This is a genomic window from Flagellimonas sp. 389 (assembly GCF_018449435.1).
Lineage (GTDB): Bacteria > Bacteroidota > Bacteroidia > Flavobacteriales > Flavobacteriaceae > Flagellimonas.
Map to the genome: position 1 here is coordinate 1 of NZ_JAHCMU010000007.1, position 57671 is coordinate 57671.

39 protein-coding genes and 1 tRNA gene (1 of these 40 running past the window's edge) are annotated in these 57671 nt (G+C 39.3%); 5 read left to right on the top strand and 35 right to left on the bottom strand.

Translation table 11 applies throughout. The features are described from left to right. Nucleotides 1–190: 190 nt before the first annotated feature. A complete protein-coding gene (locus tag KIM67_RS07330) occupies nucleotides 191–478 on the top strand; it encodes an EF-hand domain-containing protein (RefSeq protein WP_213830697.1) in 288 nt (95 codons plus the stop codon). A gap of 289 nt (nucleotides 479–767) precedes the next feature. After that, nucleotides 768–1370, top strand: a complete 603-nt coding sequence (locus KIM67_RS07335; RefSeq protein WP_250149189.1) for an SCO family protein — start codon at nucleotides 768–770, stop codon at nucleotides 1368–1370. A gap of 7 nt (nucleotides 1371–1377) precedes the next feature. On the opposite strand, the gene KIM67_RS07340 is transcribed toward KIM67_RS07335, so the two are convergent. The 20 genes from KIM67_RS07340 to KIM67_RS07440 form a co-directional block, all read right to left on the bottom strand. Beyond that, nucleotides 1378–4005: a carboxypeptidase-like regulatory domain-containing protein gene (locus tag KIM67_RS07340; protein ID WP_213830699.1), complete on the bottom strand. Its 2628-nt coding sequence runs from the start codon at nucleotides 4003–4005 to the stop codon at nucleotides 1378–1380. Between the two features lie 9 nt (nucleotides 4006–4014). Continuing rightward, nucleotides 4015–4929 carry a FecR family protein gene (locus tag KIM67_RS07345; RefSeq protein WP_213830700.1) on the bottom strand — a complete coding sequence of 305 codons (915 nt, stop codon included), beginning with the start codon at nucleotides 4927–4929 and terminating at the stop codon, nucleotides 4015–4017. Nucleotides 4930–4978: 49 nt separating this feature from the next. Then, nucleotides 4979–5491, bottom strand: a complete 513-nt coding sequence (locus KIM67_RS07350) for an RNA polymerase sigma factor (protein WP_213830701.1) — start codon at nucleotides 5489–5491, stop codon at nucleotides 4979–4981. Between the two features lie 134 nt (nucleotides 5492–5625). Beyond that, nucleotides 5626–7212, bottom strand: coding sequence for an aldehyde dehydrogenase (NADP(+)) (locus KIM67_RS07355; protein ID WP_213830702.1), 1587 nt, complete (start codon nucleotides 7210–7212; stop codon nucleotides 5626–5628). A gap of 155 nt (nucleotides 7213–7367) precedes the next feature. Next, nucleotides 7368–8645 carry an NRAMP family divalent metal transporter gene (locus KIM67_RS07360; RefSeq protein ID WP_213830703.1) on the bottom strand — a complete coding sequence of 426 codons (1278 nt, stop codon included), beginning with the start codon at nucleotides 8643–8645 and terminating at the stop codon, nucleotides 7368–7370. 6 nt (nucleotides 8646–8651) lie between these two features. Further along, nucleotides 8652–9320, bottom strand: coding sequence for a bifunctional 4-hydroxy-2-oxoglutarate aldolase/2-dehydro-3-deoxy-phosphogluconate aldolase (locus tag KIM67_RS07365; protein ID WP_213830704.1), 669 nt, complete (start codon nucleotides 9318–9320; stop codon nucleotides 8652–8654). A gap of 8 nt (nucleotides 9321–9328) precedes the next feature. Next, entirely contained in the window at nucleotides 9329–10375 is a 1047-nt protein-coding gene (locus tag KIM67_RS07370) for a sugar kinase (protein WP_213830705.1), read from the bottom strand. A 36-nt stretch (nucleotides 10376–10411) separates the two neighbouring features. Beyond that, nucleotides 10412–11164: an SDR family NAD(P)-dependent oxidoreductase gene (locus tag KIM67_RS07375; RefSeq protein WP_213830706.1), complete on the bottom strand. Its 753-nt coding sequence runs from the start codon at nucleotides 11162–11164 to the stop codon at nucleotides 10412–10414. Between the two features lie 43 nt (nucleotides 11165–11207). Then, complete coding sequence (locus KIM67_RS07380; protein ID WP_213830707.1) at nucleotides 11208–11972, bottom strand: SDR family NAD(P)-dependent oxidoreductase; 765 nt, start codon at nucleotides 11970–11972, stop codon at nucleotides 11208–11210. A 35-nt stretch (nucleotides 11973–12007) separates the two neighbouring features. Beyond that, the gene (locus KIM67_RS07385; RefSeq protein WP_213830708.1) at nucleotides 12008–13297 is read right to left on the bottom strand and encodes an MFS transporter; all 1290 of its coding nucleotides are present in this window, start codon (nucleotides 13295–13297) and stop codon (nucleotides 12008–12010) included. A 226-nt stretch (nucleotides 13298–13523) separates the two neighbouring features. Next, nucleotides 13524–14231, bottom strand: a complete 708-nt coding sequence (locus KIM67_RS07390) for a FadR/GntR family transcriptional regulator (protein WP_213830709.1) — start codon at nucleotides 14229–14231, stop codon at nucleotides 13524–13526. A gap of 181 nt (nucleotides 14232–14412) precedes the next feature. Next, a complete protein-coding gene (locus KIM67_RS07395) occupies nucleotides 14413–15336 on the bottom strand; it encodes a polysaccharide lyase family 7 protein (RefSeq protein WP_250149190.1) in 924 nt (307 codons plus the stop codon). A gap of 61 nt (nucleotides 15337–15397) precedes the next feature. After that, nucleotides 15398–16309, bottom strand: a complete 912-nt coding sequence (locus KIM67_RS07400; RefSeq protein ID WP_213830710.1) for a polysaccharide lyase family 7 protein — start codon at nucleotides 16307–16309, stop codon at nucleotides 15398–15400. A 40-nt stretch (nucleotides 16310–16349) separates the two neighbouring features. Further along, on the bottom strand, nucleotides 16350–17912 hold the full coding sequence (locus KIM67_RS18685; RefSeq protein ID WP_298868341.1) for a PKD domain-containing protein: 1563 nt from the start codon (nucleotides 17910–17912) through the stop codon (nucleotides 16350–16352). 11 nt (nucleotides 17913–17923) lie between these two features. Continuing rightward, a complete protein-coding gene (locus KIM67_RS07415) occupies nucleotides 17924–19117 on the bottom strand; it encodes a hypothetical protein (protein WP_213830711.1) in 1194 nt (397 codons plus the stop codon). Nucleotides 19118–19128: 11 nt separating this feature from the next. Continuing rightward, entirely contained in the window at nucleotides 19129–20730 is a 1602-nt protein-coding gene (locus KIM67_RS07420; protein WP_213830712.1) for a RagB/SusD family nutrient uptake outer membrane protein, read from the bottom strand. Between the two features lie 6 nt (nucleotides 20731–20736). Continuing rightward, the gene (locus KIM67_RS07425) at nucleotides 20737–23964 is read right to left on the bottom strand and encodes a TonB-dependent receptor (protein WP_213830713.1); all 3228 of its coding nucleotides are present in this window, start codon (nucleotides 23962–23964) and stop codon (nucleotides 20737–20739) included. A gap of 414 nt (nucleotides 23965–24378) precedes the next feature. Next, the gene (locus KIM67_RS07430; RefSeq protein ID WP_213830714.1) at nucleotides 24379–24732 is read right to left on the bottom strand and encodes a cupin domain-containing protein; all 354 of its coding nucleotides are present in this window, start codon (nucleotides 24730–24732) and stop codon (nucleotides 24379–24381) included. Nucleotides 24733–24737: 5 nt separating this feature from the next. Next, entirely contained in the window at nucleotides 24738–27005 is a 2268-nt protein-coding gene (locus KIM67_RS07435; protein WP_213830715.1) for a heparinase II/III family protein, read from the bottom strand. Next, nucleotides 27006–29288, bottom strand: a complete 2283-nt coding sequence (locus KIM67_RS07440; protein ID WP_298868349.1) for a chondroitinase-B domain-containing protein — start codon at nucleotides 29286–29288, stop codon at nucleotides 27006–27008. A 147-nt stretch (nucleotides 29289–29435) separates the two neighbouring features. Here KIM67_RS07440 and KIM67_RS07445 point away from each other — a divergent pair, with 147 nt between their 5' ends. Further along, entirely contained in the window at nucleotides 29436–30167 is a 732-nt protein-coding gene (locus tag KIM67_RS07445; protein ID WP_213830717.1) for a ribonuclease activity regulator RraA, read from the top strand. Nucleotides 30168–30367: 200 nt separating this feature from the next. On the opposite strand, the gene KIM67_RS07450 is transcribed toward KIM67_RS07445, so the two are convergent. The 11 genes from KIM67_RS07450 to KIM67_RS07500 all read right to left on the bottom strand — a co-directional run bounded on the left by KIM67_RS07450 (nucleotide 30368) and on the right by KIM67_RS07500 (nucleotide 49589). Next, nucleotides 30368–31255: a glycosyl hydrolase family 17 protein gene (locus KIM67_RS07450; protein WP_213830718.1), complete on the bottom strand. Its 888-nt coding sequence runs from the start codon at nucleotides 31253–31255 to the stop codon at nucleotides 30368–30370. A 158-nt stretch (nucleotides 31256–31413) separates the two neighbouring features. Then, nucleotides 31414–32049 carry a hypothetical protein gene (locus KIM67_RS07455; RefSeq protein ID WP_213830719.1) on the bottom strand — a complete coding sequence of 212 codons (636 nt, stop codon included), beginning with the start codon at nucleotides 32047–32049 and terminating at the stop codon, nucleotides 31414–31416. Between the two features lie 46 nt (nucleotides 32050–32095). After that, nucleotides 32096–33526, bottom strand: coding sequence for an MFS transporter (locus KIM67_RS07460; protein ID WP_213830720.1), 1431 nt, complete (start codon nucleotides 33524–33526; stop codon nucleotides 32096–32098). Between the two features lie 12 nt (nucleotides 33527–33538). Further along, nucleotides 33539–35050 carry a glycoside hydrolase family 30 beta sandwich domain-containing protein gene (locus KIM67_RS07465; RefSeq protein ID WP_213830721.1) on the bottom strand — a complete coding sequence of 504 codons (1512 nt, stop codon included), beginning with the start codon at nucleotides 35048–35050 and terminating at the stop codon, nucleotides 33539–33541. Between the two features lies 1 nt (nucleotide 35051). Then, nucleotides 35052–36350, bottom strand: a complete 1299-nt coding sequence (locus KIM67_RS07470) for a glycosyl hydrolase family 17 protein (RefSeq protein ID WP_250149192.1) — start codon at nucleotides 36348–36350, stop codon at nucleotides 35052–35054. A gap of 47 nt (nucleotides 36351–36397) precedes the next feature. Then, a complete protein-coding gene (locus tag KIM67_RS07475) occupies nucleotides 36398–38137 on the bottom strand; it encodes a glycoside hydrolase family 3 N-terminal domain-containing protein (protein WP_250149193.1) in 1740 nt (579 codons plus the stop codon). Nucleotides 38138–38353: 216 nt separating this feature from the next. Beyond that, nucleotides 38354–40720 carry a PKD domain-containing protein gene (locus tag KIM67_RS07480; RefSeq protein WP_213830723.1) on the bottom strand — a complete coding sequence of 789 codons (2367 nt, stop codon included), beginning with the start codon at nucleotides 40718–40720 and terminating at the stop codon, nucleotides 38354–38356. Between the two features lie 26 nt (nucleotides 40721–40746). Further along, nucleotides 40747–41601, bottom strand: a complete 855-nt coding sequence (locus KIM67_RS07485; protein ID WP_213830724.1) for a family 16 glycosylhydrolase — start codon at nucleotides 41599–41601, stop codon at nucleotides 40747–40749. A 29-nt stretch (nucleotides 41602–41630) separates the two neighbouring features. Beyond that, entirely contained in the window at nucleotides 41631–43052 is a 1422-nt protein-coding gene (locus KIM67_RS07490) for a glycosyl hydrolase family 16 (protein WP_213830725.1), read from the bottom strand. A gap of 12 nt (nucleotides 43053–43064) precedes the next feature. After that, nucleotides 43065–46256 (bottom strand): glycoside hydrolase family 2 TIM barrel-domain containing protein, encoded by a 3192-nt coding sequence (locus tag KIM67_RS07495; RefSeq protein WP_213830726.1) that lies wholly within the window; start codon nucleotides 46254–46256, stop codon nucleotides 43065–43067. 546 nt (nucleotides 46257–46802) lie between these two features. Further along, complete coding sequence (locus KIM67_RS07500) at nucleotides 46803–49589, bottom strand: triple tyrosine motif-containing protein (protein ID WP_213830727.1); 2787 nt, start codon at nucleotides 49587–49589, stop codon at nucleotides 46803–46805. Between the two features lie 290 nt (nucleotides 49590–49879). Here KIM67_RS07500 and KIM67_RS07505 point away from each other — a divergent pair, with 290 nt between their 5' ends. Together KIM67_RS07505 and KIM67_RS07510 are read left to right on the top strand one after the other, a co-directional pair. Next, the gene (locus KIM67_RS07505) at nucleotides 49880–53152 is read left to right on the top strand and encodes a S41 family peptidase (protein WP_213830728.1); all 3273 of its coding nucleotides are present in this window, start codon (nucleotides 49880–49882) and stop codon (nucleotides 53150–53152) included. A gap of 431 nt (nucleotides 53153–53583) precedes the next feature. Then, nucleotides 53584–55137 carry a kelch repeat-containing protein gene (locus tag KIM67_RS07510; RefSeq protein WP_213830729.1) on the top strand — a complete coding sequence of 518 codons (1554 nt, stop codon included), beginning with the start codon at nucleotides 53584–53586 and terminating at the stop codon, nucleotides 55135–55137. Nucleotides 55138–55340: 203 nt separating this feature from the next. Here the strand turns inward: KIM67_RS07510 and KIM67_RS07515 are convergent. The 4 genes from KIM67_RS07515 to ftsZ all read right to left on the bottom strand — a co-directional run. Further along, nucleotides 55341–55414, bottom strand: a tRNA-Arg gene (locus KIM67_RS07515). Continuing rightward, nucleotides 55392–55649, bottom strand: a complete 258-nt coding sequence (locus tag KIM67_RS07520) for a GIY-YIG nuclease family protein (RefSeq protein WP_213830730.1) — start codon at nucleotides 55647–55649, stop codon at nucleotides 55392–55394. The genes KIM67_RS07515 and KIM67_RS07520 overlap by 23 nt, the downstream gene beginning before the upstream one ends. Nucleotides 55650–55723: 74 nt before the next feature. After that, nucleotides 55724–56176: a GatB/YqeY domain-containing protein gene (locus KIM67_RS07525; protein ID WP_213830731.1), complete on the bottom strand. Its 453-nt coding sequence runs from the start codon at nucleotides 56174–56176 to the stop codon at nucleotides 55724–55726. A gap of 101 nt (nucleotides 56177–56277) precedes the next feature. Then, nucleotides 56278–57671, bottom strand: the 3' portion of a protein-coding gene (gene ftsZ / locus KIM67_RS07530; protein WP_213830732.1) for a cell division protein FtsZ. Its footprint extends 565 nt past the window's final position; the window shows 1394 of its 1959 coding nt (coding positions 566–1959); its start codon lies beyond the right edge, outside the window; the stop codon is at nucleotides 56278–56280.

The following is a 57671-nucleotide window of genomic DNA, read 5'->3' on the forward strand; positions in this document are numbered from 1 at the left end:
TTTTTTTCATGTGACAGTTAAAATTTAAAGTTAGAAAATTCTAATTTTAAGCTGTCCTATTTTTAGGGAAGGCTACAAATTCCTTATGCAATTTAGAATGATTTTTAGAATCAGTACAGAAAAAAATATTCAGACCCACAAGTTTTTAAAAACTATTGCATCTAAACTTAAAAAGTAAAACAATGAAATTATGAAAATCAGCACTTTAAAATTAGGAATTTCAATTGGAGTAATTGGATTATTGACCTCATGTAATTTGAAAGCCCAACAAGGTCAAAACAGAGAAAGAAGAGAACCTCCCTCATTTGAAGACCTATTGGAAAAAATGGATGAGGATGAGGACGGAAAACTTTCAAAAGCAGAAGTTAAAGGGCGATTGAAAAATATCTTTGATGAGATTGATTCGGATGAAGATGGTTATATCACCGAAGAGGAATTCGAAAAAGCCCCGAGACCAGAAAGGTCTAACAGAAACTAAAAACGATATTATAAATGGATATACCATAGATTATTATTCCAATAACCGATTACAGTAAAAAGTTGGTTTTTAAAACAAATGGGGTTGCAGCAGGCATGGTTGAAAAACGAAAAGATGTATGTAAATTATGAAGCCAAAAACGGAAGGATTTTTGGTATGAGGCGAGCTAATTCATGTTATAAACTAGAAAATGAAGATGTGGTATTATCTAAAAATTAATTTCCTTGGTTATTTATGTATTTTTCTATTGGTTGGTTTTTCAAGTTGTAGAAAAGAAATCAAGAAAGAAATGGTAAAAGCTGAAGAAACCAGTAGAGTTGAATTTCTTCCTTATTTTGGTGATGAATCTTTTACACCAAATTGGATGACCCCCGAGAGCAAAGAAGAAAAAGAATTTCATAAAATTCCTGACTTTGAATTAACTAATCAGTTAGGTGACACCATTACACAAAAAACTTTTGACAATAAGATTTATGTAGTAGATTTCTTTTTTACAAGCTGTCCGGGTATTTGTCTAAAGATGACCAACAATATGACCAAAATACAAGAAGCTTTTAAAGATGACCCTGAAGTCCTTATACTCTCACATTCGGTAACACCCACTATAGATTCTGTATCTGTATTAAAGGCATATGCAGATAAGTATGGTGTATTGGCCAATAAATGGCATTTGGTCACTGGCGATAAAGAAGAAATTTATACGCTTGGACGAGACCACTACTTTGTGGAAAACGATTTGGGCGAACCCAAAAGTGTTGATGACTTTTTACATACAGAAAACTTCTTACTGATAGATAAGGAAAAGCATATTAGAGGTATTTACAATGGATTGAACAGATCATCCATAGCCCAGCTGACAACAGACATAAAGTCCTTGAAAAAAGAGATTTAAGTTTTAATTAAAAGAACAATCTTAGGGTGGCATTAGGCATAAATCCCAATGACAATTGCTCAATCTGGTCTAACTCTTGCCTGCCGGTATCTGGATTCTCATCCACACGATAAAAAACCGATATCGGAATTTGACGATTGTATAGGTTTTGAAAAGAGACGCCAAACGTACCCCTAAAACCACTATCATTGGTATTTCCAAATTTGTATAACATAGAAGCGTCCAGACGGTGGTAATTAGGTAATCTTCTGCTGTTCAAATTTCCAAAATTTATGGCACCTGTTGTGGCACTAAAGCTATCAACAGGGGTAAAAGGAGTCCCGGTTCTGTAAGACCATCCTAAAGACAATTCCCAATTCTGAACATCCAAGGTATTGGATATTCTAAAATTATGGGTCACATCATTATTACCAGGAAAAGGATTCGCTTGTAATGCTTCAAACGTATACTCCACATTATTGTAGGTATATCCCAACCAAATACGGTAATCTGCAATGGACTTTTTCAACAAGACATCGACCCCAAAAATATCACTTTCTCCCTGTGATATTTCCTCAGCTGTGTTTGTAAAACCATTGGTAAAAGAGGTAAGTCCAGTTATATTTTTTACATATCCATCAATATCCAATGTCCAACCATTTGAGTCGACCAATAAACCTGCTGAAAGCTGGGTACTTTCCAAAATTGGGATGTCATTATCGTTGGAAAGTGTCCAGATGTTATTTTCCAATCGAAGTTGAATATCCTCAAATTCTATAAGCTGGCTTACTGGCTGATACCTCTTTTCCGCAGTTCCCTTAACTCGAATTATGGGAAAAATAGGATATTCGATATTTACCCTGGGTTCTAGAAAAAGTTCATCAACAGATGAATAATGAGACCCTCGAACCCCTAAACTTAACAGACCCTTATTTTGTGGTCGAAAAATATATTCTCCGTAAACCGAATTAGCTTGATTGGTATTGGAACGCCTTACATTAAATTCCCTTGCGGAAGATGGTAACGGAAATTCATCTTCATCGTCAGGATCAAGATCGTCATCACCATCAGGTTCATCTCGAAACAATTGAAAGAAAACATCCAAATTGGAATATTGGTATCCTAATTTTATGGAATGTTGTGGAATAAACTCATAAGCCAGATTAAAATCAAATCCATAGTCTTCGACGGTGTTTCTTCTAAAATTTCGTTCCTCTATTTCTAAATCTTCGCTTACCACGTTCTCATATTCACTATCAAAGCTGGAATAATATGCTTTTAAAGAATGCTGTAATTTTCCAAACTTGGTTCCGTTCCAATTAAAACTGGCTCCTTGATTCTCAACAATCAATTTATCCTCGGTCACGTCTTCTTCATCCCTTGAGAAAAAATCCAGATCATTATTGGTCAAAAGCCCACTTATAGAAATATTATCATTTTTTGAAGGTTGAAGAAGTAATTTTGCATTGGTATCGTAAAAAAAGAAACTATCTCCTCCCAGGATTTCGCTGATGTCATCATCGTCATCATCAATAATTTCACCAGACACATCAGTAACCACTCTTGTATTTTGAAACACTTTTTTTGATAGCGCTGTGTATGTAGGTGTTTCCAGGACGTCTGTATAAGACCTTCTTGCCGATAAGATCAGGGCAGCTTTTTCACCTAAGGCAGCCTTTAAGAATCCATCCGCATGCGTACCGTTGATTCCTATACCTCCTGTGGTCTTTCTGGGCACATTGGCATCAGTGGTTATATCGATAACCCCCGAGATACGGTCACCATACTCTGGACTTGCTCCCCCTTTATAAATTTTGGCACTTTCTGTCACGTAAGGATTAAATGCTGAAATCATTCCAAAAAAGTGTCCCGTATTGTACATTTTGATGCCATCGAAAAAAATCAGGTTTTGATCCGGTGAACCCCCACGGATTTGAATTCCAGCAGCAGATTCGTCCAGACTGGTAATCCCGGGAATCAACTGTATACTCTGAAATACATCTGGTTCTACCAAACCCGGTAAAATCCCTTGTTTGGCGTTGTTCAAGGTAAACGACCCGTCCGTATTCTTATCAATACCTGTAGTGAGATAGGCCAAGACCACTACTTCTTTCAAAGACTGCGTTTCTGGGAGCATAATTATGTTTTTACAATCATCTGTAACATAATCGGATACTTTTAAGGTCTTGTCTGCAAAACCAACATACTCAATAAGCAGACCTTGGCTTTGCTCCACATTTTGTATTTGAAAAAACCCGTTTTCATCGGTTATCGTACCATTTGTGGTACCTGCTAAAACCACTGTGGCATATGGCAGGGGTGTACTTGTATCACTATCAAATAAGTAACCACAAACATCTGTTTTTGTGGAAGGCTTACTAATAATGACCTGTTTTTCTGAAACTTTTTCAAAAATCAGCCCAGTCTGTTCCATCAGTTCGGTCAACAAATCAGTTTCTGTTATGTTGGAACTTGAAAGTGTTACGCGTTTACCGGCAACAACATTCTCTGCATAAGAAAAAGAAATATCCATTTTGGATTCCAAATCCAACAATACCATTTTTAAACTTGTACCATTATAATTAACAGTAATTATTTTTTGCCCAAAAGCTCCCATTGAACCAAATACAAACAGTAAACACAACAGTCTTTTCATTTCAAATGTTTACGGGATTTTGAGGAATACTGTTTTTTTATCTTCAGAAACTTCATATGCAATACCCATGGGTACAAATACGGTTTTCAATGCAATCTCTAGATTATCGTGAACAAAGCTACCTGTAAAACCTTCTACATTGCCTAAGGCATTGCTTTCAATATTGATTCCGTACTGTGCTTCCAACTCCTTGATGACCTCGTTCAAATCAACATTGGAAAACGTGCTTTTGCCCTGTATCCATGATGGGGAGGTTTCATTGATTCTCACCTTCTGGATGGTACTCGCTTCAATTAGTTTGATAGCATCTCCTTGTTCCAAAATAGCTTCTTTGTCAGCACTAATTGTTTCAAACCTGACTTTTCCTTCATAACAAGTCAAAGAAAAATTAGCAGTTCTCGTTCTTACATTGAATTCTGTTCCCAGTACGGAAACTGTTCCTGATTCTGTTTCAACCTTAAAACCTTCTCCCTTTGTCACCTTGAAAAAAGCTTCTCCTCTAAGGTTTACCGTCTTGTTATTCTTCCAAAAAAAACGCTCATGGGCAAGTGTGGTCCCCGCATTAAGCTCCACTACAGACCCGTCAGGCAGCGTAACCGTAAACTGCTCACCAAATGAAGTTGAATAGGATACTTCATTAAAGAAAATACCAATAATCAAAACTATTGAAGCCGCCATACCAACAACATAATGAAGGGGTCTTAGACGAATTACTTTGCTTTTTGATCTTTCATTAATTTTAGCTAGCACCTTACTTTTTAATGAAGTAGTATTAAAGTTTGGTGCTTTAAATTGATCCATCCCCTGAACAATCTGCTGATACTCCAAAAACTCAGGGGAGCTTTCAAACTCGGCCTGTTCTTCTGTTGTGAGCTCACCTGCCAACCATTTGGCTAATATGGTATCATTTTTATCTTCGAACATCTTTATGGATTCAATGAATGAACAGGTTAATCATGAATTACCCTACCCCTTAAATATTATTTATCGTTTTTCTCATTTTAACCAATGCTTTGTGCATTCTCTTTTCTACTGCTTTTTGCGAAACTCCCAGCATTTCTGCAATTTCCTTATAGGTTTTCTTGTTAATCCTGTTCAGCAGAAAAACTTCTCGTTGTCCTTCTGGCAGTGCATTGATCGCATTTTGGAGTTTTTCCATAAACTCGTTCTCTTCAATTTTATATTCCGGTGTTTCAATATCCGATGAGCTTCTAGGAATTTTGGCGTATTCCAGCACTACTTTTTTATGGGCCACTTGATTATAAAAAGCATTTTTTGCAACCGTGTACAAAAAAGCTTTGGCCTTTTCCACAATCACCTTTTTACAATTGTTCCAAAGCTTTATAAAAGCCTCTTGTGCCAGGTCTTCTGCCTGTTGTAAATCACCACATTGGTAATACAGATAGTTACAAAGCGTTTGGGAATTAAGCTCAAAAATTTGATTGAAAACTTTCTTATCACAAACTGAGTTTTCAGTATCAGCCATGGAGCACTATTTTAGGAGGGATGGGGTATATTGTTTAGGTCGTTCCTCTATCAAAAATACTAAATAATATGTGTAGAAAAACACAAATAACCCAACGAAATAGGGATATTAAAAGTATTGGGAAAGCTGTAATCTTAATGCTCCGGAATGACATACTTTCCATTGACCATTCTTAAAATATTCAATGGATTTGCCTGTTTCAGTTCATCTGGGAGCAACAAATCTGGAAAGTTTTGAAAGCACACTGGCCTTGTAAATCTTGTTATTGCCGCTGTACCCACAGATGTCATCCTTGCATCTGTAGTGGCGGGAAAAGGCCCTCCATGAACCATAGCGTGACATACCTCAACCCCTGTTGGAAAACCATTGATGAGTATCCGACCTACTTTACGTTCCAAAATTTTCAATAAATCGGCATAAGCTTGTAAATCATCTTCGGTACCATGGACAGTTGCCGTAAGATGTCCATGCAGACTATTTGCTATGGCTAGCATTTCATCTTTTTCTTGGGTTTGTATCAAAAGTGTTGAAGGACCAAACACTTCTTCTTCCAAATCTTTGTCTTCCAAAAAATTGTTTGCCGAAACAGCGATAATTTCAGCGACGCCTTGATTACATCCTTCCCTTTCGACACCCTTTGAGATGGATTCGACCTTAGTCTTGGATTTTAATTTTTCAAGTCCTGACTCGTATCCTTTTTGGATGGAAGTGGACAACATCGTAGCCGATTCCGAAGTTGAAATGGGATTTCTTAGTTCTTCTTTAAAAAGGGCTGTCTGATCTACTTTAGGCAGTACGGTAATCCCTGGATTGGTACAAAATTGACCAACACCTAATTGAACAGAGCCCGATAAACCGTTTGCAATAGTTACATAGCTATTTTGCATCGCTTTTGGTAGGATAAATACTGGATTGACACTACCCATTTCTGCATACACCGGGATTGGTTCTTTTCGTTTGGCAGCTTCATCAAACAAAGCTTTTCCTCCTTTAAAGGAACCCGTAAAACCGATTGCCTTTATCAAAGGGTGTTTGACGATTGCCTGTCCAACGCTGTTGGAAACTCCATGGACCATTGAGAATACACCATTGGGCATATTACATTTCTTGGCCGCCGTGATTATTGCTTTGGCAACCAATTCAGAAGTTCCCGGATGTAAAGGATGGGCCTTTACGACAACTGTGCAACCTGCCGCCAGGACCGAGACGGTATCACCACCAGCTACCGAAAAAGCCAATGGGAAATTACTGGCCCCAAAAATGCCTACAGGACCCAAAGGCATTTGCATATAACGAATATCTGGTTTGGGAACTGGTTTTCTTTCTGGATTTGCTAAATCTATTCTTGCGTCTACCCAGGAACCATCTCTTAATACGGAGGCAAAAAGTTTTAATTGTCCTGTTGTACGCCCCAGTTCCCCTTTTAATCTACCGGCGGGCAAACCAGTTTCTTGACCACATAACGCAATCAGATCTTCTTCAAGTTTCTGTAATTCTGAAGCAATAGCATCTAAAAATGAAGCTTTTTCATGTCCAGATTTTTCTCGATAGGTCACAAAGGCGTGTTCAGCTAAGGCAATGGCTTCATCAATCTCAGTATCCGTCGCTTCGTAAAATTTTGTAGTTAGGTCCTCTCCTGTAGAAGGGTTTTTAGCACGAAAAACCGTGTCTCCCATATTTGAAGAACGATACCCCAAGAAATTTTTTCCGCTTGTTCCCATAATATTTAAAATAAGAAGTTTAGTAGTTTAAAAGTAATGTTTTGAACTCATTTGAATGCTTTGGATTGAAGCGAAGTTGCCTCGTCATTTAACAAGAATGATAGTTCTATGAGCTATCGGAAAAGTCTAAACGGGTTCTTTGTACTGCATCCGTACTAAAGATAATTCATTAATGCCGATATACCGTTGTATGAAATTAGGCAGGCGAAGATCAACGAAAGTATCAAAATGATGTTGATCCATTTGCCAGTACGATGCTCTCTCATAATTACTTTTTTGTTATTGATAAGAAAAAGAATTCCAACAATTACCAGCGGCAAAACAAATACATTGAATACTTGGGATAGAATTTGCATTTCAATTGGGTTGGCACCAAAAATTGGCACTATCAAAGCAAATAAGCAGGCTATAAATGTGATGATTTTAAACTGCCCTGAACTGGTATCCAATTTTCCGGACCGATAATCCGCTACCAAAATTGGTGCGATCAATAGACAGGGAAAAATTGAAGATAAACCTGCACTCAAGGTGCCAAAAAAGAAAAGGGTAAGCGCAAATTTCCCTGCCACAGGTTCCAAGACTCCCACCATATCCAAAACTTTGGTAACCGGTTCTCCTTGATGAAACAATGCACCACAGGCAACAGCCATGATAGTAGTACTAATGACAAATACCAAACAAGCGGCTATTATCGCGTCTCTCTTTTGCTGTTTCAAATCGTTTATGCCCCATCCTTTTCCTTGTACAAAAAGTGGTCTCGATAAAAAGGTCGCAGCTGCCATTGTGGTTCCTACAAATGCCGCTACCATAATTTGCCCACCTTCTACATCAGGCACAGATGGTATTAATCCTTTTACTACTTCCAGAGGCAATGGGTAGACCATAAAAAGAGAAATAAGAAACGAGGAGGCCATTATAGTCACAAAAAACACCAATATCTTTTCAAAAAAAGTATATTTTCCAACGAGCAAAAGACCGTACATAGTGGCGATTACAACAATGGCTATACTTAATACGGTTTCATATTGATGGTCTGCAACACCAGGAAAATATATATGGATAATCTCAAATATGATATTCGAGGATATTCCCAGTATACCCATCAACGAATTCCACTGTCCAAATGAGATTCCAACGATAATAAGTATAGCTATTAATTTTCCGTATTTAAGATGCTTCTTAAATGCAAACAATGCTGTTTCTCCCGTAAGCAGAGCATAATTACCATAAACGTACATCAAAACTCCCGAGAAAAAACAACTTAACAACAATACCCATAGCAATTGCATGCCGTAAGTACTACCGGCAACGATCATTGAAGTTACGCTACCTGTACCTATGGTATAACCAATGGCAAAAATACCCGGCCCAAATGCCAATACGACCCCCAATATCTTTTTCCATATAGATGGGCTTGGGGTCAAATCGGGCATTTTTGCTTATGCTTTAAGTTCCGAAATAATCGCCAAGGTTTCTTTGACCTTATTTTCAAGACCTTTAAAGTCTTTTTTTGCAAGAACGTCCTTGCTTATCAACTTGGAACCCATGCCTACGCAGGTCACACCTGCATCAAACCATCCTTTTAGGTTACTTTTTTCGGTACTCACCCCACCTGTGGGCATCACACTTGTCCATGGTTGCGGACCCTTGATAGCTTTCACAAAGTCCGGACCATAGGTGGACCCAGGAAACAATTTAACCAATTCACAACCCAATTCCTCAGCACGATTGATCTCGGTCAATGAGCCGCAACCCGGAGACCAAAGTACTTTTCTCCTGTTACAAACCTTTGCAATATCTTCCCGTAACGATGGGGTAACGATAAAATTCGCTCCCATTTGCATGAACATGGAAGCTGCAGCAGCATCTGTAATGGAGCCTACTCCCATAATCATTCCCGGAAGCTCTTGTATCGCAAACTTGTTCAGTTCTAAAAATACCTCAAAAGCAAAGTCGCCCCTAGCCGTAAACTCCAGTAGTCGTGCACCACCATCATAACAAGCCCTTAGTACGTTTTTACCAAGTTCCACATCAGGATGGTAGAACAATGGAACCATTCCATTGCTCCCCATCACCTGTACTACTTCTAATCTTGAATATTGTGCCATATCGTATTCTATCTAGCTACTCTTCCTGAGGCGTCCCCGCCCATCAATTTTTCAACTTCAGAAACTGTCACCAAGTTTGCATCTCCTTTTATGGTATGCTTCAAACAAGAAGCGGCAACGGCAAAGTTTAATGCGTTCTGGTCATCTTCAGGATATTTCAGCAACCCATAAATCAGTCCACCCATAAACGAGTCTCCTCCTCCAACTCTATCAACAATATGGGTTATTTGATATTCTGGGGATTTGAACATGGTCTTTCCGTCATAAAGCACGCCTGCCCATGTATTGTGGGAAGCCGATATGGAACCTCTTAAGGTAGTTATCACTTTTTTTGCCTTTGGGAATTTTTCCATCATTTGGGTACAGACCGATAAGAATGCTTCGGCCTTTACATGCTCCCCTTGTGTGGTTATATCCAATCCTTCTGGTTTGATACCAAAATGTTTCTCGGCATCTTCCTCGTTCCCAAGAACAATATCACAGTAGGATGTAAGTTCAGTCATGATTGCTTCACGCTCCTTGTCACCGCAGTACTTCCATAATTTGGCCCTATAGTTCAAATCTGTTGAGATAGTGATACCTAAATCACTGGCGGCTTTTACCGCTTCTAGACAGGCATCTGCAGCACCTTGAGAAATGGCTGGGGTAATTCCAGTCCAATGGAACCATTCAACTCCTTCAAAAACATTTTTCCAATCAATCATCCCCTTTTCTATCTCGGACATAGCCGAATGGGCACGGTCATAGACCACCTTGCTCCCCCTACTAACAGCACCCGTTTCTAAAAAATAAATGCCCAAACGGTCACCGCCAAAGACCATCTTTTCGGTACCTACACCTCTTTTGCGCATTTCCATAAGGGCGCAATGTCCTATGTCATTATCTGGCAACCTTGTGACAAAATCTACCGGTACTCCATAATTGGCCAAGGAAACGGCAACGTTGGATTCACCTCCTCCGTAAACTACGTCGAAGGTATTGGTCTGTGAAAATCTTAAAAATCCGGGAGGTGCCAGACGAAGCATGATTTCTCCGAAAGTGACTACTTTTTTCATTTTTTGTTTTTACTTATTTATTGGATAGTACGGTGTTCAGCTAAATGCCAAGCCTCCGTTAATATCGATATTATTTCCTGTAATAAAAGAAGCTTCATCGGAAGCTAGATAAGCAACCAAATCCGCTACTTCACTTGCGTTGCCTTCTCTTCTTAAGGGTGTGCTTTCCGCAACTTTGACACGAACGTCATCTTTGGTAAAATCATCATGGAATTTAGTGGCTATCATTCCCGGACATACTGCATTAATACGTATGCCCTGCGGACCTAACTCTTTGGCCCAATTTCTGGTCAACGCCATGACCGCGCCTTTGGAAGATGCATAAATTGCTGACCCTGGACCACCACCATCACGTCCGGCCTGAGAGGCGAAATTAACAATTGAAGCACCTTTGCCCATTAGGGGTTTAAAGGCTTGGGTCACGAATACGGTCGACTTGAAATTCACATCCATTACCAAGTCATAAAACTGTTCGTCCAATTCTTCAACTGTTTTTCTAGCAAACAAACCTCCCGCAACATTGATTAAAATATCAACTTTTCCCCCAAACGCTTCTTTCGTCTTGGCTACTATGTTGTCAATGTCACCCTTTTTGGTGACATCGGCATAAACTGAAATGGCTTCGCCATTAACAGCTTCAATTGCTGCCATCGTTTCGATACTATCGGTTTCACTTTCAAAATAGTTTGCTACAACCTTAGCACCTTCTTTTGCCAATTTTACACATACTGCACGGCCAATATCACGACCACCTCCGGTGACTACGGCTACTTTACCTTTTAAACGCATTCTTGATTTACTTGTAAATGTTTTATCTTAAAATATTCTTCACTTAGATGCCCAAACCTTGGCCACCACCTACTTGGATAGTTTCAGCGGTCAAGAAAGCAGCATCATCACTGACCAAAAATGAAATAACAGCAGCTACATCCTCTGGTTGTCCCAATCGTCCTAGTAGAATATTGTTTTTCCAAGAAGCGAATACTTCTGGCTTAGTGGATTTAATCTGTGTATGAAATGGCGTATCAATTGTACCTGGCGATACCGCATTCACTCTAATACCATATTCAGAAAGGTCTTTTGCCAATGCTCTTGTAATTGCATGTACTGCAGCTTTAGACGTTCCGTAAATACCGGCACCAGGTCCTCCAGCATTCCAACCAGCAATGGATGTATAATTTATTATCGAAGCATTCTCTCCTTTTTTAAGGAAAGGAATTGCCGCTCTTGACACAAAGAAAGTCGAATCAAGATTTAATGCCATTACACCTCTATAAAATTCAGTGGTCATTTCTTCAAATCGGGATCTTCCTCCCAAGCCCCCGGCATTGTTGATAAGGACATCTATCTTACCGTATTTTTCCCCAATTGTATTGATGTTTGAAGTCACCGCCTCCTCATTGGTAACATCAAAACCATAGTACTCAGCCGTAATACCTTCGGCAATAAGTTCTTTTACTCTTTCAGCCCCGGCTTCATCTTCTATACCATTTAGAATTACGGTATATCCGTCTTTACCAAGTCTTTTGGCTACTTGAAATCCTATACCTCCTGTAGCACCTGTCACTACGGCAACTTTTCCGTTTAAATCACTCATCACTATTTATTATTTTTGATTTGTATTTTGATTACTTAAATTTCTACTGATTGAATTTTTCTGGCAAAGAAATAAATGGCCGCTACTCCGAGAGGGACAAATATTGCAATTGCTATAAAAATGGGTGTATATGAAAATTTGTCGACAACCAAGGGCACTAGAAAATTCATTACAATTACAGAGAATACCCCGATCATTCCTCCTAATCCGGCCAAAGAACCAACGGATTTTCCGCTAAAAAAGTCACTTGGAAGTGTTTGTACATTACTGATGGCAAATTGAAACCCGAATAATACAACAAATACAATCGCTACAAATTTTTCTGCTGTATCCCCAATAAGAACAGTTGCTATAAGCCCTAACAACATAATGACACCTCCAACAAAAATAGTTGTCTTTCTCCCTTTATCTATTGAATTTGTTTTTGCAATAATTTTTCCGGAAACAAATCCTCCGGCTATACTACCAACGGCTGCTCCTACATAAGGTACCCATAAGAACATACCTACTTCCTTCACATTGAATCCATACACATCGAACAAATAAATAGGCATCCAACCGACAAACAACCACCATATTGGCTCTAAAAAGAAACGACCAACAACAACCGCCCACGATTCTTTATAGGAAAGGATTTCCTTTAAACTTTTACCTTTGGTACCCTCTGTTGCCTTTTGATCTGCTTCACTTTGCCCTTCAACAATAAATTTTTGTTCCTCCTCGGTAATCCAAGGGTGTTTTTTTGGTCCGGCCTTATTGATCAACAGCCATGGAATAATCCAAAGCATTCCAAAAGAACCTACTACCATAAAGGTAATTCGCCAACCGTAAGCAACAAATAAAGATGCAATTAGAATAGGAGCGATCACAGAACCTATAGATGCCCCTGCATTAAACAATCCTTGCGCTATGGCCCGTTCTTTAATAGGGAACCATTCGGCATTACTCTTTACTGCTCCTGGCCAGTTACCAGCTTCTGACAAGCCCAACGTACTTCTAAAGATCGCGATTGAAAACAATCCTCTTACAGTTGAATGTAAAAAAGAGGACAATCCCCAGATTCCAATACTGATTACGTAACCTATTCTTGTTCCAACTTTATCGAACAGCTTTCCTGAAAATAATTGTCCCAGTGCATAAGCCACCATAAAGATGTTCAAGATTAATGCATAATGCTCTTTAGTTAAGTTAAGTGAATGGGCTATTGTTCCTTCCTTGTCCAATCCCCCCCACATTATTCCAAGGGCACTTCTGTCTATGTAATTTATAACTGTAGCTATAAATATCAGCCCGATTATTACCCATCTTAAACCTTTAACTTTCATTTTTGTTCATTTTATAGTTAGTGGAAAAAGTACCAGATAGCATTTTGAAAAACCTGATGGTCTCCAAATGGCAATTCTGAATATCAAAACTTATAAAACTAAAACCTGATGGATATGGCAAGCCACTAATTTTCAGGCATATAAATGTTTTGCTAAGTTCTACTTCCCTCCTTTATTTTAATGGTTGTTGATAAAAGCGTGCAATTCTATCTTCAACCTATACTTTCTATTCTTCTGTGTTGTAACAGTATTGGTACAACGTTTTAAAATGGACCTTCATTTTTTCCCTCGCCATTTTTGGGTCCTGTTTTTTTATGGCCTCATAAATATCTTCATGCTCCTGAATACCTAAAAAAGATTGATTGCTATCACAAACATGGTACTTCTCGAAATTTGTAATGATTTCTGGGGTAATTATCAACATGAACGTGTTCATGGTACTGTTCTTACTTGCATTGGCTATGGCCAAATGAAAAAGCAAATCCTCCTCCACAGCGTCCTGTTTGTTAAGAACTTTATTGTTATATGCATCAAGGGCATCCCGCATTTTTACCAAATCTTCTTCAGTTCTCCTTAGTGAAGCGAGTTTTACCGTCTTCAATTCCAGTAAAATCCTTGTTTCTACGAGTGATTTGAAATCCGGGTCCTCTAAACGCAAAATATCATCCAACATACCGCTCATGGCCACCCTACCAATATCTGCGATGAAAGTTCCACTTTGAGGCTTTGAATTTAAAATTCCAAAAAATTCCAACTTTTGTATCGCCTCTCTAACATTACTTCTGCTCACCTCAAACTTTTCGGACAACATACGTTCCGATGGTAATTTATCACCGGGTTCTAAATTCTTGTATTCAATTAAATCACGAAGCTTAGCAATTATTTTCTGCTGTACATCGTGCTTTTCGTAATTTGTTAGTATTTCAACTTTCATAGTATTTTAAAAATTGATGAAATTGGTTAACCAGATTGGTTTGTTAAATTTATAAAATAACTTTAACAATTAAGACCTATTTTTATTAAAGTATTTCAATTTGATAAGAATGGACGCTATTCGTCCTTTTATGTACTATAGCGCCCTCTCTTCTAAACTAAACTACTAACTCAAAAACTCATTAATGTTCAACCAATAAATCATAATATTTAACTTTAGCGTATGCATCTGCGTCCGTTGTCTGCAGATAATTTCCTGCTTTAAAGTAATTTTCAAAAATGCCCCATCTTTTTATATTGTCATCTTCATAGACTATTGATTCCGTATCATTTAAAATTACTTCCATTCTGCCATCAGAAACCAAAACCTCCAGTGAGAATTTATTAAACCCTACTTCTTCGCTAAAATTAAAACCTTCATCATCCGTCCATGCATCCGTTTGTAATGCTTCTGTATCTGAAGCATTAGGATTTTTAAGAACCTTGGTCTTTACCCTTACCTTTCCCTTATTCCAATAGATTTTGAGCACAGGTGGGGCATTATTGTCCTTTTGCCCAATCAAATCGCGCTGCGCATTTGTTAAACGACCATGAATTTGCATGACCATGGTTCTGTGATATGCATCGGCACCATCTTTTGAAATCTCTTCCATCCTTAAAGTTCCCTTCATTCTTCCACCATCAGAGAATTTCCAATTCACACTATTACTTCCAGCAACCATTTGCTCTCTTAATTCTGTTCTAGACCTCGAAGAATTTTGTGTAGTTACTCCGGGATAGGTATAGAAAACCAAGGCACCTTCAATGGAATCATTGTACATGAAGGGCAAAAGGGTCTCATTTGTAGCATAACTTAAAATCTCGGGAGGCTCGACTTCTATCGGTTTCCCATTTTCACCTATAGGCAATGTCACCTTCCAATTGTTCAAATCAATTTCAGGTATTTTAAACGTTTTGTCTTCAGTATCAGAGTCTGCATCCGCTACCTCATCATCAATAACTTCATCTTTCACGGCCTCAGCTTCTTCGTCTAACAAATCCGAAGCAGTATCCTGACATGCGACAAGTGCCAATAAGAAACAAAAAAAGAAAATCAACTTCTTCAATACTTTACTTTTTGGTCATTAACGGATTGACTTAAGATTCGTCTTACTAGAAATAGAATCATTAGTGCTCAACAGACAATTCATACAAATTGACCTTGGCGTATGCTCCTTTATCCCTTGTCTGAAAATAGTTGCCCACCTTAAAATAATTTTCAAAAACACCCCATCTTTTGATGCTTTGACTATCGTAAACAAAGAATTCATTTTTGTTTAAAGAGACTACCATTTTACCGTCAGAAACTTTTACTTCAATTACAAATTTTCTAAACCCGACTTCTTCTTCGAACGAACGACCTTCATCATCTCCCCAAGCCTCTTTAAGTAAGATTCCTTCAGCAGATACCCCAGAATATTTTAAAACCTTGGTCTTGACCCTGATCTTGCCATCTTTCCAATAGATTTTTAGTATGGGTGGAGCGTTATTGTCCTTTTGACCGATCAATTCTTTTTGTTCATTGGTCAACCTGCCATGAATCTGCGCTATAATAGCTGTATGGTATTTACCATCATCTTTTTTTGTGATTTCATCGATTGCCATTTTTGCTCTTAAATAACCTCCGTCCGCAAAGGTCCAATTGACATTGTCTTCGCCAGGTACCATTTGTTCCCGAAGCTCAGATCTTGAATATTTAGTGTTTGCCGTGGTCGCTTTTGAAGGATAGGCATAAAAGGTGATGGCACCAGTGGTAGAATCGTTGTACATGTACGGTTTTAAAACTTCATTGGTAGCGTAGTCCAGAATCTCTGGTGGTGCTACACTAATGGCACCACCTTTGCCACTACCTTCGGGTATGGTGACCTTCCAATGGCTTAAATCGACCTTGGGCAGCTTGTATTTCTTTTTCTTCTTTTTACGTTTTTCAACCTTCACATCCGATTCTGTAACGCTATTTGTCATGTCTTGACAAATAGCGTTAGCAGATAGAAATATTATTAAAATAAAACCTACTATTTCTTTTCGGAAGCACTTCATTTTTTACTACTGTTTAGTTTATCTATTCTTTGTTTTAGAATTAGAATCCCGGGGTAGTTATAACTACATCAGTTAAGAATACTTCATTGTCTACAGTCACTGTATTGGTGGGAACAAAATAGAAAATAACAAAATTTTGATCTGTTGATACCAAAATATCGTTTGCATTCTCGTCTACCCTACTTTGAGGGAACTTAAATGAAGCATCTGCGGTAAAGCTAAAGGAAACTTGTTGCCAGCCATTAATAGCATCAGAAATCACAGGTTCAGTAACAAGTGCCAATGAAGCTAAGTCCGTATCAGCAGCAGGCTCATCAGATAAAATATAGAATACGCCTTCAGAATCACCAATCGGAGTACTTTCTGTTTTCACAAAAGCTGAAATAGTATATTCCACACCAGGTTCTATTTCAAATGGTTGGTAGGCTCTTTCACCTGTTCCATCAAACTTAATCGACCTACCTGAAGTACCTCCATCAGATTGCGCATTTGAACTAGATGAACTCGCTTTGTCAGTACCATTTCTATCATATTGATCTGTACCTTCCAAAGCAGTGTTACCATTATTGTTCCTATCAGAAACCCATGCTTCTAAATCTTCATTTCTCCAGAAATCAAAAGGAGTGTCAGTACCATCATTAAAGGTATTGTCTGGATTTACGGTCCAAGCATCTACAAGATCATTATTATTGTTCTGCGCAGTGGGGTAGGTCTCAAAATCAGCATTTTGTATAACCGCAGCAAAGGTAGCTTGAATACCTCCTACAGGAACTGCTTTGGTAATACTTTTTGAAACACCTGCATCATTGGTTGTGGTCAATGTGACATCGTAGGTACCATCAGTAGCATACTCATGCGTTGGATTAACTTCATCCGAAGTATTACCATCTCCAAAGTCCCAACTGTGGGATACCGCTAAAAGTGAATCATCTGTAAACTCAACAGTCAAAGATGAAACGGAAAAGGTAAAATCAGGTACCGTGGACAATTCTAAACCTTGTATAATTTTACTGGTAGCTACCTCAACGCCCAGAAAATTAGTTGCTGTTAGTGTTACTTCAAAAACGTCAGCAGAGGAATAGATATAAGTTGGACTAAAATCTGTATCTTCTTCGGTATCTTCAGCGTTCCAATCAAGCGTTTCGCCATCTCCAAAATCCCACACCAATGAACTTGCACCTGTGGTCAGGTTCTCAAAAATAACTTCTGAATCTATTGTATCAAAATCAAAATCAACAGCAATAGGCGATACTTCTGTTGAATCTACCGCTATTAAGCCATCTGAACTGGTCGTTGTCAATTTCACTTTGAATAGACCACCTTCAGCATAGGTGTAATTGGGGTTTGCCTCTGACGAGGTATTACCGTCTCCAAAATCCCATAAATAAGATGTCGCATCCGTAGAATAACTTCTGAAAACTACGGTCAGGTTATCATCGGCATCTGTACTTGTTGTAAAGAGCGTATTTGGCTGTATGTTGTTCACATTACCAGTAGGCGGCACAAACTCTTCAAATGTTGAATCGAAACAAGATTGAAAGCTTACAGCCAAAAACACCAGTGCTATAGCGCTACTAACGGAATATTTTATTTTTTTCTGCATGATAAATTTTTCTATTGTTTAACACTTATGGCGAAAGAATCAAGTCTACTCTCAACACCGGTATTCGTTACATATATAATGACACTTTCGTTCTCACCTGCTTCAAATGTGATAGCGTGTTGTTTAAAAACATCGCTAACTCGACCAACATTGCTATCTGTCCTTGATGCAACAATATTTTCATCCAGTAGCGATTCCGTATAATTGGCAGTATCAGGATTTAATATGGATACGGTAATGTCACCAAAGCTACTGTCATCGAACTCACTAAAATAGGTGAGCACATATTCTGCTCCAGGTGTCACATCAATTTCTTGATAGGCGACCCTAGCTCCATCAGAAGGAAATTTGGCAGCTTGAAAACCATCGGGCAACCTACCTTCTATAGATGTCGAATTGATTTGGATAACCGTTGTACCAGCTCCAAAAGGGCTCCAGTCATCATTGTTTGGCGCTCTCCACGAATCCCTTCCATCACCTGTGCCATCAAATAAGCTATTGTCCTCAAAACTGGGTTCCGCTATTTCTGGAACGGCTATGGTAGGAACAGCTTGATTTACAGTCACTGTTCGTTCCGTGGTTTCTGACTTACCTAAGTTATCGGTCACCACCAACCCAACGTTATAATCTCCTGGACCCGGGAATGAAATAATGAGTTCACGATCTTGCAATGTTGCTGGAGGTAAAGCGGCGATTTGATCCTCTAAATTTTTAACATTTTGCCGCGTCTCATCTGAAACTGCAGCTTCAGCTAATGCCAATTGTGCCTCTAGTGCAGCAACTTCAGCTTCCAGCACTTCTACCCTATCCAAATCATCTTCACAGGGTATCCTGAACTCTATTTTTGCAATTTCTTCTTCCAGTGCAACCACAGTGGCAAGCTCAGCTTCTATCAATTGCTTTAAAATGGGTAAATCTTTATGTATTAAAGTAATTCCTTCAGCTGGCTCAACAGACCATTGGTATTGCGTTCCATTCACTGCCAAATTGGAACCAGCCTGAAAGTTAATCTCATAATTTGCTGATAATTCAACATCGTTACAATCAAATTCCGAAGTGGAAATGTCAGCCAAGTTGTAAAAAGGTGTAGGACCGGTTAAATCCACGTTGTCCCCAACTTCTGCTAAATCATCACTTACACAGGACATCAAGGAAACCACTATTCCCAAAACACCCCATTTTAAATTAAATAAATTTGTTTTCATCGTAGTTAATTTTAGTATCCAGGATTCTGTTCATAAAAATTGGGCAAGTTGTCTATCTCCCTTTGTGGAAATGGAAGATATTTTCGCTCGCTTGTGTAAAACAGACTGTTTTCGTCTGAAAATTGCTGTAAGATGTTATCTGCTTCACCAAATCGAATCAAATCATATAAGCGTTGATTCTCGTAAACAAACTCTACCCTTCGCTCTTCCAACAGGGCATCTTTTGTCAAGTTAACGACCTCCTCTAGACCGGCCCTTGCCCTAACCTGATTGAATGCAGCAACGGCCCTGGGGTCTGTAGTACTTTCACCACCAGCTAAAATTGCTTCAGCATATAGCAATAGAACGTCAGCATATCTTAGGACAATCCAATCGTTGTCACCAATCTCTCCATCGGTAGGAAACTTATCATTAAAAGTATCATTTGTAATAACGCTTGGGTTATAGGACAATACTTGGATACTGGCAGGAAATCTTACAGGTTGCAGTTCTGGTGTCATCACTTCCAAAAAGTCAAGTGTTGCAATATTGACACCATTGGAAGGACCTTGTAAAGTCATTGCAAAACTATGGGATTCCGAATCGGTTTCAACCTGATCGTCCAGACCACTATCACTCGTTACATAGTTATCGCTACTAAACAAATCATAAGCAATGGAGAATATGATCTCATCATTGATTTCCAATCCTGGATTGTTTGACCAACTACCATCTAAGACTATCTCGGATTCTGAAAAACCACCCGAAAACTCATTGCCAAATACGTTGCCATATAGTATGGATAAATTGGCATTATACTCTGCGTCTGTCAGTAAGTCAACACCAGGATCTAAAGGGTCTGGATTAAATACAAAGTTCTCTGCATCATCCCTTTCAACAAACAGTAGGTCATAATTGAAAGCTGCATTGTTTTCCACTACAGAGGCCAATAACAACTCAGCCTCTACATAATTAGGATTTGGCTGACTGAGATAGGCTTTTGCCGCCATACAGATTGCCGCACCTTCTGTAGGTCGATATCTATTCTGTTCACCACCGTTAAGAAAAGCTATTGAAGTCCTAAAATCTTCGATAATTCTATCATAAACTTCAGCTTCTGGTAACTGAGGGTAGTCCAAAGCCTCATCTTCGTTTATATCCAACACCTTATCGATAAAGGGAACATTTTGATAGGCCCTAACTAGATTAAAATGACATAAAGCTCTCATAAAATATGCTTCCCCAACAGTAAACTGTTGACTTTCTGGAGCTAAAAACCGATTGTCAATAACTGTATTTGCATGCTTTATCGTAGCCATATTGTTGGAATAATATGTAGCTACATCCCCATTGTTGACATCGACATTATACGATGCGATTAAAGGAAAGTTTCCGTTTTCTGTATTGGCCCGTACATTATCCGAACGAAGTTCTGTCAACAAAAATTCATTAGCGGGCACTTTTTGATAAGCATCCAATATCCCATTTGCCAACAATAGAAAACCATCATCTGTCTGAAGCAACTCTTCTAATGAGAGCGCTGTAGGGTTACTTAGGTCAAGTTCCTCTTCACAGCTTGCGAACAAAGCTATCAAGGAAAAACAAACTATTACTATTTTATATATTCTTTTCATAACTGATTAAAATTGAAAGTTAATCCCAAATGATACTGATCTAACTATTGGACCATCACCTCTTTGATAGCCAAAAGTGAGCGGGGTATTTGCATTATTGGAGGTTTGTCCCACCGCTTCAGGATTGAAGCCTTCGTAACCTTCTGCAAAAAAGTATAACAGGTTCTCCCCCGTTAGATAGAAGCGCAATTTGTCAAAACCATATCGTTCGCCCAACTCGCTGGGTACCGTATAGCCAAGAGTACAGTTTCTCAAAGCAATGAACGAAGCATCTTGAATGTGGTCGTCCGTAAACCTTCGGTGCACGGTCAAATCGGCATCAGGAAAACTGGCCACCTCATTTACCGCAGATTCACTGGCATAATACAACTGATCTAAATCCGCTACCCTAACCTCGGCTCCGTGCGATCCTTGCCATTGGAAAGACAAGTCAAAATCTTTGTACGTAAGGTCAGAGCTAAAGCCCCATTCAAAATCAGGATAGGGATTACCTAACTCAGTTCTATCCTCATCGTCAATAACACCATCATTGTTCAAATCCTTCACATATACATCTGCAAAATCGTTATTGAATCTATTAAAGGGATTGTCAACCCATTCCAATGGGATCTCCCTGTCATATACAAAACCATAGAAGGAAGTTATAGGTTGTCCTACCCGAGCGATAAACTCTGTTGGCCGAGTATCTTGATCGATTCTGGAAATAATCTGTTCGTTTTGGCCCAAGCTTTCTACAGTGTTTCTATTCAAAGTGAATTGTCCTGATGCGTTCCATCTAAAATTTTCGGTTCTCCACAACCTAGTACTGGCCACAATCTCAACACCTTCATTTTTGACCTCTCCAAGATTCTGCAACCAAGCATCAGCTCCATAAGTGGCCGCGATAGGAGCAAAAAGAATCAAATCTTCGTTCGTTCTCACGTAGTAATCTGCAGTAAGGCTCAATAACCCTCTACCAAAAGTAATGTCGATACCCGGGTTGAATTCAATTATCTTTTCCCAACCTAAATCCGCATTGGGCAGCGTAGTTGCTTTAACCCCCACACCATCATTATACCCCACAGTACTGAAGGTTTCTTCAAAACGGTATAGGGAATCAAAAACGTTGTTGGATATTTCATTGGAACCAGAAGCACCGTAACTTGCTCTAAGTTTTAAGAAAGTAATAAATTCACTAGAAGATAAAAAGTCTTCACTGGATACATTCCACCCGACAGCAGCTGCAGGAAAGAAACCAAATCGGGTATTTGGTCCAAACCTTGTACTTCCATCGGCACGTGCCGATACCTGAAACAGATACTTGCTGTCGTAGTCATAATTTATTCGACCAAAATATGAGACCAATTTATCTTCACCGTTCAGGGTAAAAGTAGTTCCGTTATCGGCAAGTGCAATATTTTCATTGAAGTCATTGGTAAAACCCACCGCTTCGGATTCTTGTCTTAAAAAGTCCCTGTACGTGTATTCAAAACCGAGTACTGGATTGAAATTATGTTTGCCCAAACTTTTGTTGTAGGTCAACAAGGATTCAAAGGCATACTGGTAGAGCTCGTCTTTCCTGACCAACCTGAACGATTCTTGATCCCTGTTTTCTTGACCCAAGACATTGTCTTGTTGGTTGGTTCGGGTATGCCTGAACACGCTTGACACAGCTTGTCTAAAGTTCAATCCATCCGCCAATTTAAAATCAAAGTATGCAGAAGCGTTCAGGTTAATTTGGTTCTTGGTACTCGAACGTTCCAAAAAATGAACCAAAGGGTGTACGTTTCTTGTTGTAGAAAGCGTCAATCCACCAGAAGTTAAATCACTAACTAACGGTAATCCCGTACTTGGATCTCTTGCGATTGCCCTTGGGTTGTTCGGGTCAACGGTAAACACATGGTCAAAAGCTCTCGAGAAACCATAGCTGCCTACCCCAAGATTTTCAAATTGCGCTCCCGCATCTGTTGAAACACCAATATCCCTTGAAAAGTTTGTGACATAATCTAAATGATCTTCATTTAGAAATAAGGGTAAATGTCCGTATTGTCTTAATGGATCTGTAAATCGTGCCGGCAACCTGTCTTGGTCAATAAAGTTAGCACGAATATTTGTACCGAACTTAATTTTACCGTTTTTCGATTTACTATCTACTTTTATTCTTGCATTGTACTTTTTAAAATCATCGATCAAAGCAATACCCTCATCTCGCAGATAGCTCATAGAGGCGGTATATTTTGTCAATTCCGTTCCTCCTCTAGCAGAAAAAGAATGGCTGGTTATCGTACCTCCAGGAAAAACTTCGTCTTGCCAATTTTGCTCACCATCTCCCAATGAAGCAATAAAGTCCATTGCTTCCAGTTCAGCATATGCAACATTGTAATCATTTGTAATTCTCTCAAAATTTTCACTGGTCGGAGAGATGGCATCAACTTGGCCTTGTAAACCATTCAGTCTAGACCTTTCTTGTGCTATTGTAGTATTAAAATTGTTGTTTTTTCTCGAGTATTTAATACCTGTAAACGTGTTGTAGGTAAACGATGTTTTTCCGGCAACACCTTCTTTTAAGGTCACCAATATCACCCCATTTGCACCCCGCGAACCGTATATGGCCACAGATGCGGCATCTTTCAAGACACTCAAGGATGCGATGTTGTTGTTGTCAATAGTGGCCAAAAGGTCTGGATCATTTCCCAGAACGATACCATCGACTACGATTAGTGGAGAGGAAGATCCCGTTATTGAACCTGGACCCCTTAGGGTAATCTGTGGGTCACCGCCCGCTTCAGAAGATGTGGTCTGAATCCGTAAACCTGCAACTTTACCCTGCAACGCGTTTTCAACCCGTGCAACGGCAAAATTTTCAAGTTCTTCACCTCCAATTTTAGTTAGTGCACTGGTAACATTTTTTTGCTTTTGTTCACCATAACCGATTACCACAACCTCATCCAATTGGCTAACATCCTCTTGAAGAACGATGTTTAGATTTGTTTGGCCAGCTACAACTGCGGTCTGCGATGAAAATCCAATATATGAGAATTGCAATACCTCACCATCAGATACCGAAAGGGAGAAATTTCCATCAAAATCGGTTTGTGTACCTCTAGTAGTATTTAAAATTATAATGTTAACCCCAGGAATGGGCATTTGTTGTGCATCAGTTACCGTTCCTGAAACGGTAAAAGTTTGTTGCGCGAACAGTTGGATATTACTGAGTAATAAACCAACTAAAAAAAATTTAATTTTTAAGCTCATTTGTAAAATAGTTAGTTTGAATGTTGAGTCAATTCCAATTCCATATAATGGAATCAATGAATCATTCTGATTGCAACAAATAGCCTTTACAATATCTGATATCTGGAAGAATTTGATTATTTTTATATTCTTCAATTCGCATACTATATGTGTATTTGTTGATTTTACTTCCCTCCGAAAAGAAGTAATAAAGTAAAGGATAGGCGTGCACCTATCCTTTTTTTATGGTATTAACTGTCTATCATAGTTCTTGGTTTAATTGGTATTCCAAATTGGTCAACCAGTTTGGTTTACCAAATATATGTTATCTAAAGGTTAAAAAAAAGCCTTATTTGAAATAAAATGTTAAAATTTCAAGATTTTAAAATTTTATCATCTTTTAAATTATCAAGAACTGATTTTTATCATCTTTTTTTAACTATTCTGCATAAAATCCTCTCTAATGGGACTGAATACATCTATTAAAAAACCTGCTTCTAAACACACGGCTCCGTGCATTACGTGGGGAGGGATGTAAAAGGAATCACCACCATTCAATATTTTGGTCTCATCTCCAATAGTAAGTTCAAAAGAACCACTTACCACATAGGTTACTTGTGAATGATAATGTTCGTGCATAGGCCCTATTCCACCTTTATCAAACTTTACATTTACCAACATAATCTTATCATCATATCCCATTATTTGTCGCTCTACGCCTTCTCCCACGTTTTCCCAAGGGATTTCATTTCCAAACAAAAACTCTTTACTTGATCCAAAACTTTCCATACGTCCTATTTTTTGATTTTTCCGTAATAATGCGGGCCAATCCATTTATATATATATTTATCTATTTCCAATGTATGTTCTAATTGTGCCGAAGATTTCTTGTTGCACACTATAAACAAATGTTTTTCCCCAGTAGAATTTTCTATAGTTACTGCAGTATAGTCCTCCCCATTGGCCACAACACTTAAATCCTTTACTTTACTGGATGCATTTTTAGCTAATTCCGAAACGGGACTGTAAGACCCATGTGATTCAATGACAGCCGCAAAAACATCATTAGCAACGTTTTCCCTGCGCAACATAAACCCAGCGTCTCTTCGTAAATTAAACTCTGGGTCATTGGCACCGATTCTTGTAAACAGAAGTTCGTCGTTGGTTTTGGTTGTTAATGTTAAACTGTAAAATTTTTGATCATTGAGCCAAGTGAGTTTTGTATTCTCCTTCTCAGGATTTCCTTTTCCCTCTAACCAAAGATGTTGGTATCCATTTTCTTTTCCCAGCGAAGTCAAAACTGATGGAACATCATAGTCAAAATCTGTATCGATAATTTGCCCCATATAGTAAAAGGGCAAATCGTATTGATGCTCTTTATTGCCCTTGACCCTAAAGATATCCAGTACAAATCCATTTTTCAGATTATCGTCTTTAATAATTGCCAGTGTCCTCTGCAGGCTTGTTCCGGGATAGGCATTTTCTTCTTTAGCACTGACAATTTGAATAGCTTCTTTCGAAAAATCGACAAAATGCAGATCCGAATGATGTTTGCTCCCTACATCGTATGCCCCACCAAAATGGGATACTTCATTTTGAACCAATGTATTGTGGGCCACGGTTTGTTTTGCCCAAGTCTTGTTCTCCTTTAAATAATTACCACCTCCTTTTTGCTCGATATTTACAAATCTTGCCAATCCATAATCTTGCAACACTTCTTCTCCATCTTGGTAAAGCATATACGATAGTTTATCGTAATGTCCATGACTAAGGCCCTGAGCGGTATACTTAAAAACTAGTGCAAACCCATCTGTAGGCTGCCTTAAGATACTTATCCCACCCTGTTTGCCATCTGAGCCATCTGAAAAACTTATCGATTCCTTAACAAAAGGGCGAGCCTCCTTGTTTTGCAAACCAAGCGCTACCGACAACCCTGTTTCGTCTAAAACAACACGTTGCTGTTTTTCTGCGATGCTGAGCAATTCGGGATTCTTACCTCCGTAATAGTAAGCAATATCAACTGCACTCACCAACGACCTTGAAAAATATGACATCCCTTTTTGGGCATCATTGATGGGGAAGAATTCACCATCTGCATCGGTTAAGTTCAACAAAGCATTAACGGATTTTAAAAGAACGCTGTCTTTATGTTCAAACACCTTTAGTTCTGGTTTGACATTGTGCAATGCCTGGGCAAAAATTAGGAATGGGTATGAAGCGTACCTTTGATAGTAAGGACCTTCTGTATAGTATCCATCCGGTGAAAATGGTTCTTCCAAATTGGCAAAGAAACCAACTTCCTGTCCCTCAACAGTTATAAAGCCTCCATCATTATCCTTAGCGCCGGTCTTAAGATTAGCATCCTTAATTCCATATAAAGCCCTTTGGACCAATTCCTCATCATCCATTACCAAGCCGATCATACCAACGGCAGCATTGCCCCATGTACTGTGATTGTGCACCCTATTAAAAAATTGTGGGTTTTCTATCGATATGAAATCCGCAAAAGGTCTAAAAAGGTTTTTCTCCAACTGTTTTCGCTCTTTTTTGGAGAGCCAATCATGAATACAATCGTAAGCTTGGCTTACATACACCAACCAATTTGAATCGTTGAGGCATTGCCAAAATAACTTCCCTCTTGCATATGATCTTTCTTGTGGATGTATCGGTAAATCTTGATATTTTTCTTCATATTCAAAAAGCATATCCCGAATGTACCTTGCATACTTTTCGTCATCCAAAATTTGAAACAGCACACCTGCTTTTTGTAAAATAAAGAAGTTTCTTTTATGCCTTTCGTGTGTATATCCACCTGAAAAATCTTTTGGTATAGGAACATCAATACCATTTTCAATTTCTACGTCCACTTCTTTTTTTATCTGGGTCAAAGTCTTATCAAACAGTGGAATACTGCCTAAATTGGATTTAATCTGTGCAACTCCATCTTTAGTGAGAATAAGTTTAGGATGTTCCTGTGCCTGGATAAAAAGCTGGAAAAAAAGGAGTGTTACCAGTAAAGAAAGTAGAGAGGAAAACCTATTATGGACTCTTGATAGTTTCATTTATTGAGATATTACGCCTAAATCACTGCCATCTGTTGCCTTACCTTTTATAGCAGAATTTGAGCTGATCTTATAGTCATCAGATTCAAACTCAACTGGAAATGTCCATGCATTTTCAATAGTGTATTTCTGGTCTCCCGTTATCGTAGTTGTCTCGGTTTTGAAAAAATTATTATTCAATATAGCGACAATGGGCTCGCCTACAACTAAATGCATTCCTATTCCTTTACTATTATTGAAAATATTGTTTTTGATATCGATTACCTGAACACCATATAAAGAGATCGCTTTATCATATCTGTTTCGCTTATCATGGCCCACATTATCAAATGTACAATGTTCCATTTCCAAGAAAGGTCCAAATGTACTCTCGTCTTTTCCACCTCTATGCAATCTTAGCGCAGCACCACCTATGTCTGAAAAAACTGAATTCTTCATGATAACGTACTCAGCGTTGTAAATACCAATATCATCTGTCTCTTTGTCCAGAGCTACTATATTTCCTGAGACGGTTTTGAAGATTGAATTTTTTATACTTATTGTGTCGGCAAACGTATTTTTATAGGTCCTGATGGCATCAAAAGAATGATTGACGTCCAAGTTTTTGAATTCGCAATTATCTATGAACAATTTATAGTTCTTGTTCATAGAATATTTACTTGTACTGATTACCGAATTGCCTGTTCTATCCGGTGATTCTTCACCATCAAAGGTCAAATTTTGTAATGACAGACTTCCACCATTTTGAATAGTAATAGCTGATTTTTTCTCAAATAATATTTGTGGCTTTTCATTGCTTTTAGATGTAATGGTCAACGGGTGTCCAATAGCTATGGTTTTGGTTATGGTGTACCTACCGGCTTCCAAATCTATTACATCTCCCGGATTGGAGTTTTTTGCTGCATCGAACAGCGTATTCAATCCTGGGGATATCGAAATCTTTTTTCCTGATGATAATGCAACTTCAGCATCTTCTTTTGAATACCAGCTAACTCCGGTGTTTTCTTTGGTAGCCAACTTATCGCTCAAAACTGCACCTTGACCTTCTCCTGTATTTTTAGGAACCCGAAGTCCGTACTCATTTTCAACAAAATCAAGTTTTTTAGAGGAAAAGCCAGTTTCCGAAATTGAAACAATATTTGGGCTCAACAGATTGTTTTCGAACGAAATTCCATCGATATCATCGTATACCGTAAAAATATCATTTTTGGCTTCATTGTAGAAAATATTGTTGGATATAGAAGAATTGATGGGCACCGCGCTTCTTTCGGCATCACTACCGGCGCACAATTGTATATGGTCACAGTCTATAAATGTGTTATTACTGATTTTAGCATCTTCAACTTGAAAGTATCTATTGATAGGCGAATTCGGAACCCCGTTCATCACTACGAAAGCCCCTCGAAAACGATACCCTTTTAAACCAATTCCGTAGTTATTGCGAACCGTTTGTTGCCCATTGATTACGCGGATACCTCCTGTACTTGGTTTATTGTTTCCAATAAAAACATTGCCTTCTACCAAAGTTTCGTTACCATGCCGCATGGTCAATGTTCCCGTACATTCGAAAAAAACGTTGTCCCGGTATGTATTTTGAAAAGATTTGTTAGAGATTATTTCATGCTCTCCATTACATCTGTCAAAATAATTTGACTCCACCAAAGTGTTTGAGTTTATCATGGAGTAATGACTTGTACCAATACGCAATGTTTCACCACCATTGGAACCAAGGTTAGGTCGAGGGCCAAAATAATTATGGTCTATTCTGTTGTTATTCTCTTGACTTTCTTTCGTGTTAAGACGAACAATCATAGTTACACCACGGTTCCCTTTACCAACAAGATGGTTGTGGTCTATCCTATTATTCTTTCCATAGATAGCGACCCAAGTATCTGGTTCGTGACGTTCGGGATTATTGAAATTATCGATAACACACTCGGTTACCCTACAGTTATTTGCAACAGTCTTTTTATCTTTTTTAAAGGAAATGACCTCGGTAGTGGGTGTGAATCCATTTTTAAAAACAAGCCCTTCCACTATCAAATGGCTTCCTGCGATTCTAATGTTAGAACTTCCCTCTAAGAATACTTTTCCTTTTTCCTCAACAGTAAGGGTAATAGGGTTTTGTTCAGTACCATTTCCCTCAAACAACAATTCCGTATCTTTCCATACGCCATTGGCCAATGTTATGACGTCTCCGGGCTGCGCATTTTCCACCGCAGTATTGAATTCTTCTACAGAATTGACCAGTTGTTTTGAGTCCTTTGGGGAGTTGCATGACACTAATAAAGTTGTGCAAATACAGAAAAAAAATCGAGTAGAAATGTTCATCTAAAAATTGGTTTACCAAATTGGTTTACCAAATATATGTATATTTACCATATTGACAAAGATAAGAAGGCAAAACCGTCAGAAATACATTTTTGAAGTATGAAAAATAGTGATGAATCAATTATAAACAAATTACGTAAGATAAGCACGGCAACCATTGCCACCAATCTTTTTAAACGAGGGTTAAAAAATCAGTTCATTCAAAAAGTTAGGCCGTTAAATGCCATAAAGCATACAATGGTCGGTAGGGCTTATACATTAAGGTACATTCCTGCACGGGAAGATTTGAATTCGCTTGAAGTATTTAAAAACCCTAAACATTTGCAACGAGTTGCCGTAGAAGAATGTCCCAAAGATTATGTGCTGGTCATTGATAGTAGAAAAGATGGCAGGGCGGCTTCTGCAGGGTCAATTCTTGTTACCAGACTCATGAATAGAGGTGTTGCGGGTATTGTGACCGATGGTGGCTTCCGTGATTCCAAAGAAATCGCGGAACTTAATTTCCCCTCTTTTCACGTTATGCCGTCGGCACCTACAAATTTATCACTGCATCAAGCTATAGCTGTTAACGAGCCTATTGGTTGTGGGGACGTAGCTGTTTTTCCGGGGGATTTTATCGTTGGTGATCATGATGGTGTCATGGTCATACCAAAAGACATTGCTTATGATGTAGCAAAGGAATGCTTGGATATGACCCTCTACGAAGAATTTGTTATGGAAAAAGTGCAAAAAGGTGTATCCGTGATTGGTTTATACCCATTGACCGATTCAAAATTAATCTTGGAGTTTGAGCTTTGGAAATCAAAACTAAATACCTCTAAAAATGAGTAGGTCTAACAAGTTTTTGTCAAATTTATATCTTGTATCTTCCCAGTCTACCTATTCTTGATTACAATCCGCAACAAAGCTAACTAAGAAAATACTCGTCAATAACTTCTGCTAAAATCCTTACTATAATGGATAAATTCGAAACACAGATTTATTTACCTATGTAGTTATCAAAATCATCCTATAGAATATGTATTTGATTCTTAGAATCTAAGTTTTTCATCTTTATCCCAAAGTCCCCAATAGGCTCCAACGTCACCTTCGGCACCCACCTTCCATGATTCATCAAAAGAAGAGAAATAAAATATCTCGATATCATCTTCCAAAGCCCACTTTTGGGTATTCATAAAGTACTTGAGCGCATTTTCATGCGATGGGAATGCACCTTCAAGATTGGTACCATGGCTTGGCCAACCTGTTTCTGAAATAATAATCTTTTTTCCATTGGCAACTTTTACTACCCTCTGGTACATGTCTTTCATATACAGTAGCGAATAATCCATATCACAACCTTCCCAAAATGGATAACAATTGGCTAATATAATATCGCAGGCTTCTGTGATTCTTTCACGTTCGGTAAACTCATAATAAGCATCCACATAACCTACGGGCACATTGGGAACTGCTTGTTTTACTTGCGACATAAAAGCCAGTAGTTCATCCTCGGTTAAATCGCCCCGAAGCATAACTTCGTTACCGACGGCAGCAATGTCTACGTGACCTTCTTTGGCCAATTCAATAAGGTTTTCAACCTCTTGCTTATTAATTTTGGGGTCATCGCCCAACCATGCTCCAACCATAGTTTTTATACCATATTCCTTTGCTATACGTGGAATGGCCTCATTACCTTCGGTACATGAAAAAGAACGAATCCATTTAGTATAAGGTTTAATGATTTCCATTCTTCTGCGTATCTGGTCTTCTGTAATCTGGTCACCAGGTTTTTGTCCTTCCACATAGGGACTAAAGCACAGTCCGTGCATACCATCTTCTAAAACACTTCTGCATAGGCTTTCGAGTTCGGAGGTGGTTTTATCAGCATAATCCATGGCAGCTAGTGCCAAAAACTTCTCTTTTCTAGATGATGACATAATGTTCCTTTAAAGTATTCTATTTAATTTATTTAAAATTAAGCTAAAGCTCGCTTCTACCTTTGATAGGTTTGGCTTTGATTTCTTTCGTTTTTTCAGATTGATTATATTTTTCCACATTACCCAAACTGCAAGTGGAGCTACTAGTCTGATATCCATTAAAAAACGCCTCTACAGTTTTTCCTTGTATAAATCTTAAGACGCTCTACTTCTTTGGCTCCAGCAGGCATTTCTTCCAGCTTTAAACCAGGATAATCATCTGCTTCTTTCCATTTTGCAATGGTGGAACTAAAAAATGATGAAGCCGTTACATCTGCTTCATAAATAATCAAATCATAGACCTCACCCTTATCTCCACCAAAACGGGTTACTACCTGCCATTCCCCATCTCTTTTGTAGGAAGTATTGGTATGGTCCGATTGTGGATAATATCTATCATCAGTGGGTCTAATGATTACCCAAATATCTTTTTCATGGGATTCGGGATAAACTCCCATAGTTAAAATACGGCAATCCACGGAATCTTTATCTATTGGAGAAACTACTTTCACAACATTTACCGGTCCTGTAATTTTCAACTTTTTCCCTATGGATACCTGTTCTATTTGGCTGTTATAATTTACCAGTTCAGAAGAATAACTCCCGTATATCATCATTAAAATACCAATGATTCCCATAGGTATTCCCAGTTTGGAGCTGATAAGCCCTTTGCCTGAATTTCCTTTTTTGCCGGCGAGTATTGCGGTTAATGTAAGCAAGACTCCTATTAATAGGATTATTATTTTTGTTGACATTTTACTGTTTTTTTAATTATTTGATCTTCTTAACAATTCAACATTGTTATAACACTCCTCTTCTTTCTTCCAATTGAGCTTTAATATCTTTTGCTCTTTCTTCGGATAGGCTGTATTTCCACATAATCCAAATAGCCAAAGCTGCGGTTACCACGGGTATGATGATATCGGCAATTCTTAATTTTGTCAAAGTATCTACTGTCTGCGTGGCTGCGTTACCATCAAATCCTATTACCTTTAATACCAAGCCCCCTAAAACTAGCGCCAATCCTTGACCAAGCTTTACAACCCACCAGTATAATGCACCGAAAGTACCCTCTTTCCTTGGCATTCCATTAACGAGTTCGTCTAAATCACAAACATCTGCGGTCATACTCATCATTAAAGTGAATAAACTACCTAAACCAAATGACATTAAAGGTATTGGAACAAAAGAAAGCCAAATATTATCTGGAGTAAAAGCCCACCATTTCATAGCATATCCAACAATGGAAAGAGCTGTTGAAACAATAAAAGCTTTCTTTTTACCCCATTTTTCAGCCATTTTTGACACAATTGGAATCACTAAAAATGCTGAAACAAGTGCTCCAATGGAACTGAACCAGGCTGGCCATGTCGAAGTGGCTTCATAACTTCCGTTAAAAATGTAAAAAACGAAAATGAAGAAACTAAAAGACGCAACAATCTGGTAACCATTAAAAACCAAAAAAGTAGCGCCACATAATTTCATGAAAGGTTTATTCTTTATAGCCTCTTTTATACTGATCAATAAATCTTTTAAGTTGCTAAATATTGAGGTAAACGTTAGTTTTTTCCTATTCCCCATGTGAGAAGCATCAATACCCCTACAAAAAATAGCAGGTAAAAGGCCAAGTAGCAGACAGGCTACCCCAACATAAATTGCCATGGTTCTTACACCTTCTGCTTGATTACTAAAAATATCGGGATCGGCAATGATTACCCAAAACCAGGGTACGATCACCCAAGCCAAAAGACCTACTGTTTGCGAAAACGCCATTAAACGTGTCCGTTCGTTATAATCGGAAGTCATTTCGTAGCCTAGGCCCACCAAAGGTGTTGCAAACATGGTATTTCCAATAAGGAAAACCATGGACATAATTAGAAAGTACCAAAAGTTATAGTCTGAAGAATTGTTTTCATCAAGTTGCCAAAGCAAGACAAATGTAAAGGCACTCAGAATACCTCCAACCAAAATATAGGGTCTCCTTCTTCCCCATTTTGAACTGGTATTGTCCGAAATGAATCCCATGATGGGATCTGTAATCGCATCGAAAAATCTGGGCAGTCCACCTAAAAGTCCTGCCAAAAATGGGTCCATTCCAAATGCGGTCAGCAAAAAGAACATGAAAAAACCCAAGGCTCCTGGATATAGGTTCAAAACCAAATGACCTGCTCCAAAGGCGGCTTTTTGTCCTAATGGGACCAAATCTTTTTTAGCAGTTTTTACATTAGACATAATGATAGTGTTTTAGTTAGTATTAGTTGATTCATCAACAGAAATTACCAAGGTCTGCAGTGCCTGTGCACTTATGTTGATATTGGTGATTTTTTCGCCCAGTTGAAGCATTGCGCTTTTTGGCTCATTTTCTTCATTAAAAACAACTACGATAATTTCCCCATTAGGATTCTTAGCGGCTGTAATCATTAATGAATCATCTGTTTTTTCAAATCCAATTCGTACTGCACCTGGTCTTATGTATTTGCTAAAGTGGGCAAGCGCATAATAAATAGGTGTAAAGTAGACCTCATCTTTTTCAATATCTACAATTACTGGGGCCACGCACCAGTTTTTGAACCAGTTGGGACCTCCTTGTGTATCCAAGACCATATTCCAGTCTATCCAACCATCTACCCAATTGTTAAGACAACCAATGATATCACGGGCATAGCGGTTTACAGGTGCATATTTGGGATGTAAATGTTTTTCATGCTCAGGGGCCCAATCCCATCCCCAATCAGTAGCTTCTTTTTTCCAATACCAAGCATCGTCTTTCCATACGGGCACTTCTGCATCCACACAGGCCTCTGATTGTATTAAATGCTTTGTGGGAGCCGCGTTATGGGCAAACTGTAACGATTCTGGAAACCAATCATAGGTACTAGCGTACCAATGTACTGCTGTACCATCAAAATATTTTGATGCAGCTTCATCTTGGAACATGACTTTTACCCATTCTTGAAGCTCCTCACCTCTATTTTGATCATATCCTAATATTTTTACCTGATGACCGTCCTCTTCCAGCTTAGGCCCTAGATGATACTTTACAAAATCGGTCATTTCTTGGGGGGTGTAATGCATACTCTCCCAATTGTTATTATTGCCCAAGGGCTCATTTTCTACGGTAAGGCCCCAAATATCAATATCCTCTAATTTGTAGGCATCGATATATTTAGAGAAAAAAAGTGCCCATGTATCGTAATATTCTGGCAATAACTTGCCCCCACGCCAGTCTTTATTATCTTTCATCCAAGGTGGTGCTGTCCATGGGGATGCCAAAATCTTGAATCCATCCCTAGAAGCAGCCATTGCCTCTTTTATAAAGGGAATGATATCATCCCTATCCTCTTCAATTGAGAAATGGTTTAGCTCCATATCACCTTCGACCGGGGCATAGGAATAATTGCTCAAAGAGAAATCACACGAATTTATATGCGTTCTGGTCAAAGAATACCGTGCTCCTTCGTCACCAAAATAGGCTTCTATTATTTTCTCGCGATTCTCCTTGCTCAAATTGTTCAACAAATACGCCGATGCCTCCGTAAAAGAACCTCCAAAACCGGTAATGGTCTGAAACTTTTGATCTGGTAATATCTCTATTTTTGATTCGATACCGGGAGAAGAAAAGTTGCTGATTTTACTTAGCCTATTTCCATTTGCCGAGGTTTCGAATACTTCGACTTCCAATTTGTTATCTACGTTACACGCATTGAGTAGTATAGCCAATGTGATACTAAAATTAAATATGTTAAACTTTTTCATGTTAGTGGGCAACTGCCTGTTCTTTCTTGGTTGGAGGGACAAGAACATCCTGCATCAATGCTTCTTTGTCTCCATCATATGTTTTGGTGATTGGGTTTCCATTTCTGGTCAAACCTTCAAAAGTTCCTTTATCGACCATATCCCATAAGGCATATTTTGCTTGGCCTTCGATAGTAAAAAGACCAAAATGATTTTCGGATCCACTAGCGTTTGCGGCGTCCTTCCACTTTTCATTGAAAGCTTCAAAATAAAAGCAGGAAATACCATTAGCATTTGTCCAATCACGTATTTGATGGTAATACATGGCTTCTTTGTATTCGTCGGTAGCTTTTGAACCTTCAGGGCCATAATGACCGTTCGATACTGTTGCCCACCCTGTTTCACCAATATGTATCGGTTTGTCAACACCCAAGCTTTTCATATAATTTGAGACAGCATCATACTGTGAAACGGCAAATGCTTTGGCTCGAACCATAGCCGAGTCGATTTTTTGGATATCCGAAAGTTGCTCTTCCGCTTCGGGGACGCCCCAAAACTCAGGATTGTAATGTGAGTTGTGATAGGGATAGGTATGCATTGAGATATAGTCTACGGCTTTGATGAGTTTTTCAAGGTCTTCGGTATGGTAGCTATCATCTCCCCCACCCCATGAAGAATAATCATCGGAGCTTGTAATCCACAAATCTTTGCGCAGTTCTCCTTTTTCCTTTAATTCCTGAAGATGGTTCACCCATTTTAGAATGACGGACGGTTGTACGTAATAGCTCTCGGCCCATTTGACCATGGATTCATTACCAACTGCAATAATCTTTACAATGTCCGGGTATTGGTTTGCAAGAGCCACAGCTCTAGCAATTTCACCTTCATTTTGTTCACTTTCTACATTGTGGTCGGGAGTTTCTCCGGTCCACGCATTTTTACAATCTATCCATGCACCCAGCATTACATACATTTCAAAATTGGAATTTTCCTTTTTTAGTTCTTGTATTGCTTTTAACAGGTTGGATGCCTGTTGTAACTGGACATTGTACGTACGCAAAATTTTGATGCCCATTGCGGAGAGAATCTTCATATCTTCTTTTAGTTCGGCAATGGTAGGCTGAACATCCCGTGTATCTGCCTTATAACCACCATAGGATATTGCCAAGTAGTCTGGGTTACCTAAAATGTCTTTAGCTATCACTTCTTTTTCTATTTGAGGTTTGTTGTCTTCTACTTTGGTTGTCTTTTCTTTACATGAATAGCTTACTGTCAGCACTAGTGCAGCAACTATTGGTCTTATCATTCCTTGTATACTCATGTCGTTTGGTTTTCATCATTAGTTATAACTATCTTGATTCAACATTCTTAATACCTCAGTCCAAATCCATATGGATATAGCGGAGTGATTGTTTTGTCCCAAAAATTAGGTCCATATTTTCCTTTATAGTCTTCGACCGATTTTGGCCATGAGTGCGGTAATGTTCCTTTAAAGTTGTAATCTCCAAAAAGCACTTCCGCAACACCTCCTCCTTCGGACCCAAGTAACCATGCAGCAATAAATGCTTCTGATTGTTCTATTTGTTGTGTTGTTACCAAGGGTCGACCCGAAATCAATATCACTATAGTTTTCACGCCCATATTGGCATAAGTGTTCACGTAGTTTCGGTGACTTTCGGTCAGTGTTAATTGATACGCATCTATTTCGCCGCCTATATCCCCAAAAGACTCGGCATAAGGTGTTTCACCAATTACTATAATGGCAACATCAGCATCATTATGGTTTCCCGATGCATCTATATCGTAAACTACTGTTCCTTTAGTTATTTTTTCAATTCCTTCGAGAATAGTGGTTGCTCCTTTATAATTTTCTGTGGAGCCCTGCCAGTTTATTGTCCATCCTCCAGACTGTAATCCAGCATTATTGGCATGCTCCCCTACAACTACAATTTTTTTCGTTTTTTTATCAAGTGGGAGTATATTGTCGTTGTTTTTAAGCAATACCAATGATTCCCTTACCGCTTGTCGTGCAACATCCCGATGCTCTTGAATTCCAATTTTTTCGATTAACGTAGCATCTGGAAAGGGGTTTTCAAAAAGACCCAATCTATATTTTTGACGCAATATGCGCCTTACCGCATCGTCAATACGTTCTTGTGGCACATCACCGCTTTGCACACCATTTTTTAAGCCTTCAAGGTACATTTCAAAATCACCTTCCACGGCCATTACTACATCTACCCCAGCATTGATAATGTCGTTCTCCCCAAATCGGGAATAGCCTTTCCAGTCCGAAACCATAATACCATCAAAGCCCATCTTTCCCTTTAGGATATCTGTAATGAGTTCTTTGTGGGCATGCATTGGCCTGCCCGATAACGAATTAAACGATGCCATCACAGAACCAACACCTTCATTAACCGCAATCTTATAAGGGGGCAATAATCGTTCTATTACTTCGTCCATGTTTAAAGAGGTATCGCCACCTTCAAAACCATAGTCCGTGGCACCATCTCCAATAAAGTGTTTTGCCGTTGCCATTACCGTTCGCTTATCGGATAGCTTACCTTGAAGTCCTTTTACTGAAGCTTTAGCCAATTTTGCCGTCAGTTCTGTATTCTCAGAAAATGCTTCATACACTCTGCCCCATTTTTCATTGTAGGGTATGGCCACACAGGGTGAAAAAACCCATGTAAATCCAGTAGCTTGTGCTTCCAACGCAGTAATTTGGGCTGCACGTTCTACCAGTTCTGCATTTCGGGTAGCTCCCAAACCAATGTTGTGCGGGAATATAGTAGCACCTTCAAAAGTGTTTTGTCCATGAATGGCATCTACGCCGAAAAACATCGGGATTCCCAAACGGGTCGACAATGCCTTTTTCTGTAGTTCTGTAAACTTTTCTTGCCATTCCATAGCTGTTTCTCCAGGTAGCGGACCTTGTGTATGAATTATGGAGCCAATGAACTTTGAAGCGATATCTTCTTCAGAAATATCATCAAAGTGCCGCACTTGTGTCATTTGCCCTATTTTTTCATCTAAGGTCATCCGCGTCAAGAGTGAGTCAATTTTTTGTTCTATGATAAGACCTGTATTGGTTTCAGGGTTCATCTTTTGGTTTTTGCAAGACAAAAATGACAAAGCCACCACAAAGCAAAGCATGGAATTGGTCATTTTTTGGATAGTTTTAGTCTCTTATTTTAAATGAGACTGTAACATTTTAAGTTAGTTAGACTAATAGTATTTGAAAACTATACTGTCTTGGTTTTTAAGCTAAGACAGTATAGTTGATTTCTAATTAGACCTTTTAATAAAGCATATTTACTACTAGTCTATTCTTATGTTGTCGATATAGAAAACCCCGTCTTCTGTAGTCAATTCGCCATCGCCTATACTAACAGGATTATCTGGCTTTATAACCAATTGATTTGCTTCAAAATTAGGTGGAATTCCAGTAAAAACAACTTCCAGTTCAACCCATTCATTGGCCGCTGCTGCAACCACTGTAACTTCACCCGGAAGTCCTATACCAGGAGCATTAGGATTATTATTTACTCCAAAACGATAAGAAACATTTGCTCTATCAGAATATACTAAGACTTTGAGGGTTGTCGAAGCTAAATCGCCAATTACATCTACGTTAGGAAATGCATTTTGCACTCCAGCAAACCTAGATGTACCAATTGCTTTATTAATTCTTAAAACATTTGCGGAGGTATTTAAGCCTGTGGCAGAAGGGTTTGCTGCTAACTCTACTGAAATAGAACCATCATTTGTAAATGTCCCTAAAAATGTTTCACAAGCTTCAAAAGTAGCTGGTAACGATAAAGCATCAGTAGGAGTATCAGTACAACCGCCTCCTGTACTACCACCACCATTGTCTGTGTAGAAAAATACGTTGTCCACAAAGATATTTGCCGTCACCCCATCACCTAGAACATCAAAAATGATTTGGTTGATAGTTGGGTCGTCAGGCAGTGGACCTTCAGGACCGGCCGAGGGTACCAAATCTGTAATGGCCACATCGATGGTATTCCATTCACCACCTGTCAAATTCACCTCTACATCCTCTCTGGAAGTAGGAGTAGTAAAGGAAATGAGACCGGCCCTGAACGAAACATCCTCTGCCACCCAAATATCCATACTGAAGTTGGTCCTTGAGTCAAAACCTGCATCATTTTGTATTCCAACAAAATCAGTATTATCGTACCTCCATACGTCGTCGCCGGCAACCTGTATCTCTGAGAACGTAGCTCCGTCACCGTTTCCAAAGGCCCTGGTATTCGTGCCCGCTACATTGGTATAAGCATTGCTGAACACCGAGGTCACATCTGCCGCATTTTGGGTCGGTGTTGGTGCGGCCATTGTTGGTTCGGTGGCCACGACAGTAGCAATATCAAGTACAATATCATCAAAGTAATATGTTCCATCTGCGGTGATAGCGCTATCCATTTCATCATTATCTGGCTTTATGACCAATTGGTTATATGCTGTTGGTCCACCTGGTAAATTTGTAAAAGTGACCTCAACTTCTGTCCATTCGTTAGCGTTTGGAACGGTAATAAAGACAGGAGCAGGATTTCCTGTTGGAGGATCTGTCTGTGGATCTAAAGCCAACTCAAATCTGAACACTACATTTGCTTTCGTTGAATAGATTTTTGCTTTAAATACATTTGTAGTTGTTAAATCAAAATTATTTTCAAATGTATTTTGGATTCCTGCAAAGAAATCTGCACCAGCAGCCTTATCCACTTGCAATACAAAATCTGAAGTATTGATACCTGTTTTAAATGGATTTTCTACAAGTTCAGAAGTTAGTCCGCTTCCAAAGTTAGCATCGGAAAGAAAAGTTTCGCAACCTTCAAAATCCAATGGAAGTGAAGTAGCAGCCACAAGTGTATCTGAGCATCCAGCAGTTTCTCCACCGTCTCCTCCTTCAACCAAGGATACATTGTCTATCACAACGGTTCCAACAGCAGCTCCCAAGTCAAATAACACTCTGCTGTCAGCTCCACCAAATCCTGTAGCCGACAATTCAAGTGTAAAGGTTTGTGTATCCGTTGTTAAATCAACCGTTCTCGTATCATTGGTAAAGGGGTCTACATTCAGACCAATTCCAGCGATTATGGTTCTAACCCTATCCGACGAAGCATCAAAAGTCAAAATATAATTGGTTCCTTCAGTAAGATCAAGTACCTGACTCAAGTTTACATTAAAGGCATCGCCTGCAGTTTCCACATTAGCAAAATTGAAGCTATTTCCACCTTCGGTTTGTACATTAGCGGCATTACCGCTCCAACCTTCAGACCCATTTTCGAAATCACCATTGGTCAAAAGTCCACTATCAAACGGTGGCGGTGGTTCAGGTAAATTAATGGTTAATTCATCCTCAAAGACATCTGATGCTCCCGCCGTATTCGAAGCGGTCAGTTTTACGGTATACGTACCACTTACATAAGTTTTGACAGGATTAATTTCAGAGGAGGTGGTTCCATCCCCAAAATCCCATGCATAGGTCTGTGCCTCTTCTGAAATATTGATAAAGGTAACTATACCCGCATCTTCATCCAGGGTAAAAGTGAAGCTTGAGATAACCTCTGGTAATGTACCTTCATCGTCATCATCGCATCCAAAAAAGGATATTGCAAGAGTAAAAAGCACCAAGTACTTTGCTTTGTTTAGTAATTCTTTCATAGTCTTTATATTTTGAGTTTAGTTAGTTATTGTTTGTATACGCGCACGTAGTCCACGATCATAGTCTGTGGAAACTGAGTTTCAGCATTTGGGGATCCAACAAAGGTCCCACCTACTGCAAGATTCATTAAAATGAAGAAGGGTTTATCAAATACCCACACTCCTTCACCATCTGTTTCTTCATCCACATCTTCAGGAGTAATTTGATTGTAAAGCACATCATCAACATAGTAATTGATAAAATCCGGACCCCATTCAATTCCGAAAGTGTGGAAACCTGTATCAAAGCGATCGTTTTCCAATGTAAATTCCTTAGAAATAGCATCACCTCCATTGTAGCCCGGACCATGTACACTTCCAATAAGGATTGAAGGTTCCTGACCGCGATATTCCATGATATCAATCTCACCAGCACCTGGCCACGGATTTTCATCAATATCTGCACCCAGCATCCAGAATGCAGGCCATATCCCCTGCCCAAAAGGCAGTCGGATCCTGGCTTCAAAGCGACCGTATTGCTGCTCAAATTTGTCTTTGGTAATCAATCGTGCTGATGTATACTGAGAACCTTCAAAAGATTCCTCACGAGCGGTAATCAACAATACCCCGTTTTCAACCCGAACATTGTCAGATCGGTCGGTGTAGTATTGCAACTCTTGGTTTCCCCAACCGTCGCCACCGGGTCCATTTCCTATATCGAAGCTCCAAAGTTGGTCATTTGGTGCTCCTTCCGTATCAAAATTTTCGTCTAAAACTAAATTGGTAAATGTAGCCACTGTCTGTGTTTCATCTGTTTCACAACCGGATATAACGCTCATTGCAATTACCCCAAGGCATATTAGCACTGTCGATTGTATTGTTTTAATAGGTATATATTTCATAATCATTTTTTTCGATTTTAAATGCAACATCATTCCGTGAAAAAGTAAATGTTATCGAATATGAAGTTTGGTCCTCCTGCTAAGATGAGTGCTCCAAGATTGTTTCTTTGAGCAGCTAAATTTCCGTCCAGAGGAATTTCAATTGAGGTCCATTGTCCAGGTGTCAACCCTTCTATCAAGAATCTTCGGTCAACATCATCCCCATCGGGAAGTCCTGTAGTAGTATTTGTTTCCAATACTTGGTTGGCACCGACATCCCTAATCTGTACGTCCACAGCTGTGGATTCATCAAATGGATATACATCAATATGAAGTGTTGTACGGCTAGTACCGTCCAAGGTATTACTGAATACGATTCCTGTAAAGTTATTGTTGGTATATACCAATGCATCCTCATCGTCGTTTGAAAGGAGCTGAAAGTTAGTTGTAGACCCCCCAAAATTTGGCTCAAAGATGCTTTCAACCGCATTAGCATATTCATTACTGAAGATAGAACTCACATTTTCTGCCAATTCCATAGGGAGTGGGGCAGTTGGTAAAACACCGTTGGAAGCAATATCCAAAGAGCCCGATGCCCGAACATTGGCCAATTGCGCAGTAATGGAAGTATTACCTGCCCCTACTACTACAATTTCGCCCGATTCATTAACTATTGCAACTGAACTATCAGACGAAGAAAAATCGAAATATGCCGGAGCCGCAGAAACCGTTTGATTTATACCAGAGGATAGGTTAAATGTTTGACTGAGTCCTGTAATCACGAACTCAATACCGTTAACAACCGGAGTAGAAATATCTTGTCCAAAAAATATAGTTGGACTTGGCTGGGCTATAGTTCCAAGTTTTTCAAAACGTAGTTCATCAATCCAAAACGTATACCCAAAACCATTGGTGGTTTGTGTTCCTGCCGAGAAAAAAAACATTCCCCTTTCCTGTATCAATTTTGACGGATCTGGAATAGGAATGATAACTTTTCTCCAATCCGTAGATAAGCGTATGTTCTGGGCAATAACTGCAAACTTATTTTCCTCAAAATCAGTTCCAAAACCTACTTCCCCAATGGTGGCGGTAATGGAGCCTTTTACATAAAAGGTCAAGGCATCAAATCCGGTAAGATCTCTACCATCACCTCGATCCAGGAAAATACCTCCAATAAATCCTCCATCTGGGTCATCTGGAGCGGGTACATCAATTCGAATAGAAGATGACCCTTCAAAAGCCACGTTATCATCAGTACCAAAGCCTTCGGGATTAGCACCTTCATTTGGATCAAAAGAATCAAAGAATTCATCCGTAAGTCCTACAGGAGCATCTGTAAATATATCCCCGTTTGACGAGAATGTTGCAAACTGTACATCATCTGAAAAGTCTCTTTCACAACTTGTAAAAACAGCAATGCCCAAGCTAAAAAGAACTATAAAACGTAAGTGTATATTTCTAATATTTTTCATTTTTCAATCTTTTTATTTACCAATGTTGATGTGTACATATGTCATAATCTCCCACTCGTTACCATTACCAAATCCAACTGGACTAATTATAGGTTCTTGTGAAAAAGTGTTGGGCGGTACCGCGTTTGGCAAATAACGTGGTGAAAACTCATTTAAGGATCTCCATGTACCACGAATTCCTATTTGTGTGCTTGGTAAAATAAACCAGTCAGGCTTACCAAGAGTTGTAGAGATATCCAACATCAATTGTACTGGGTACGTTAAGTTAAAATCTCGATGGTAATCAAATGGTCCCCAATCGTTAATTTTTTGGGTATACTGTACTTTCCAGTTGTTATAAATCATTCTTACATCTCCACCAAAACGCTTTATCAATCGTTCACTATCTCCATTAGCTTGCCCGTTGCCATAGTAGAAATTTCCAATTAGACCAAAATCCGAACCAAGTTTGGATACCATTCTGGAATGGACTTCCCATAAATCTTCAGCGGGAACCGAATTTGGGAAAGCAAAGAAGGACCTGTCGGCGTTGAAACCGATATATGAATCAACGGTCGTAGGAAGGTGACGATATACAAACCCAAGATTCATTGCGAATTTGGCATCCTCTGATCTGTCATTGTCCCACTCGTACATCCAAGTACCCGGGGTAGGGTCGAAAGTCAAGAGAATCTCACCGGCAGTGGTCTCTCTGTTGCTTCGAACGGAAAAGGGATCATCAAGATTGTTTCTTAACCTACCAGGGCCTTGCACATCTTGCGGCATGGCCTCTACCAATGGTTTTTGCCACATGAAATTGGGAGCTATCTGAAAATTTCCTGTGGCTATGGTAAATCCAGAAAATACACTGGTTACATTACCACTTCCCGTATCCCTTAATTTCCAACCGGTAAAAGTCATAGTTTGGTCAGCACCACCATTGGCAATTAAACCCATAGCTGCTGCTTGCCCGTACCAATTAAATTTTCCGCCTTCATAGGTAAGTTTAGCTTTACCGCCCCAGTTATCACTGGCTTGAATCCTATCTTCAAAAACAACATAGTTTCCAGGTGTACCCCTAACATCTTGGAATGAGGTTCCATTCAAAGGGCTTCCAGCCCAAATACCCCCAAGATGGACCCCAAATTTGCCGAACTCCCTTTCAATGGCCAATGTGGCTCTTTCGGTCGGCCAAAAGGGGATTACACCACTTCGTACTTGATTTGCATTCAAGACCCGACGTCCACTTTCATCAAAAACCAGATTGGTTTCAAAGTCTCTATGGTAAATACCGGTAACATCAAATTTTCCAATATGCTTTTTGTACTTGAAAAGCATGGTTGGATTTGCTCCCCACCATAATTGAGGACCAATAGCGGCTTTCAATCCTTTTAAAGGGCCCTTGCCGTCAATTTCCATTCCCAATATTTCACCATTGTAAATATCTAGGTTAGGGCCATAGTTGGCTTCTGGATACAATCCGAAAAAGTCACCTTCATAACCCCAATGATAATGACCTGTTCTAAAGAAACCTCTTAGATCAAATTCTTTGGCATTCCATTCAAACTCTGCTTGATATACCCGAATTCTATTTACATCCGAAACAATTACATCTCCTTGGTCAGTACTTACATCAATTGGACGGGAATTATTCTCATAAAAAATCTCATTGATTGGGTTTTGCGCCACATTACCAACAACATTCATATTTACCTCTGCTCTCATGTTAGGTGCAGGGTTTCCTTCTACTCCAATAAAATATGACTGCATGTGATCGAATCCTAACTGATTTGGAAAGGTGTTAGGGTCGTCCGGGTCAGGAGTATCCGGTGTCGTAATTAAACTACCTCCTGTACTGAAGGTTGAGAACTTTGCTTGAAGGTTGCTGATACGAAGCAGATTACTTTGCTCTCCATTTAATGCAGCTTTATCACCCCGTGCCTTAAGCACAGCATCCATTAGCTGGATGTTGTTGAAGTGGTTTGTTATAAAATCCTGATTTACTCCCTCTTCATAAGGATTTAACTGATGTGCGTCTTTTAGTGCGTAGTATGCTGCACGTGGATACAATTCGTAGAGTCCCCTTGGGTTGGTCGCACCTTTGGCACAAATCCCAAACCATTCTTCGTTCATATTGTTGGCACCTGGAGATGCTAAATCCCTAGAATACCCGCCATTGGACCACGAAGCATTGTTGTCATGCACATCTGCATTTTCTCGATCATCAAAGCCAAACTTCCACCACCCATCGCTAAATTGAAAAGTAAATCCACCTAAGGAGTTTCCGGCTTTTCCAATTCCTGCAGCATTCTCATAGATTTCTTTCCAGTTCTCGACCATATAATAGGCCTGGGAATATTGGTCTTCCTTATTTTCGATGGCATTAAAGGCGTCTGCCCCAAACTCCGTGAACATAACAGGTTTGTTCAATTTCTCTTTTACCACTTGAAACATATCACCAAAAGAAGCTCCACGATAGGTGTTGGTTCCATAGATGTCCACATCTTTACATTCTTCGGCAACGATATCTATAAAGAGTACGTCCCCATTGCAAATGGCTACCGGATGGGATGCATCCATGGCTTTCATCTTTTTTGCAGCCTCATTCATTAATCGGTACATAGGTCTTCCGCGGCTTTCCCCTATAAAATTGATTCTTCCTTCATCATCTGGAAAGTCTTCGGTTTCCGCTCCTGCCCAGAACAGCCCATAGTTGTTTTCATTACCAAGCAAGTACAGCAAAAGTCCAGGAGTGTCCTTGTACCCATTGACCAACTCTTCCATTTCTGTCATTAAAAACTCCATGGTCGTAGGGTCGTCATAAATTGTGACGGGAGTCCAAACTCCGTTCAGCGTCAACCCATAACGTCCAAAAGAGTGGTTGAGCATAGTATAAATACCGTAATTTTCATAGATGTACTTAATCCATTTTGCAGGAACGCCCGTGTATTGTCGAATCACGTTTACGTTCATGTTCTTGAGAAGTGACATCTCAGTGTCGAGTCCAGCTTTAATTACATCATCTGGTTTTTTCCAAAATGCTGCGTTCACTGTGTTCGTACCAATTGGGATGTAATCCCAATTCATACCATTAATCATGAAGTCCTCTCCATTGACCACCAGTTTCATCCCCTCTTCGTTACTTACGACGGAAACCTTGTCTGCTTGCGCGTACAATCCCACCGTACATAAAAAGAGTAGTAATCTCAGTAAATTGTTTTTCATAGTTATGTTTAGTTTAATTCAGTTATTCGTTATAGGTATCATTGTTTTGGCTGGTATGAAATAGATACAATTTGATTTTGAGCTTCAACTATAAAAATTTCCAACCATTCCTATCTACACTATTTCGAATGGTTAAACTTATCCTAATGAATTGATAACTCCATAAAAAATGCCTCAACAAAAAACATACATCTTAAAAATTGATGCTAATTTTTACGATATCTTTATAAAAGCCCATTTTTAGTGGCTTCTACGGCAATTCGAATTCCATCGCTTTTAGTGAGAAATTAGGTATGTATAGGTAATGTTGAGGTAAAAAACAGAAAGTGTAAAGGCCAAAAGCTTCAAAAATGTAATTTACAACGTTTTCGTTACGCGAAAGATTCATTTTTCAGTAAAGTGGCTATTACTAAATATATACTCGAGGGGCAGAAATAATACATAGAGAAACAATTTCTTTAGAAGATAATTTTAGTTCCGAATAAACATCGAGTGGAACATTATTAAAAAAAGAATTTCAAGTTAAAGAGAGGGTAGTGAAAAAACTTAAAGTTTAAGAATATAATTGACCAGATTTGCATCATGGTCCAAGTTCATTTTTTTCCGAAGCCTGTATCTTTTAATTTCGACACTACGTGCTGATATGTTAAGAAGTGGTGCTATTTCCTTTGATGACAGATTCAATCTTAGATAGGCGCATAGGCGTATATCATTTGGGGAAAGGTTAGGGTGTGATTTTTTAAGTTTCTTCAAAAACTTGCGATCGGCATTGTTAAATGCTTCTTTAAAAAGTTCCCAATCATCATTTTGATTTAGACTTTTATCAATAATAGTAACGATAGGCCTAACCGATTCTTTGTTTTCAACACTGGATACAAGCTGTTCTTTCACCTTGGACAATAATTCGTTCTTTCTTATAATACTTAATGTGGAAGCGGCGAGCTCGTTACTCTTACTCCTAAATTCTTCTTTGAGTTGCTCATTTTTAATCTTGATGATTTCCTTTTCATTTTGGGCTCTTTCCAATGCCATTTGTCGCTGATTTTTTTCAATCAGTTTGCGTTGCTTATTATGATAATATCTTCGATAAAGGCTGTGGATAAATATCGATGCTAAAACAAATGCCACTACATAGATAGCAAGCATAGTACGCGATATATACCAAGGTCTTTTAATTTGAAAAGAATACGTAGCCGTGTTGCTGGAGACCGTATTCCCTATTTTGGCCCTAACCTTGAAAGTGTATTCGCCATATGGAAGGTTTTCAAAACTAATGGCCGCGTCTTTTTTCCACGAACTCCAATCTGGATACATACCCAATAACTGGTATTGGTATTCCGATTTTAAATATTTTTTATATTCTGGAGCGTAATAAGCTATTTCAAGATTGTTTTCATAACTCTCAAAATCCCCTTCCCTATTCTTGTCCAATAGGCTATTCTGTTTCGTACGGTCGTTTTTTCCAGCATTTCGAACCGTCGCAATTTGTACTGAAAAATCTTGTTTTGGGAAAGCGTCGATATTAACCGTAAAATATCCAGAACTGGTACCAAACAAATACTTTTTATTTTCGTTCAGTGCAGTAACGTTTTCATATCCTACAATATCATTTCTAGTATCTATGGTCATAGGAACAGATTTAATAATTGGTTTTGACGCCAGATTACTTTCTGAAATATATTTGACCCCAGATTTGGAAAATATCCAAAGAAAACCATTCTTTTCATCAACAGTCATTTTACCCGATATGTAATCTCCATCTGAGATGGCAAGGCTTAGCAAACTATCCTTTACAAAGCTATTTTTGTCTTTATCATATCGTAAAACCCCTTCTTCAAAACAGTATAATAAGTCACTACGATACTTCTTAATTCCAGAGTTGGAACCTTTGACAACCGTATCGATGTCCACATTCAATGCCTTGGTTAAATCAGCATCTATCTTTATTGTAAAGAGCCCTTTGTACTCATGGTTAACAAATATCTTTTTATCAAAAAATTCAAAATATCTAGAAGAGTGCTCAAAACCAGAAATCTTGTTCTTGAGTTGCCAAGAACCATTGGTGTTCTCGAGAAGGTACAAGCCATCGTAATTGCCCTGTAGAAGAACCTCTGGTCGCCCCTCCATAGGTTTAATGTTCCAAGTACCCTGTACATTCGCTATTTTTGAAGCCTTGTCGTTTTCTATTAAAAATGTACCTCTATGATGTCCGCAAAACAATTCATTAGCTATAACATTCAATGACCAGACTTGGCCTTGCGTTCCCGGGATACGTTCAAAATCCGTAGTCCCGCCCATTCTTTTGTAAAAAAGCCCCTGATTGGTTCCAAGATATAAGTTTCCATGGTGCAAGACAGAAGCATATACACTGCCAACTACTCCTCTACTATCGTGATAGACATTGATAGGTGATGTTAGATTTATAAAGCTTATACCATTGTCAAGCCCCAACCAAAGATTACCATCCATGTCCTCAAATAGGGATAGGATAGTATTGTTACGGAGCCCTTTGAGTTGGTCAATATGATTCAACAGCTTTCCATCTTTATCCAAATGCAATACCCCATGTGCAATCGTACCAAGGGCGTACGTTCCGTTCTTGAGCTTTAAGGCACTATAGACACTTACTTTAGAGAGTAAGGTGTCCGCGGCTATTTCCCATGGTGTAGTTATTCCTTTTTCAACTTTAAAAAAACCTTTATTCCGGGTAAGTACCAATAAGCCATCCTGATATTGAAAAATATTGATTACTTCATTTTCCAAAAAAAGTTCACTATCGTATCTGAGGGATTTAGAATCGTTTTCTATTCGATACAGCCCCTCATGCAACGTTTGGAAATATAGATTTTGATTGAAATCAAACACCTTCGGCAACGTGGTTTCAGATTCAATGACGTTGACCGAATCATCCTGAAGATCATAAATGTAGAAGTGATTAAGAGATTGAAATACCATTAACCGATCAATGCTTAAAATATTCCAGAATTCTTCGTCCTGAACCAAATCCTGTTTTATTCTTTTTGATAATGACGTATACTGGAGCTTGCCAAGCATGTTTTTTTCCCAATAGCCAAACTCCATGTAACAACCTGTATAAATACGCTCTCCAACAACTTTCACTGATCGTATTATGGTCTCGTTCGGTGATGGGAACAATGTCCATTTAGCACCATTGAATTCTAAAAGTCCCTTGCTGTTAGCGACATAGATAAGTTTATCTTTTGATTGCGATATAGCCCAATTTTGATTTTCGGCCTTATACTCGGAGGGTAAAAAGTTTTGGACAGGTGGTAACTCTTGTGCCGAGATGATTATCCCAACAAAAAAGAGCATTGGTGACACTATTTTGCAAAATATATTCACTTGTATACCTGACTTACGAGTTTAAAATTCACAACTAACTAAAAACTAATACGCTACTAAAATGAATTAAGTGCACTTATGAGATAAAGCATGATGAAGTATGGGGGTTATGACAATGATATCTTTCCTTTTTCCCGTAAATTAAGCAAAATGATTTTAATCGGAGGAGAACTACGACCACTTTACAGATTATCTATTAAACTCGTATCTTAACAGCTACATTTAAAAATTTTACATCTTCAAAAAACAATGACAACCTCATGAAAGTAGACATCACAAACTCAAACCTAAACTTCAGCGTGTTTTTTGCAATACTATTTTGCTGCATAACAAGCATTTCACTAAATGCACAAACCGAGACCAAACTCATGCACCAACCTGCATTGAGCGATACTCACATTGCCTTTATTTATGCCGAAGATCTATGGATTGCCAATAGGGATGGTTCCAACCCTAAACGCCTTACCATAGATGAAGGGATTGAATCCAGTCCTATCTTCTCACCAGACGGTAGCATGATTGCCTTTAATGCTGAATATGACGGTAATATGGATGTTTTTATCATCCCTTCAAAAGGGGGCATCCCTAAAAGACTGACTTGGCATCCTTACAACGATTTTGTGCGGGATTTTACTTCGGATGGAAAAAATGTACTTTTTGCATCGCAACGAAATTCCCATACAAACAGATATCTTCAATTGTATACCATACCCATAGACGGAGGTGCCACTACACAATTGGATGTCCCCAATGCTTTTTGGGCCTCGTATTCCAATAATGATAACTATATCGCCTACACGCCTATATTTGATGCTTTCAACCAATGGAAACACTATCGCGGTGGACGCATTTCACGAATTTGGGTCTACAATACCGAGAATCATAAAGTAGATGAAATTCCAAAGCCGAATGGGGGAAGCAATGATACCCAACCCCAATGGATAGGTGAAGATGTCTATTTTAGGAGTGACCGTGATGGGGAATTCAATCTGTACAGTTATAATACGGCAACAAAGTCCGTCAAAAAGCATACAGATTACAACGATTTTCCCGTAATCGGTCCTAGAGCACATAAAAATGCTATCATCTACGAGCAGGCTGGAACGCTACATATTTTTGATACTGCTTCTGGTACTGATAAAAAACTGACCTTAACCATTAATACCGACTTATTGGAATTGCGTGAGCGTTTTGTCTCTGGCAAGGAGTACGTCCGCTCAGCCGCCGTTTCTCCTTCTGGTGCAAGAGTAGTTCTTGATTTTAGGGGAGATATCGTAACAGTGCCCGCAGAAAAAGGAGATGTAGAAAATATTACCCAAACTACCGGAACCCACGAAAAATTTCCGCAATGGTCTCCAGATGGAAAATCTATCGCTTATTTTTCAGATGCTTCCGGGGAATATGCCATGCATGTGCAAAATGTAGAAAACGGTTCTGTCAGAAAAATCGAATTAGAGGGAACGGGTTTCTATGCAGCTATAAACTGGTCTCCCGATAGCAAAAAAGTCTGTTATGTGGACAACGGCAGGAATTTGTACGTTACCGACATCGCTTCTAAAAAAACTACTAAGATTGTTCAAGATGACCTTTTTGTTCCCGGTGATATAAGAGAATTGTTCAGTGATTGGTCTTTTGATTCAAATTGGGTTGCCTACACCAAGGTAATAGCCACTAATTTTGAAAAAGCGTATCTCTATTCCCTATCCGAGAACAGGTCGTATGAACTTACAGATGGCCTCTCCAATGTAACGAGCCCTGTTTTTGATCCTAGTGGCAAGTATGTTTATCTATTGGCATCAACCGATGCTGGGCCACTGGTCAATTGGTTTGATCAATCCAATACCGATAAAGTTTTGACTACATCGATATATTTGGTAACCCTTCAAACAGATGTGGTGTCGCCTTTGAAAAAACAGAACGACATTGAAAAAGGAGAAGAAAAAGAAGAACCCAAAGAAAAAGATGTCCCAAAAAATAAAAAACAAAAGCCCGAAGCTCCCAAAACACTAAAAATAGATTGGAAAGGTATCGAAAATAGGATGATAGCCCTACCCGTAAAAGCAGGAGTGTACAGTGACCTTTCCAGTGTTAAGGAAGGTGAACTGTACTACATATCCTCTTCCTTCCACTCACCTGAATCACACCTCAACAAGTTTACTTTCGACAAAAGAGAATCCGAAGAGCTGCTACCCTTAAACAGTTATCAGATTGCCGCAGGTGGAAAGAAAATGTTCTATAACAACAAGGGAGCTTGGTTTGTTTCCGATGTTGGCAAAAAATCAGAAGAAGGACCTATAAACTTGGATGCAATTGCCGTGAAAATCAATCCTACCAAAGAATGGAACAATATTTTTTATGAGGCATGGCGCGTCAATAGAGATTATTTCTATGACCCGGGAATGCACGGAGCCGACTGGGATGCCATGAAAGTAAAGTACGAACCCTTTATAGCACATGCCGCCTGTAAACAAGATCTGTATCGAGTTATGCAATGGATGTTCAGTGAATTGGTCGTTGGGCACCATCGTTTTGGCAGTCGTGGCGATGAGATGAACAAACCGGAAGAGATTCCCGGGGGACTTCTGGGCGCTAACTATAACGTAAACAACAATCGTTATCAGATAAACAAGATATACGGGGGACTTAATTGGACACCAGATTTAAGGTCGCCACTCACAGAACCTGGAATAGATATCACCGAAGGGGATTACATTATCGAGGTCAATGGTAAAAATGTAGCGGGCACCGATAACATTTATAGCTTCTTCGAAAATACCGCAAATACGTTGGTGGACTTGAAAGTGAGCAAAAGTGCGGATGGAAGCAATGCAAAAACCTTCAAAGTAACCCCGCTAGCCACTGAATGGGCCATCCGAAACCGAGATTGGGTCGAAGGGAACATGAAAAAAGTACATGAAGCCACAAACGGAGATGTTGCCTATGTGTACGTACCCAATACTGCCACAGCCGGATTCGAATACTTTAAACGTTACTTCTTTCCTCAGGCAGACAAAAAAGCAATCATTATTGATGAGCGCTACAATGGCGGTGGATTGTTGGCTGATTACTACATTGATATTCTAAAACGTCCAGAACAAGCGTATTGGAATTTTAGGTACGGGCAAGATTTAAAGTCCCCAAGTGCCTCAATTCAAGGTCCCAAAGTGATGATTACGGATGAAACCGCCGGTTCCGGAGGTGACTATCTTCCTTGGATGTTCAGAAAATTCAAAGTAGGGACCATTGTAGGGAAACGTACTTGGGGCGGCCTAGTTGGGGTATTGGGCTATCCGGAGTTTATAGACGGTGGCGTAGTTACTGCACCAAACCTGGCATTTTATACAAAAGATGGATATAGGGTCGAAAACGAGGGTGTGGCCCCGGATATTGAAGTGGAACAGCTACCCGAACTGGTTATAAAAGGGCAAGACCCGCAATTGGAAAAAGCCATCGAGATTGTCCTAAAGCAACTAAAGGAAAATCCGCCAAAGAAAATGGAGCGCCCTGCGTATCCCATAAGGACAAAATCTTAAAAAATTGAATTCTTTTTGAAATTAAAAAGCCTGAAAATATGATGTTTTCGGGTTTTTTATTGCTATGTGATACCAGAAGGATTCAAATCAAGACCACTACGCCACAAGAAACAAGAACCATGATAAAAGTTTAGTTTTCTTGGTTCTTCTCCCTTTGATTGGTTTCTGAATATGACCAACTAGATATAATCCCCCGGCAGCGCAAGAAAATACCAATAAAGAAACTACTGCGATACAAGCACAGATAGTAAACCCATTACATCCCAAATTCAAATAAAAGTCGACTTTTGGACCTGGGCAATGCCATAGTGTAATGCCCGTGCAAAATTGAAATAAGCACTTTTTGACGAGCCGCTACAATACTCCGCACAATAATTTTACGCCAAAATATAATGTAGGCATATCATATGCCGGAACAAATCTTTAGACCTATGAAACACAAAGTACTTCTTTTATTGATCCCCTACCTCTTTATAGCGGCATGTAGCAAGGACAATGATAATGGCACCAACAAGAGCGGCGCCAAGGAGATGGTCTCGTTCACCTTTCTGGCAAGCGATAACGACGAACTCAGCGAAGATGCAAAGGCCGTTCTGGACAAAGGGGAAAAGAAAGCCACCGTGACCCTGCCGAACGGCACCCCGGTAACATCGCTCAAGCCCGTTATCGAAGTCTCACAGGGCGCAACGATAGACCCGGAGGACAAAAAGGACACGGACTTTAGCAGTGCCGTACAATATACCATTACAGCCGAGGACGGCAGTACCGCAGTCTATACGGTCAGTGTAGCGCTAAATGCCGCTCCGGAGAGCTTTACTTTGACAGCGCCGGAAAAGGACGCCACGGGAATATCCGCATTCCCTTCATTTGATTGGGAGGCCGCAACCGACCCTGATGGTGATACCCTTAGCTATAACCTATACCTGGGAACGGAAGAGGACGCATTGGAACTGTACGCCAAGGACCTTGGTGCTACCGTTTACGAACCAGATGTACGGTTGCTTACCTACCAGACCTATTATTGGCAGGTGGAGGCCCTGGACGGTAAGGGCGGTGCAACAAGAAGTGGTATCGCCGCCTTTACGGTTAAGGGACTGGACTTTGAAGCCGAGGCGGTAACAACCGATGCCCCCTTTGATGCAAGATTCTATCATACTTCCGTAACGTTCGACGGTAAGCTATGGGTCATTGGAGGATTCTCTAATAATGAAGGTAATTTAAACGATGTCTGGTACAGTGAGGACGGGGCGACCTGGACACAGGCAACGGATGCAGCAGCTTTTAATGGAAGGAGTGGTCATACCTCAGTAACGTTCGACAATAAGCTATGGGTCATTGGAGGGTCTGGGAATGATGGAACTGAATTTAACGATGTATGGTACAGTGGAAATGGATCGAACTGGACACAGGCCACAGGGGCAGCGCCCTTTGATGCAAGATCTCTTCATACTTCAGTAACCTTCGACGGTAAACTATGGGTCATTGGAGGTTACAACGATGATAGTGGGAATGAATTAAACGATGTCTGGTACAGTGGGGATGGGGAGACATGGACACAGGCAACGGATGCAGCTACCTTTGATAGAAGAGAGAGTCATACTTCCGTGGTCTTCGATAACAAGATATGGGTCATTGGAGGTTATAGTAGTAGAGGTCAATTAAACGATGTCTGGTACAGTGGGGATGGGACGACATGGACACAGGCAACGGATGCAGCGGCTTTTAACGCAAGAGATCTTCATACTTCCGCAGTGTTCGACGATAAGCTATGGGTCATTGGAGGTAGGCCTGGCAGCAGAGTTTCATCAAACGATGCCTGGTACAGTGGGGATGGAACGACTTGGACAGAGGCTACGAGCGCAGCGGCTTTTAGTAAAAGATATGGTCATACTTCCGCAGTGTTCGATGACAGGCTATGGGTCATTGGAGGCAGTACTGTTGAAGAAAATGATTTTAATGATGTGTGGGCCTTTGGCGCAGATTAAGGACCTGTAAAAGCTTCATTCTGGGAATAGAAAACCGGTAACGAAATTTTGAGTCAACTCAACTTTGTTACCGGTTTTTCCATGTATTCGTGACCACGGTAGGATTTTCTCAGAACATCCTTACAAAGCTCCGCTTTGAAAATAGTTCAAATAAAAAAACGCTCAAGCAAGCTTGGCGTTTTTTTATTTGAACTACTTATTCGTGACCACGGTAGGATTCAAACCTACGACCGCTGGAGCCGAAATCCAGTGCTCTATTCAGCTGAGCTACGTGGCCTAATATTTTCCTTTCTCCATCTTCTTCCAGACGCTGTTTTTAGATACTTTTCCCACTCTCTTGCTTTCATTGAATCTTCAAAAGATTGTTTATACACTAAAACCCAAGGCAAAAAAGGTTTAGTCGACTTGGTATGTCCTAGATTATGTTCTTTAAGTCTTCTTTTAAGATTGGATGTCATACCAACATAAAACCTATCAAATCTTTCACTGTAAAGAACGTACACATTAAACATCTAAACAAATAATTTGATAAAGAATAGCTGAGCCCCGCCTGACCGGACGGGCAGGTACGTGGCCTTATAATACATCAAGAACTCAATTTAGCTTTTACAATATTGGAAATCGTCTTTCCATCGGCTTGTCCCGCCAATTCTTTGGAAACGACTCCCATTACTTTTCCCATATCTTGCATTCCAGAAGCACCAACACTATTAATAGTCTGAATCACTACCTTTTCTATTTCCGCTTCTGTAAGTTGTTCTGGCAAGAACTTTTCGATTACGGCAACCTGCTCTAGCTCTGGAGCAGCTAAATCTTCCCTGTCCTGTTCCGTAAAAATAGCGGCACTATCTTTTCGTTGCTTGACCAACTTCTGTACTATTTTCATTTCATCCTCCTCAGTAAGCGCTCCTCCCCCGCCTTTATAGGTCTTTGCGAGCAGAATTGCAGATTTAATGGCCCGCAATGATTCCAATGCAACGCTATCCTTAGCTCTCATTGCTGCTTTCATTTCTGTCATTACTTGTTCCTGCAAACTCATGTTCTCTTTATTTTGGGCTGCGAAGATAAAAAATAAACCCGAAAGTCTCTTAACTTCCGGGCTTAAGCTTTCCATTTATAATGGGCTAAATTTAAACACTACTAATCAACATTATCATGCAAAAAGGAGTTATTGGAGCGTAATTGTAAATCCTCGTTACTGTCTTCGCTCAATGTTGTTCTAGAAACCTTTTGTTCCTGTGGTGTATCGTTTAAATCCACACCCTGTCTTTTATAGGCAGGTTGTTTTTCTATTTCATCGATACTGTTTCTATTATTTTGAAATTTATAATTAAAGCTCTTTAGTTTCTTTCTTCGTTCATCTGCACGTTCCTTCAACAAATCATTGATAGAACTATTAAAAGGGTCAACAGTGTTTTCAGTTGCATTTTCACCTCCTGTAGAAGCTTCTGTCTTAATTGTTTTTTTCTCAAAGACCAATTCGTCTTCAACAATTTTAGGCTCATGGGTCTCTACAACGGATTTAGCACCTGTTAACTTGGTCTCCAATTCCATATATTCCTCTAGGTTGTAACGTGTTTCCCCTTGCTTGTTAAAATCCAAAGCCGGTTTTACTTCTACATACTCATTAACGTCCACATCATTTACGTTATCGTCCAAATCAAAAGTAATGGTGTGCTCTTTCTCTTCCTCTTCAGTTTTGTTCAATGGCATATCAAACGTGAGGGCAAACTGATCTTCATTAGCTTTTTCCGAAACAATCTCAGCATCAATAACTTCTATATCATTGAGAATCTTTTTTGCTTCGATAATTATAAAGTCCTCATCAACATTTTCAGGAACGACTTCCTCGTAAAAAACATTGAAGTTTCTAATGTAATTTGTTGTTGGGATTAAATCGGTCTCTTCAACAGGAACCTGTGGAGTCTGCTCCTCGACCTCTTCCATTTCAAGGGTATGTTTGACAATCTCTGGTTCTGGTTCCAAAACAGGTTTTTCAACCTTTATCTCTCGAATTGACGTAGCCTCTGTAGCAAGTTCTTGTTCCGCAGTTTGTTCATCTTCCAGCGTATAAAAAACTTTTTTTGTTTCCGTGTTGACGATATCATCCTGCTGATCTATATTAAAACCAGTTGCGATTACGGTAACGGCAATAGCATCTCCAAGGTCCTCATCCTCGCCTACACCCATGATGATGTTGGCACCATGACCCGCTTCAATCTGGATATAATCGTTGATCTCACCTATTTCATCAATGGTAATTTCCTGTGTACCTGAAACAATTAATAACAATACGTTCTTAGCTCCATTGATCTTATTATCGTTTAACAATGGTGAATCCAATGCTTTCATAATAGCTTCTCCCGCTCTAGCTGAACCTGAAGCCGAAGATGAGCCCATTATGGCCGTTCCACTATTTGAAAGGACGGTCTTGGCATCTCTAAGGTCAATATTTTGGGTATAATGGTGTGTAATTACCTCTGCTATACCTCTAGCTGCTGTTGCTAAAACTTCATCTGCTTTTGAAAACCCTG

Coding starts and splice junctions, on each gene's coding strand:
- KIM67_RS07390 (WP_213830709.1), bottom strand. CDS start 14,231: ATGAAAGTTGAAATACTAACAAATTACGAAAAGCACGATGTACAGCAG.
- KIM67_RS07475 (WP_250149193.1), bottom strand. CDS start 38,137: ATGAACCCTGAAACCAATACAGGTCTTATCATAGAACAAAAAATTGAC.
- KIM67_RS07430 (WP_213830714.1), bottom strand. CDS start 24,732: ATGGAAAGTTTTGGATCAAGTAAAGAGTTTTTGTTTGGAAATGAAATC.
- KIM67_RS07415 (WP_213830711.1), bottom strand. CDS start 19,117: ATGAAAACAAATTTATTTAATTTAAAATGGGGTGTTTTGGGAATAGTG.
- KIM67_RS07365 (WP_213830704.1), bottom strand. CDS start 9,320: ATGGCACAATATTCAAGATTAGAAGTAGTACAGGTGATGGGGAGCAAT.
- KIM67_RS07465 (WP_213830721.1), bottom strand. CDS start 35,050: ATGAAAAAGTTTAACATATTTAATTTTAGTATCACATTGGCTATACTA.
- KIM67_RS07500 (WP_213830727.1), bottom strand. CDS start 49,589: ATGCTCTTTTTTGTTGGGATAATCATCTCGGCACAAGAGTTACCACCT.
- KIM67_RS07485 (WP_213830724.1), bottom strand. CDS start 41,601: ATGAAATATATACCTATTAAAACAATACAATCGACAGTGCTAATATGC.
- KIM67_RS07505 (WP_213830728.1), top strand. CDS start 49,880: ATGAAAGTAGACATCACAAACTCAAACCTAAACTTCAGCGTGTTTTTT.
- KIM67_RS07460 (WP_213830720.1), bottom strand. CDS start 33,526: ATGTCTAATGTAAAAACTGCTAAAAAAGATTTGGTCCCATTAGGACAA.
- KIM67_RS07445 (WP_213830717.1), top strand. CDS start 29,436: ATGAAAAATAGTGATGAATCAATTATAAACAAATTACGTAAGATAAGC.
- KIM67_RS07355 (WP_213830702.1), bottom strand. CDS start 7,212: ATGGGAACAAGCGGAAAAAATTTCTTGGGGTATCGTTCTTCAAATATG.
- KIM67_RS07490 (WP_213830725.1), bottom strand. CDS start 43,052: ATGAAAAATATTAGAAATATACACTTACGTTTTATAGTTCTTTTTAGC.
- KIM67_RS07470 (WP_250149192.1), bottom strand. CDS start 36,350: ATGAGTATACAAGGAATGATAAGACCAATAGTTGCTGCACTAGTGCTG.
- KIM67_RS07420 (WP_213830712.1), bottom strand. CDS start 20,730: ATGAAAAGAATATATAAAATAGTAATAGTTTGTTTTTCCTTGATAGCT.
- KIM67_RS07380 (WP_213830707.1), bottom strand. CDS start 11,972: ATGAGTGATTTAAACGGAAAAGTTGCCGTAGTGACAGGTGCTACAGGA.
- KIM67_RS07370 (WP_213830705.1), bottom strand. CDS start 10,375: ATGAAAAAAGTAGTCACTTTCGGAGAAATCATGCTTCGTCTGGCACCT.
- KIM67_RS07520 (WP_213830730.1), bottom strand. CDS start 55,649: ATGTTTAATGTGTACGTTCTTTACAGTGAAAGATTTGATAGGTTTTAT.
- KIM67_RS07495 (WP_213830726.1), bottom strand. CDS start 46,256: ATGAAAAACAATTTACTGAGATTACTACTCTTTTTATGTACGGTGGGA.
- KIM67_RS07510 (WP_213830729.1), top strand. CDS start 53,584: ATGAAACACAAAGTACTTCTTTTATTGATCCCCTACCTCTTTATAGCG.
- KIM67_RS07425 (WP_213830713.1), bottom strand. CDS start 23,964: ATGAGCTTAAAAATTAAATTTTTTTTAGTTGGTTTATTACTCAGTAAT.
- KIM67_RS07450 (WP_213830718.1), bottom strand. CDS start 31,255: ATGTCATCATCTAGAAAAGAGAAGTTTTTGGCACTAGCTGCCATGGAT.
- KIM67_RS07385 (WP_213830708.1), bottom strand. CDS start 13,297: ATGAAAGTTAAAGGTTTAAGATGGGTAATAATCGGGCTGATATTTATA.
- KIM67_RS07480 (WP_213830723.1), bottom strand. CDS start 40,720: ATGAAAGAATTACTAAACAAAGCAAAGTACTTGGTGCTTTTTACTCTT.
- KIM67_RS07375 (WP_213830706.1), bottom strand. CDS start 11,164: ATGCGTTTAAAAGGTAAAGTAGCCGTAGTCACCGGAGGTGGTCGTGAT.
- KIM67_RS07435 (WP_213830715.1), bottom strand. CDS start 27,005: ATGAAACTATCAAGAGTCCATAATAGGTTTTCCTCTCTACTTTCTTTA.
- KIM67_RS07525 (WP_213830731.1), bottom strand. CDS start 56,176: ATGAGTTTGCAGGAACAAGTAATGACAGAAATGAAAGCAGCAATGAGA.
- KIM67_RS07360 (WP_213830703.1), bottom strand. CDS start 8,645: ATGCCCGATTTGACCCCAAGCCCATCTATATGGAAAAAGATATTGGGG.
- KIM67_RS07455 (WP_213830719.1), bottom strand. CDS start 32,049: ATGTCAACAAAAATAATAATCCTATTAATAGGAGTCTTGCTTACATTA.
- KIM67_RS07340 (WP_213830699.1), bottom strand. CDS start 4,005: ATGAAAAGACTGTTGTGTTTACTGTTTGTATTTGGTTCAATGGGAGCT.
- KIM67_RS07400 (WP_213830710.1), bottom strand. CDS start 16,309: ATGAAGTGCTTCCGAAAAGAAATAGTAGGTTTTATTTTAATAATATTT.
- KIM67_RS07330 (WP_213830697.1), top strand. CDS start 191: ATGAAAATCAGCACTTTAAAATTAGGAATTTCAATTGGAGTAATTGGA.
- KIM67_RS07350 (WP_213830701.1), bottom strand. CDS start 5,491: ATGGCTGATACTGAAAACTCAGTTTGTGATAAGAAAGTTTTCAATCAA.
- KIM67_RS18685 (WP_298868341.1), bottom strand. CDS start 17,912: ATGCAGAAAAAAATAAAATATTCCGTTAGTAGCGCTATAGCACTGGTG.
- KIM67_RS07335 (WP_250149189.1), top strand. CDS start 768: ATGGTAAAAGCTGAAGAAACCAGTAGAGTTGAATTTCTTCCTTATTTT.
- KIM67_RS07345 (WP_213830700.1), bottom strand. CDS start 4,929: ATGTTCGAAGATAAAAATGATACCATATTAGCCAAATGGTTGGCAGGT.